At 72.0% G+C, this 51,416-nt stretch carries 50 protein-coding genes and 1 pseudogene; 34 read left to right on the forward strand and 17 right to left on the reverse strand.

Annotated elements, in window-relative coordinates:
* Nucleotides 1-113: 113 nt before the first annotated feature.
* Together ABT026_RS04615 and ABT026_RS04620 are read right to left on the reverse strand one after the other, a co-directional pair.
* Complete coding sequence (locus ABT026_RS04615) at nt 114-1,346, reverse strand: NsdA family TPR-like regulatory protein (RefSeq protein ID WP_351112089.1); 1,233 nt, start codon at nt 1,344-1,346, stop codon at nt 114-116.
* 155 nt (nt 1,347-1,501) lie between these two features.
* Nucleotides 1,502-1,867 carry a GntR family transcriptional regulator gene (locus ABT026_RS04620; RefSeq protein WP_351112091.1) on the reverse strand — a complete coding sequence of 122 codons (366 nt, stop codon included), beginning with the start codon at nt 1,865-1,867 and terminating at the stop codon, nt 1,502-1,504.
* A gap of 167 nt (nt 1,868-2,034) precedes the next feature.
* Here ABT026_RS04620 and ABT026_RS04625 point away from each other — a divergent pair, with 167 nt between their 5' ends.
* The 4 genes from ABT026_RS04625 to ABT026_RS04640 are packed head-to-tail and all read left to right on the forward strand — an operon-like array spanning nt 2,035 to nt 5,424.
* Nucleotides 2,035-2,565: a hypothetical protein gene (locus ABT026_RS04625; protein WP_351112093.1), complete on the forward strand. Its 531-nt coding sequence runs from the start codon at nt 2,035-2,037 to the stop codon at nt 2,563-2,565.
* A complete protein-coding gene (gene repSA, locus ABT026_RS04630) occupies nt 2,562-3,995 on the forward strand; it encodes a replication initiator protein RepSA (RefSeq protein WP_351112095.1) in 1,434 nt (477 codons plus the stop codon). Before ABT026_RS04625 ends, repSA (ABT026_RS04630) begins: the two co-directional genes overlap by 4 nt.
* Nucleotides 3,992-4,186: a helix-turn-helix transcriptional regulator gene (locus ABT026_RS04635; protein ID WP_351112097.1), complete on the forward strand. Its 195-nt coding sequence runs from the start codon at nt 3,992-3,994 to the stop codon at nt 4,184-4,186. The genes repSA (ABT026_RS04630) and ABT026_RS04635 overlap by 4 nt, the downstream gene beginning before the upstream one ends.
* The gene (locus ABT026_RS04640; protein WP_351112099.1) at nt 4,186-5,424 is read left to right on the forward strand and encodes a tyrosine-type recombinase/integrase; all 1,239 of its coding nucleotides are present in this window, start codon (nt 4,186-4,188) and stop codon (nt 5,422-5,424) included. The genes ABT026_RS04635 and ABT026_RS04640 overlap by 1 nt, the downstream gene beginning before the upstream one ends.
* A 20-nt stretch (nt 5,425-5,444) precedes the next feature.
* On the opposite strand, the gene ABT026_RS04645 is transcribed toward ABT026_RS04640, so the two are convergent.
* Entirely contained in the window at nt 5,445-6,647 is a 1,203-nt protein-coding gene (locus tag ABT026_RS04645) for a CAP domain-containing protein (protein ID WP_351112101.1), read from the reverse strand.
* A 142-nt stretch (nt 6,648-6,789) separates the two neighbouring features.
* On the opposite strand from ABT026_RS04645, the gene ABT026_RS04650 reads away from it, so the two are divergent.
* The 4 genes from ABT026_RS04650 to ftsY all read left to right on the forward strand — a co-directional run bounded on the left by ABT026_RS04650 (nt 6,790) and on the right by ftsY (nt 12,881).
* Nucleotides 6,790-7,071, forward strand: coding sequence for an acylphosphatase (locus tag ABT026_RS04650; protein WP_351112103.1), 282 nt, complete (start codon nt 6,790-6,792; stop codon nt 7,069-7,071).
* Between the two features lie 390 nt (nt 7,072-7,461).
* Nucleotides 7,462-7,674 carry a hypothetical protein gene (locus tag ABT026_RS04655; RefSeq protein ID WP_108954195.1) on the forward strand — a complete coding sequence of 71 codons (213 nt, stop codon included), beginning with the start codon at nt 7,462-7,464 and terminating at the stop codon, nt 7,672-7,674.
* A gap of 275 nt (nt 7,675-7,949) precedes the next feature.
* Nucleotides 7,950-11,504, forward strand: coding sequence for a chromosome segregation protein SMC (gene smc, locus ABT026_RS04660; protein ID WP_351112105.1), 3,555 nt, complete (start codon nt 7,950-7,952; stop codon nt 11,502-11,504).
* Between the two features lie 171 nt (nt 11,505-11,675).
* Nucleotides 11,676-12,881 (forward strand): signal recognition particle-docking protein FtsY, encoded by a 1,206-nt coding sequence (ftsY, locus tag ABT026_RS04665; RefSeq protein WP_351112107.1) that lies wholly within the window; start codon nt 11,676-11,678, stop codon nt 12,879-12,881.
* A gap of 109 nt (nt 12,882-12,990) precedes the next feature.
* Here the strand turns inward: ftsY and ABT026_RS04670 are convergent, their stop codons facing one another.
* Complete coding sequence (locus tag ABT026_RS04670; RefSeq protein WP_351112109.1) at nt 12,991-13,680, reverse strand: bifunctional DNA primase/polymerase; 690 nt, start codon at nt 13,678-13,680, stop codon at nt 12,991-12,993.
* Between the two features lie 576 nt (nt 13,681-14,256).
* Here ABT026_RS04670 and nsdA point away from each other — a divergent pair.
* The 5 genes from nsdA to ffh all read left to right on the forward strand — a co-directional run bounded on the left by nsdA (nt 14,257) and on the right by ffh (nt 21,934).
* Nucleotides 14,257-15,726 (forward strand): transcriptional repressor NsdA, encoded by a 1,470-nt coding sequence (nsdA, locus tag ABT026_RS04675; RefSeq protein ID WP_351112110.1) that lies wholly within the window; start codon nt 14,257-14,259, stop codon nt 15,724-15,726.
* A 301-nt stretch (nt 15,727-16,027) separates the two neighbouring features.
* The gene (locus ABT026_RS04680) at nt 16,028-17,353 is read left to right on the forward strand and encodes an ammonium transporter (protein ID WP_351112112.1); all 1,326 of its coding nucleotides are present in this window, start codon (nt 16,028-16,030) and stop codon (nt 17,351-17,353) included.
* Nucleotides 17,350-17,688 (forward strand): P-II family nitrogen regulator, encoded by a 339-nt coding sequence (locus ABT026_RS04685; protein WP_108954190.1) that lies wholly within the window; start codon nt 17,350-17,352, stop codon nt 17,686-17,688. Before ABT026_RS04680 ends, ABT026_RS04685 begins: the two co-directional genes overlap by 4 nt.
* A gap of 56 nt (nt 17,689-17,744) precedes the next feature.
* Nucleotides 17,745-20,234, forward strand: a complete 2,490-nt coding sequence (locus tag ABT026_RS04690) for a [protein-PII] uridylyltransferase (RefSeq protein ID WP_351112115.1) — start codon at nt 17,745-17,747, stop codon at nt 20,232-20,234.
* Nucleotides 20,235-20,380: 146 nt separating this feature from the next.
* Nucleotides 20,381-21,934, forward strand: a complete 1,554-nt coding sequence (ffh, locus tag ABT026_RS04695) for a signal recognition particle protein (protein ID WP_351112117.1) — start codon at nt 20,381-20,383, stop codon at nt 21,932-21,934.
* Between the two features lie 142 nt (nt 21,935-22,076).
* On the opposite strand, the gene ABT026_RS04700 is transcribed toward ffh, so the two are convergent.
* Entirely contained in the window at nt 22,077-22,937 is an 861-nt protein-coding gene (locus ABT026_RS04700; protein WP_351112119.1) for an SAM-dependent methyltransferase, read from the reverse strand.
* A 553-nt stretch (nt 22,938-23,490) separates the two neighbouring features.
* On the opposite strand from ABT026_RS04700, the gene ABT026_RS04705 reads away from it, so the two are divergent.
* The 16 genes and pseudogenes from ABT026_RS04705 to ABT026_RS04785 all read left to right on the forward strand — a co-directional run bounded on the left by ABT026_RS04705 (nt 23,491) and on the right by ABT026_RS04785 (nt 37,031).
* Entirely contained in the window at nt 23,491-24,090 is a 600-nt protein-coding gene (locus tag ABT026_RS04705) for a hypothetical protein (RefSeq protein WP_108954186.1), read from the forward strand.
* Nucleotides 24,091-24,324: 234 nt separating this feature from the next.
* Nucleotides 24,325-24,753: a 30S ribosomal protein S16 gene (gene rpsP / locus ABT026_RS04710; protein WP_351112121.1), complete on the forward strand. Its 429-nt coding sequence runs from the start codon at nt 24,325-24,327 to the stop codon at nt 24,751-24,753.
* A 2-nt stretch (nt 24,754-24,755) separates the two neighbouring features.
* Nucleotides 24,756-24,995 carry an RNA-binding protein gene (locus ABT026_RS04715; protein WP_108954184.1) on the forward strand — a complete coding sequence of 80 codons (240 nt, stop codon included), beginning with the start codon at nt 24,756-24,758 and terminating at the stop codon, nt 24,993-24,995.
* Between the two features lie 126 nt (nt 24,996-25,121).
* The gene (gene rimM / locus ABT026_RS04720) at nt 25,122-25,793 is read left to right on the forward strand and encodes a ribosome maturation factor RimM (RefSeq protein ID WP_351112123.1); all 672 of its coding nucleotides are present in this window, start codon (nt 25,122-25,124) and stop codon (nt 25,791-25,793) included.
* Complete coding sequence (gene trmD, locus ABT026_RS04725; RefSeq protein ID WP_351112125.1) at nt 25,793-26,626, forward strand: tRNA (guanosine(37)-N1)-methyltransferase TrmD; 834 nt, start codon at nt 25,793-25,795, stop codon at nt 26,624-26,626. The genes rimM and trmD overlap by 1 nt, the downstream gene beginning before the upstream one ends.
* 136 nt (nt 26,627-26,762) lie before the next feature.
* Nucleotides 26,763-27,113: a 50S ribosomal protein L19 gene (gene rplS, locus ABT026_RS04730; RefSeq protein ID WP_020128707.1), complete on the forward strand. Its 351-nt coding sequence runs from the start codon at nt 26,763-26,765 to the stop codon at nt 27,111-27,113.
* Between the two features lie 45 nt (nt 27,114-27,158).
* The gene (gene lepB / locus ABT026_RS04735) at nt 27,159-27,935 is read left to right on the forward strand and encodes a signal peptidase I (protein ID WP_351112127.1); all 777 of its coding nucleotides are present in this window, start codon (nt 27,159-27,161) and stop codon (nt 27,933-27,935) included.
* Nucleotides 27,928-29,063: pseudogene (gene lepB / locus ABT026_RS04740) on the forward strand (signal peptidase I). Before lepB (ABT026_RS04735) ends, lepB (ABT026_RS04740) begins: the two are co-directional and overlap by 8 nt.
* A complete protein-coding gene (gene lepB / locus ABT026_RS04745) occupies nt 28,978-29,820 on the forward strand; it encodes a signal peptidase I (RefSeq protein ID WP_351112129.1) in 843 nt (280 codons plus the stop codon). The pseudogene lepB (ABT026_RS04740) and the gene lepB (ABT026_RS04745) overlap by 86 nt, the downstream one beginning before the upstream one ends.
* Before the next feature lie 316 nt (nt 29,821-30,136).
* Nucleotides 30,137-30,919: a signal peptidase I gene (gene lepB, locus ABT026_RS04750; RefSeq protein ID WP_351112131.1), complete on the forward strand. Its 783-nt coding sequence runs from the start codon at nt 30,137-30,139 to the stop codon at nt 30,917-30,919.
* A 374-nt stretch (nt 30,920-31,293) separates the two neighbouring features.
* Nucleotides 31,294-31,602 carry a DUF2469 domain-containing protein gene (locus tag ABT026_RS04760; RefSeq protein WP_108954178.1) on the forward strand — a complete coding sequence of 103 codons (309 nt, stop codon included), beginning with the start codon at nt 31,294-31,296 and terminating at the stop codon, nt 31,600-31,602.
* 137 nt (nt 31,603-31,739) lie between these two features.
* Nucleotides 31,740-32,246, forward strand: coding sequence for a YraN family protein (locus ABT026_RS32135; RefSeq protein WP_502967898.1), 507 nt, complete (start codon nt 31,740-31,742; stop codon nt 32,244-32,246).
* A 1-nt stretch (nt 32,247) separates the two neighbouring features.
* Nucleotides 32,248-33,867 (forward strand): YifB family Mg chelatase-like AAA ATPase, encoded by a 1,620-nt coding sequence (locus ABT026_RS04770; protein WP_351112133.1) that lies wholly within the window; start codon nt 32,248-32,250, stop codon nt 33,865-33,867.
* Nucleotides 33,868-34,148: 281 nt separating this feature from the next.
* Nucleotides 34,149-35,303 carry a DNA-processing protein DprA gene (gene dprA / locus ABT026_RS04775; protein ID WP_351112135.1) on the forward strand — a complete coding sequence of 385 codons (1,155 nt, stop codon included), beginning with the start codon at nt 34,149-34,151 and terminating at the stop codon, nt 35,301-35,303.
* A gap of 260 nt (nt 35,304-35,563) precedes the next feature.
* On the forward strand, nt 35,564-36,403 hold the full coding sequence (gene whiG, locus ABT026_RS04780) for an RNA polymerase sigma factor WhiG (protein ID WP_351112137.1): 840 nt from the start codon (nt 35,564-35,566) through the stop codon (nt 36,401-36,403).
* 58 nt (nt 36,404-36,461) lie between these two features.
* Complete coding sequence (locus ABT026_RS04785) at nt 36,462-37,031, forward strand: TetR/AcrR family transcriptional regulator (RefSeq protein ID WP_351112206.1); 570 nt, start codon at nt 36,462-36,464, stop codon at nt 37,029-37,031.
* Between the two features lie 334 nt (nt 37,032-37,365).
* Here ABT026_RS04785 and ABT026_RS04790 read toward each other — a convergent pair whose 3' ends face one another.
* Nucleotides 37,366-38,061, reverse strand: a complete 696-nt coding sequence (locus ABT026_RS04790; RefSeq protein WP_502967899.1) for a peptidoglycan DD-metalloendopeptidase family protein — start codon at nt 38,059-38,061, stop codon at nt 37,366-37,368.
* Nucleotides 38,062-38,342: 281 nt separating this feature from the next.
* Between ABT026_RS04790 and rpsB the strand changes: the two genes are divergently transcribed.
* The 5 genes from rpsB (at nt 38,343) to ABT026_RS04815 (ending at nt 43,281) form a co-directional block, all read left to right on the forward strand.
* Complete coding sequence (rpsB, locus tag ABT026_RS04795; protein ID WP_351112141.1) at nt 38,343-39,266, forward strand: 30S ribosomal protein S2; 924 nt, start codon at nt 38,343-38,345, stop codon at nt 39,264-39,266.
* A gap of 224 nt (nt 39,267-39,490) precedes the next feature.
* Nucleotides 39,491-40,327, forward strand: a complete 837-nt coding sequence (gene tsf, locus ABT026_RS04800; RefSeq protein ID WP_351112143.1) for a translation elongation factor Ts — start codon at nt 39,491-39,493, stop codon at nt 40,325-40,327.
* 191 nt (nt 40,328-40,518) lie between these two features.
* On the forward strand, nt 40,519-41,277 hold the full coding sequence (gene pyrH, locus ABT026_RS04805; RefSeq protein WP_351112145.1) for a UMP kinase: 759 nt from the start codon (nt 40,519-40,521) through the stop codon (nt 41,275-41,277).
* Nucleotides 41,278-41,455: 178 nt separating this feature from the next.
* Nucleotides 41,456-42,013 (forward strand): ribosome recycling factor, encoded by a 558-nt coding sequence (frr, locus tag ABT026_RS04810; protein ID WP_166020979.1) that lies wholly within the window; start codon nt 41,456-41,458, stop codon nt 42,011-42,013.
* Nucleotides 42,013-43,281 carry a phosphatidate cytidylyltransferase gene (locus tag ABT026_RS04815; RefSeq protein ID WP_351112147.1) on the forward strand — a complete coding sequence of 423 codons (1,269 nt, stop codon included), beginning with the start codon at nt 42,013-42,015 and terminating at the stop codon, nt 43,279-43,281. Before frr ends, ABT026_RS04815 begins: the two co-directional genes overlap by 1 nt.
* Before the next feature lie 1,177 nt (nt 43,282-44,458).
* On the opposite strand, the gene ABT026_RS04820 is transcribed toward ABT026_RS04815, so the two are convergent.
* The 11 genes from ABT026_RS04820 to ABT026_RS04870 all read right to left on the reverse strand — a co-directional run bounded on the left by ABT026_RS04820 (nt 44,459) and on the right by ABT026_RS04870 (nt 51,301).
* A complete protein-coding gene (locus ABT026_RS04820) occupies nt 44,459-45,682 on the reverse strand; it encodes a tyrosine-type recombinase/integrase (protein ID WP_351112149.1) in 1,224 nt (407 codons plus the stop codon).
* Nucleotides 45,682-45,879 carry a helix-turn-helix transcriptional regulator gene (locus ABT026_RS04825; RefSeq protein ID WP_351112208.1) on the reverse strand — a complete coding sequence of 66 codons (198 nt, stop codon included), beginning with the start codon at nt 45,877-45,879 and terminating at the stop codon, nt 45,682-45,684. The genes ABT026_RS04820 and ABT026_RS04825 overlap by 1 nt, the downstream gene beginning before the upstream one ends.
* A 2-nt stretch (nt 45,880-45,881) precedes the next feature.
* A complete protein-coding gene (gene repSA, locus ABT026_RS04830) occupies nt 45,882-47,258 on the reverse strand; it encodes a replication initiator protein RepSA (RefSeq protein WP_351112151.1) in 1,377 nt (458 codons plus the stop codon).
* A complete protein-coding gene (locus ABT026_RS04835; RefSeq protein ID WP_351112153.1) occupies nt 47,251-47,436 on the reverse strand; it encodes a hypothetical protein in 186 nt (61 codons plus the stop codon). The genes repSA (ABT026_RS04830) and ABT026_RS04835 overlap by 8 nt, the downstream gene beginning before the upstream one ends.
* An 86-nt stretch (nt 47,437-47,522) precedes the next feature.
* Complete coding sequence (locus ABT026_RS04840) at nt 47,523-48,077, reverse strand: GGDEF domain-containing protein (RefSeq protein ID WP_351112155.1); 555 nt, start codon at nt 48,075-48,077, stop codon at nt 47,523-47,525.
* 90 nt (nt 48,078-48,167) lie between these two features.
* Entirely contained in the window at nt 48,168-48,494 is a 327-nt protein-coding gene (locus ABT026_RS04845; RefSeq protein WP_351112157.1) for a SpdD-like protein, read from the reverse strand.
* Nucleotides 48,495-48,506: 12 nt separating this feature from the next.
* Nucleotides 48,507-48,662 carry a hypothetical protein gene (locus ABT026_RS04850; protein ID WP_351112159.1) on the reverse strand — a complete coding sequence of 52 codons (156 nt, stop codon included), beginning with the start codon at nt 48,660-48,662 and terminating at the stop codon, nt 48,507-48,509.
* Between the two features lie 13 nt (nt 48,663-48,675).
* Nucleotides 48,676-48,867, reverse strand: a complete 192-nt coding sequence (locus tag ABT026_RS04855; protein WP_151775491.1) for a mobile element transfer protein — start codon at nt 48,865-48,867, stop codon at nt 48,676-48,678.
* Between the two features lie 19 nt (nt 48,868-48,886).
* Nucleotides 48,887-49,570, reverse strand: coding sequence for a DUF2637 domain-containing protein (locus tag ABT026_RS04860; RefSeq protein ID WP_351112161.1), 684 nt, complete (start codon nt 49,568-49,570; stop codon nt 48,887-48,889).
* Nucleotides 49,571-49,588: 18 nt separating this feature from the next.
* Nucleotides 49,589-50,944, reverse strand: a complete 1,356-nt coding sequence (locus tag ABT026_RS04865) for an FtsK/SpoIIIE domain-containing protein (RefSeq protein WP_351112163.1) — start codon at nt 50,942-50,944, stop codon at nt 49,589-49,591.
* A gap of 3 nt (nt 50,945-50,947) precedes the next feature.
* Nucleotides 50,948-51,301: an SCO3933 family regulatory protein gene (locus tag ABT026_RS04870; RefSeq protein ID WP_351112165.1), complete on the reverse strand. Its 354-nt coding sequence runs from the start codon at nt 51,299-51,301 to the stop codon at nt 50,948-50,950.
* Nucleotides 51,302-51,416: the final 115 nt, after the last annotated feature.

Here is a 51,416-nt window from a genome sequence, read left to right on the forward strand (position 1 = left end):
GCGGTGGCCCCGCCGACAAGGCGGCGCGCGCCCGCGCCGTGCGCGGGTGCTTGATGAGGTAGAGAAACCTGTAACGGCTCTAGCTGGATGAGGTAGAGAAACCTGTAACGGCTCTAGCTGGCGCGGCTGAGTGCGGTCAAGTGATCGAGGTACTCACGGCCAGTTGGTTCGGCTGCAAAGTCCCGATTGACGATGGCCGCAAGCTCGCGGCTGACCATGAGCAGGGACGGCAGAGACTGCCGATCGCCCTTCAGTGCCCACTCGCCGTAATTCACTGCCTGGTCCAAGTCACCCTGCCGCGCGGCGACCACGCCGAGAGTGATCCTCGCCTCTGCCATGCGCATGGGTGATCGCTCTGACCCGTCGAAGTCGGTGCCCGATCGGATCACCTCGTGGGCCAGGTTCTCGGCGAACCGGTCTTCTCCGAGCAGCCGGTAGCAGTCCATGGCATAGAAATCGAACTTCGCTGGGTCCACCACGAAGTGGTGATCCAGGTTCTCGGGGTACGGCATCCCTTCCAGTAGCTTTCGCCCTCGGTCCAGCGCCACTTCCGTCTGTCGCCGGTCTCCCAGCCTGGCCCATCCCTTCGCCTCCTGGGCTGCAAGTTGTACGGCCACGCCGTGCGAGGGAGCTGCCTCCGTACCGGCCTGCGAAGCGGCAAGGATGCCCCGGTAATCGCCTGTGGTCAGCGCGAACCAAGCACGCATCTCGTGGGCCCAGCCGGAGATCTCTGCGTTCCCGGCCTCACGGGCTAAAGACAGGGCCGCCTTCCGGGTGCTCTCTGCTGCGGCCCGATCGCCCATGTCGTACTCGACGCATCCGATCAGAAGCGCCAGCCATCCGGACAGGGTGAGGATCTCGCGGTGTTGGGAGAGCGTGAGCCGCTGGGACTGGAGTCCGGCCACGCGCTTGAGCCACTGCCTGCCCTCGGCGGCGAGCTGAGCGCCTGGAAGGTACGGGTACTCGGAGCACAGCCGATCAGTCGTGATCCGCAGCGCCTCGAGCGTGGCGCTGTCGACGTCAGAGGCCTGCAACCTGCTGATGATGTCCAACGTTTCCATACCGCTGACGGCAGTGATCTCGGCGTTCCCGTCACGCTGCCCGGCCACGGGGAAGATCGCATGCGTGACCGTGCCGAAGGTGGCAGCGATGATGGGTTGGTAGAAGTCGCTCGGCATGACCTCGCCCGACTCCCAGCGCTTCCACTGCCGCACCATGCTGGGGCCCTCAGGCAAGGGCTTCGGTGCATGCGCCCGAAGCGCGGCCACCACTTCGGCCTGTGACCATTGCCGCGCTTCGCGCTCAGAGGAAAGCCGTCGTGCCCATGCCGGCCGGTCGTCACTCATGTGCTGCCCTCCCGTCGGGTGCCTGCCTTTGAGTCTGGCATTCAGAGAGCTGGTGACACGGGGGGTGACAGGGGGTTGGCACCCAGGCTGTCACCTGCTGACACCACGCATGTCCCTAGTGCCCACATGGCCCGCGGCACATGGTGGATCACCAGTCAGGAACTGCTTGGGGACTGGGCGTTCTTCTCCAACTCAGCCACCCGAGCGGCAAGTTGCCGAATCTCGGATTGGATGGCGTTGATCTCATCGCGGTTAACCGGCCCGCCGGCATCCTGCCGGACCTCGCCACCAGTCGGCGGGGACTGCACGAAGTACCCCCGATTCGGAACCGGAACGATCGCGCCTTCATCTGCGAGGACCTTAAGCGCGTTCCCCGCCGTCACCGTGGTGACCTTGAACCGGTCGGCCAGCTCGCGCAAGGAAGCGAGTCTGTGCCCCGCGGGCAGCCCTGCGATCTCTTCGCGCAGCGCGTCGGCGATCTGCACCTTCTTGGGCCTGGGGTCGTGGGCTTCAACGGTCATGTGCCGAGAGTACCGACGGCAACGACATAGCACAGCCTATGGCGCACTACCTCTTGTGATCTAGTCTGCTATATAGCACTCTATGTCAATGGCCGTTCTCCGGAGGGCGGCGCCCTACCGCCAAGCAGTCCGCCGCCCTCCTTCGTCCCACGAAGGGAAGTTCCATCATGCCCGCAATGCTGAGCGCTCCGCAGGTCGCCCCGGTCGCCGGGTTAGTCGAGGGCCTGTCTAACGGAGAACGTGCGGTCGCCCTCTACGCCTCGGACATGCCCACCTCGTACTCCTACAAGCGGGATGATGACGTCCAGCTCGGCGCCTGGATTGCTGAGGGTGCTCTGCGCGTGGGCCTGCCCGAACTTCACCGTTCCGCGGCCTTCCTCTACAGCTTCCAGGCGCTGGAACTGGCGGGGACGGCCACCAGGGACCAGCAGCGCGCGCATAAGGCTCGGTTCCCGAGTGCTGCCCGGCTGCGCAGGGCGTCGTCTCTGGCGTCGCTCACGGTGGGCATGTTCCGGGTGAGTGACGCGGCCATCGAGCGCAGCAACCGCCCTCAGGTTGAGGGGGCCTGCCGGTGCGCCGGTACGGGCTGGTTCGAGGTCTGCTTCGACCCTGACGAGCCGACGTCGGTCGCCCTGGAGAGCTGCGCTGCGCACAACCCCAACGGGCACATGCCGACCCCGGTGCGGGTGTTCGCATGACGGCCCGCTTCCCCGTCCCTCCGGAGGCCGTGGCCGGTGTCGCGGCCTCCATGGGCACCGACCCCCTCACCCTGGCCGACCTGCTGCGGGTGGCGAACACTGCGGGCTTCGACCGCTGGCAGGAACAGATCCGCCGCACCGGCGGCTGCGCCAACCCCATCCACCTGACGGGCTCGACGGTCACCCGCGACGCCCGCACCGGAGACGTCCTCTACTCCTACAGCACGCAGGACGAACCTGGTGGCCGCCTTCGGGTCGCCTGCGGCAACAGGCGGGCCTCCCGCTGCCCTGCCTGCGCCTGGACCTACGCCGGGGACACCTACCACCTGATCCGGGCCGGGATCACCGGAGACGAACGCAAGAACGTGTCTGCGGAGGTGCGGGAGCATCCGCGGGTCTTCGCCACCCTCACCGCGCCCTCGTTCGGTCCGGTGCACAACCGGCCCGACTCCGGCCGCTGCCGTTGTGGTGCTGCTCATGCCGAGGGCGATCCGCTCCTCGGCACGGCCCTCGACCCGGGCCGGTACGACTACGCGTCGGCGGTGCTGTGGAACAACCACGCCGGGGACCTGTGGCGGCGCTTCACCATCTACCTGCGCCGCGAGGTCGCCCGCCTCGCCGGCATCACCCAGGCGGAGCTGCGGGAGCTGTGCCGGGTCTCCTTCGGCAAGGTCGCTGAGTTTCAAAAGCGCGGAGCGGTGCACTTCCATGCGGTCGTTCGCCTCGACGGTCCGGGTGGTCCCGACTCACCTCCGCCGGCATGGGCGACGGTCGCCCTCCTCGATGCCGCGATCCGCGCCGCCGCGGCCCGCGTCGTGGTCCTGGTCCCCGCCGCCGACGACCAGCCCGCCCGCACCCTCCGGTGGGGCTCGCAGGTGGACGTGCAGCCCATCGGCGCACTCGGCCGGGAGGAACTGACCGAGGAAGCCGTCGCCTCCTACGTCGCCAAGTACGCCACCAAAGCCGCTGAGACCACCGGCACGGTCGACCGCCGCATCGGAGAGCTGGCCGAGCTGGACAAGCTCCCCGGCCTGCCGCTCCACACGCGGCGGCTGATCGAAGCGTGCTGGGCGCTAGATGGTGTCTACCCGGAACGGCTGCTTGCCCGCTGGGCTCACATGCTCGGCTTCCGCGGCCACTTCTCCACCAAGTCCCGCCGCTACTCCACCACCCTCGGCGCCCTGCGTCAGACCCGCGCCGACTACCGCGCCCGCCAGGAACGCCGCGAACGCGGCCTGCCCGAACCCGGCGACGACTCGGAGGGCTCCACGCTCGTCCTCGCCCACTGGACCTACGCCGGGCAGGGCCACACCCCCGGTGAGTCCTGGCTCGCCGCCTCCATCGCCCGCGAGATCCGCACCAACCGCGAAACCGCACGCCAAGCACTCGCAGACCTGACCGCACAAGACGACTGGGAGGTGTGCGCATGAAGCGTCCGCTTCCCCCGCGCTACCTGACACCGACAGACCTCGCCGAGCTGGTGGGCGTTCCCCTGGAGACGGTCTACCAGTGGCGCCGCAAGGGCACCGGTCCCCGCGGCTTCCGCGTCGGCCGGCATCTCCGCTTCGATCCCGAAGACGTGCGCCTCTGGGTGGCGTCCCTCATGGAGGAGGCCGCCTGATGGCCGGGCACATCCAGGACCGCTGGTACAAGACCGAGACCGGAGCGGACGGCAAGTCCAGCAGGATCAAGACCGATCGCTTCGGCGTCGGCCTGCGCTATCGCGCTCGGTACATCGGTCCCGACGGCACCGAGAAGTCCAAGAGCTTCCCGGACAAGCAGAAGCGACGGGCTGAGTCGTGGTTGGCCAACGTCGAAGCGGACATGTCGCGCGGCGACTACATCGCGCCCGAAGCAGGCAAGGTCACGTTCGAGCAGTACGCCACCAAGTGGATGCAGACGCAGACGACCGACCCGGCTACGCGGGAATCAGTGGAGATGCGGCTTCGCCGCCATGCGATTCCGCACATCGGCAAGCGGCCCATGAGCTCCTTCACCCCGTCCCACGTTCGTCTTTGGATGCGGACCCTGGAAGGAACGGGGTTGTCCGCCGCCTACCGCCGGGGGATCTTCGCCCACGTCTCGACGGTTTTCACAGCTGCGGTGGAGGACCGTGTCATCAGGACCAATCCGTGCGGCGCCCGGTCTGTCAAAGCTCCTCGGATCGATCCCCGGCGGGTCAAGCCCTGGCCTATCGAGCGGGTGAAAGCCGTCCGATCGGCGCTTCCTGAACGCTATCGGGCACTGGTGGACCCGGCCGCGGGCTGCGGGTTGCGCCAGGGGGAAGTCTTCGGCCTGGCCGTCGAGGACGTCGACTTCCTCGGTGGCGTCGTGCACGTGGTTCGGCAGGTCAAGCTACTGCGGAACCAGCCGGTCTTCGCGCCTCCGAAGGGCGGCAAGGAGAGGGATGTGCCGCTGCCCGAGTCGATCGCCGTCGCGTTGGCCGGCCACCTGACCCGCTTCCCGGCCGCCGAGGTGACGTTGCCCTGGAGGACGCTCGACGGCCCGCCGGTCACGGCAACGCTCGTCTTCCGAAGTCCAGAAGGACTACCCCTGAACCGCAATCGATTCAACGACCGGCAGTGGCGTCCGGCTCTGCGCGCGGCCGGCGTGCCCACGGGACGGGACAACGGGATGCACGCGCTGCGGCACTTCTACGCGTCCGTGCTCCTGGACGCGGGGGAGAGCATCAAGGCACTCAGCGAGTACCTCGGTCATCACGACCCCGGCTTCACCCTGCGCACCTACACGCACCTGATGCCGTCCAGCGAAGCGCGTACCCGGGCCGCTGTGGACGCGGCCTTTGAGGACCGAAGCGCTACGGATGACGGCCCGGAGACGGCCCAGGAGAACCTATAGGTTTCTGACCTGCAGTTTTCTCAGTAGCCGAAGTCCTGGGTCCACCAGGGGCCGCCGGAGGCGAAGTGGACGCCGACGCCGAGGGTCTTGAAGTCGCAGTTCAGTATGTTCGCCCGGTGGCCCTCGCTGTTCATCCAGGCGTCCATCACCGCCGCCGCGTCCGCCTGGCCGCGGGCTATGTTCTCGCCGCCCAGGTTGTCGACGCCGGCCGCCGCCGCGCGGTCCCACGGCGTGGCGCCGCTGGGGTCGGTGTGGTCGAAGAAGTCCTGCTCGGCCATGGCCCGGCTGAAGTCGTCGGCCAGGTCGGTGAGCCCGCTGTCGGCCTTGACCGGGCTGCACCCGGCGGAGGCCCGCTCCTGGTTGACCAGTTGCAGGACCCGCGCCCGGGCGGAGTCCTCCTGCGAGAGGTCCGCGCTGCCGCCGGACGCCGGCTTGCGGGGCTCGGCCGTCTTGGTGGTGGGCGCCGGCTTCTCGGGTTCGGTGGTCTTCTCGGCGGTGGGCTCAGGAGAGGGCTCGGCCTTCTCCTTCTTCTCCTTCGAGGCGGAGGGGGACGCGGTCGGCGTGGGCTTCGCCGAACCGGTGCCGGCCCCGCCGGAGGAGGCGCCCGGGTCGACCCGGCCGCCCGCACCGCCCTGCTGGGTCTCGGCGTTGTCCGGGCCGTCGAACGCGCGGATCGCGCCGTCGCCGCCCAGCCGGTAGGTGTCCAGGCCCGGCACCATGCCCGTGGCGGCCGCGACCACACCGATCGCCAGCGCCGCGGAGACGCCCAGCAGCCCGGTGCGCACGGGGTGACGGGTTCGCCGCCCCTTCGACCGGTGGCCCGAGGGGCTCGCGGGGCCCGAGGGAGCGGGGCGCTGCGCGGGCACCGCGGCGGTCGGGGCGTCCTGGCGGGCGCCGGTCGGGACCGCGGACTCCTCCGTGCCGAACAGGTAGGCGTGGCTGCGGGCGTAGGGGTCCCCGCCCGCCGAGCCGCCGCGGCCACGGTGCCGGCCGTAACCGTCGTGGCCGCCGTCGTACCCCTGAGGCCCGTCGTACCCCTGGGGCCCGTCGTAGCCGTAGGGGCTGTTGGAACCCTGGGGGTAGGAGCCGTAGGAGTCGTGCGTCGTCCGGTACTGCTGCTCGTGGCCCTGCTGGGGCCCGGCGGCGTCCGGGGCGGCGCCGGTGGCGCGGGGGGTGCCGTCGCTGCCCTTGCGGCCGGCGGCGGAGCGTCGGTGGCGTCCCATTCCTCTGCTGGCCTTTCTCGGGCTGCGGTCCACGCGACTCACTCGTACGGGTGAGTTTCGCTGCGGTCGAGGGGGGACGCTACCGCATCGCTCCGGGGGGTGTGGGCGTCCGGTGAGACTTTTGCTCGGTTAGCGTGCACATATGAACGACGATGCGCGACTGGTCGCCTGGGTCCGCGGCAAGGTACAGCGGGTGGGCTTCCGCTGGTTCACACGCGCGAAGGCGCTGGAGCTCGGCGGACTGAGTGGTTTTGCTCTCAATCTCCAGGACGGACGGGTGCAGGTCGTCGCCGAAGGCCGCCGCGCGGAATGCGAGCGGTTGCTGGAGTGGCTCATGGGGGAGGACACGCCGGGTCGCGTGGACGGCGTGACCGAGATCTGGGACACACCTCGCGGCGGCTACACCGGCTTCGAGATCCGCTGAACGGGGCCCTCCGCGCCGCCGCGGCCGCTGTCCGGGAGGCACGCGGGCGTGGCCCGGAAGCGGAAAAGTCCAGGTGACCGCCGCGAAAGGGTTGTCACGGCGGCCCGCACACGCCAGGATGATCGGCACGCCCCCGGGCCCCGAAGGAGACGCCGCGCGAAGTCGTCAGCGCAGAGCGCCCCGGGGACACCGTCGATACGGGGCGTGATCGTGTTGACCGTCAAACTTTTTGGTGAGACTCTGAAAGCCCCGCGCACCCTAGCTGTTTGGCATGAGGAAACAGCGGCATGAAGTCACCGGTCTGATACCGCAGTGTCGGGCATCAGGGTGCGATTCCCTCACGACCCACCACCGCTTCGGTCGGTCACTCAGTGTGGAGGACCATCCATCATGGCAAAGGCGCTTCTCGGTTACGTCGGCGGCTCCGACCCGCGACTCCTCGCCGAGATGCGACGGCTGCAGCAGCGCGTCCAGGACCTGGAATCCGAGCTGGTACGGATCCAGGCGGAGAAGGACGCTCTCGCGGCTGCCGCTTCTCGCGACCGGATGTTGGAAAGCATGGAGAGCATCGACGCACACCAGGCGGAGCCCGCGCTCACCTGATCCGGCTCGTCGGCGGGCCGCCGCAGCGCCCGCACCTCGCCGGTGCCTCAAGGGACGCCTTCGGCGTCCCTTTCGCCTTCACCGCTTCCTGCGGCCCTCCCCGCCGCTGCCGCCGTGTGTCCGGGGCCTGCCCCGGACCGTGCCGGCCCCACCCCGCCGCGATCCTGTAGCTCTGATCTGCCCGCCGCCCCACCGTGCGAAACCGGGCCGCGCGAAACCGGATCGTGCCGCCGGCTCGTGGAGTGCGGGAGGAGCGGCCGGTAGAGTCCCCCGGCGTGCACCTCAAGGCCCTGACCCTCCGCGGCTTCAAGTCGTTCGCATCCGCGACCACGCTCCGGTTCGAGCCGGGCATCACCTGCGTCGTCGGCCCGAACGGCTCCGGCAAGTCCAACGTCGTGGACGCGCTGACCTGGGTCATGGGCGAGCACAGCGCAAAGTCGCTGCGCGGCGGCAAGATGGAGGACGTCATCTTCGCCGGGACCACCGGTCGCCCTCCCCTCGGGCGCGCCGAAGTCTCGCTGACCATCGACAACTCCGACGGCGCCCTGCCCATCGAGTACGCCGAGGTCACCATCACGCGGATCATGTTCCGTAACGGCGGCAGCGAGTACCAGATCAACGGCGACACCTGCCGCCTGCTTGACATCCAGGAACTCCTCTCCGACTCCGGCATCGGCCGCGAGATGCACGTCATCGTCGGCCAGGGTCAGCTCGACTCCGTCCTGCACGCCGACCCGATGGGCCGCCGCGCCTTCATCGAGGAGGCGGCCGGCGTCCTCAAGCACCGCAAGCGCAAGGAGAAGGCGCTGCGCAAACTGGACGCCATGCAGGCCAACCTGGCCCGCGTCCAGGACCTCACCGACGAACTGCGCCGTCAGCTCAAGCCACTGGGCCGGCAGGCCGCCGTGGCGCGCAGGGCCGCCGTCATCCAGGCCGACCTGCGCGACGCCCGGCTGCGTCTGCTCGCCGACGACCTGGTGGGGCTGCGCGAGGCCCTGAGCGCCGAGGTCGCCGACGAGGCCGCGCTCAAGGAGCGCAAGGAGGCCACCGAGGAGGAGCTGCGCAAGGCGCTCCGCCGCGAGGCTCTTCTGGAGGACGAGGTCCGCCGCCTCACACCGCGCCTGCAGCGCGCCCAGCAGACCTGGTACGAGCTCTCCCAGCTCGCCGAACGCGTCCGCGGCACCGTCTCGCTGGCCGACGCCCGGGTGAAGAGCGCCACCGCCGCACCCGTCGAGGAGCGCCGCGGCCGCGACCCCGAGGACATGGAGCGCGAGGCCGCCCGCATCCGCGAGCAGGAGGCCGAACTCGAGGCGGCCCTGGAGGCCGCCGAGCGGGCCCTGGAGGACACCGTCGCCCACCGCGAGGAGCTGGAACGCTCCCTCGCCGCCGAGGAACGCCGCCTCAAGGACGTCGCCCGCGCCATCGCCGACCGCCGCGAGGGCCTGGCCCGGCTCAGCGGCCAGGTGGGCGCCGCCCGCTCCCGGGCCGCCGCCGCCCAGGCCGAGATCGACCGCCTCACCTCCTCACGGGACGAGGCCCGGGCCCGCGCCGTCGCCGCCCAGGAGGAGTACGAGGAGCTGAAGGCCGAGGTCGACGGCCTCGACGCGGAGGACACCGAACTCGCCGAACGGCACGACGAGGCGAAGGGCGCCCTCGCCGAGGCCGACGCCGCCCTGACCGCCGCCCGCGAGGCCCTCACCCGCGCCGAACGCGAGAGCGCCGCCACCCGGGCCCGGCACGACGCCCTCGCCCTCGGCCTGCGCCGCAAGGACGGCACCGGCGCCCTCCTCGACGCCCGGGACACCCTCACCGGGGTCCTCGGCCCCGCCGCCGGCCTCCTCACCGTCGCCCCCGGACACGAGGCGGCCCTCGCCGCGGCCTTCGGCGCCGCCGCCGACGCCGTGGCGGCCGACTCGCCCGCCGCGGCCGCCGAGGCCCTGCGGCTGTTGCGCAAGCAGGACGCCGGCCGCGCCGCCCTGCTGCTCACCGGAGCCGCCGACGAGCCGGACCCGGCCCCGTGCCACGAGCGGTGGCCGCACGCCGCAGACCTGGTCAGCGGCCCCGACCAGCTGATGCCCGCCGTCCGCCGGCTGCTGCGCGGGGTCGTGGTGGTGGACACCCTCGACGACGCCGAGGACCTCGTCCGCTCCCGCCCCGACCTCACCGCCGTCACCACCGAGGGCGACCTGCTCGGCGCCCACTACGCGCACGGCGGCTCGGCCGCCGCGCCCAGCCTGCTGGAGGTCCAGGCCTCCGTCGACGAGGCCGCCGCCCTGCTCGAGGAACTGGAGGCGCGCTGCCGGGAGCTCGCCGTGACCCAGCGGCTGGCCGCCGAACGCCGGACCGGGTGCGCCGCTTTGGTGGAGGAACTGGGCGAACGCCGCCGGGCCGCCGACCGCGAGAAGTCCGGCGTCTCCCAGCAGCTCGGCCGCCTGGCCGGCCAGGCCCGGGGCGCCGCCGGAGAGGCCGAGCGCGCCGCCGCCGCCACCGCCCGCGCCCAGGAGGCGCTGGAGAAGGCGCTCACCGACGTGGAGGAACTGGCCGAGCGGCTCGCTGTCGCCGAGGAGATGCCGGTCGACGAGGACCCCGACACCTCCGCCCGCGACCGGCTCGCCGCCGACGGCGCCAACGCCCGGCAGACCGAGATGGAGGCCCGGCTCCAGCTGCGCACCCACGAGGAGCGGGTCAAGGCCCTGGCCGGCCGCGCCGACTCGCTGGACCGCGCCGCCCGCGCCGAACGCGAGGCCCGGGTCCGCGCCGAACGCCGCAAGGCCCGGCTGCGCCACGAGGCCGCCGTCGCCTCGGCGGTCGCCTCCGGCGCACGGCAGCTGCTCGCCCACGTCGAGGTGTCGCTGGAGCGCGCAGACCGGGAACGCACCGCGGCCGACGCCGCCCGCACGCGTCAGGAACGCGAGCTCGCCGCCGCCCGCACGGCGGGCCGCGACCTCAAGGGGGAGCTGGACAAGCTCACCGACTCCGTCCACCGCGGCGAGGTGCTCGGCGCCGAGAAGCGGCTGCGGATCGAGCAGCTGGAGACCAAGGCGCTGGAGGAGCTGGGCGTCGAGCCCGAGGCGCTGGTCGCCGAGTACGGTCCCGCCCAGCCCGTCCCGCCGTCCCCGCCCGCCGAGGGCGAGGAGCTGCCCGAGGACCCCGAGCACCCCCGCAACCGTCCCCGGCCGTTCGTCCGCGCCGAGCAGGAGAAGCGGCTGCGGGCCGCCGAGCGCGCCTACCAGCAGCTCGGCAAGGTCAACCCGCTCGCGCTGGAGGAGTTCGCCGCGCTGGAGGAGCGCCACCAGTTCCTCAGCGAGCAGCTGGAGGACCTGAAGAAGACCCGCGCCGACCTGCTCCAGGTGATCAAGGAGGTCGACGAGCGGGTCGAGCAGGTCTTCACCGAGGCCTACCGGGACACCGCCCGCGAGTTCGAGGGCGTCTTCGGCCGGCTCTTCCCCGGCGGCGAGGGCCGGCTGATCCTCACCGACCCGGACAACATGCTGACCACCGGCGTGGAGGTCGAGGCCCGGCCGCCGGGCAAGAAGGTCAAGCGGCTCAGCCTGCTCTCCGGCGGCGAGCGCTCGCTGACCGCCGTGGCGCTGCTGGTCTCCATCTTCAAGGCGCGGCCGAGCCCGTTCTACGTGATGGACGAGGTCGAGGCCGCCCTCGACGACACCAACCTCCAGCGGCTGATCCGGATCATGCAGGAGCTCCAGGAGTCCTCCCAGCTGATCGTGATCACCCACCAGAAGCGCACCATGGAGGTCGCCGACGCGCTGTACGGCGTGTCCATGCAGGGCGACGGCGTGTCCAAGGTGATCAGCCAGCGACTGCGCTGACGGCGACGACCGGTCGGCGACGACCCGGCCGGTTCGCCCGATGAGGGAGGATCCGGGCGGGTCCGTCCCTTCGTGGGCCGGGGCGCGCGAGGCCCTGGGCCCGCCTTCTCGGGAAGAAGCCCGGCGCGCGCCCCGGGCGGCGTGCGCCCCATGGCCGATACTGGGACCGTTATGGACACCGTCATCCTTGCCGTAGTCATCGCGGTGGTGGCCCTCGTCGCCCTCGCCGGCCTCGTCGTCGGCACCCGGCGCAAGAAGCCGCCGCCCCCGCCCCCGTCCGCTCCCGACATCACCGCCCCGCCGGCCGAGCCCACGGTCGGGGAGGAGGCGGAGACCCCACGGGACGAAGGGCGCCGCACGATCGAGGAGGTCGACCTCCCCGGATCGCCCAGCGGCGCCACCCTGGTCGAAGAGGTCCCCCTGGAGCCCGCCGCCCCGGCGGTCGAGGTTCCCGAGCCCACCGCCGGCCGTCTGGTCCGGCTGCGCGCCCGCCTGTCGCGCTCGCAGAACGCGCTGGGCAAGGGCCTGCTGACCCTGCTCTCCCGCGAGCACCTCGACGAGGACACCTGGGAGGAGATCGAGGACACCCTCCTCACCGCCGACGTCGGCGTGCAGCCCACCCAGGAGCTCGTGGAGCGCCTGCGCGAGCGGGTCCGGGTGCTGGGCACCCGCACGCCGCAGGAGCTGCGCACCCTGCTCCGCGAGGAGCTGCTCCAGCTGCTGAACCCCGAGTTCGACCGTTCCGTGAAGACGGACGCGAAGGAGGGCACCCCGGGCGTGGTCATGGTCGTCGGCGTCAACGGCACCGGCAAGACCACCACCACCGGCAAGCTGGCCCGCGTGCTGATCGCCGACGGCAGGAGCGTGGTGCTGGGCGCCGCGGACACCTTCCGCGCGGCGGCCGCCGACCAGCTGCAGACCTGGGGCGAGCGGGTCGGCGCCCACACGGTGCGCGGCCCCGAGGGCGGCGACCCGGCCTCGGTCGCCTTCGACTCCGTCAAGGAGGGCATCGTCACCGGCGCCGACGTGGTGCTGATCGACACCGCCGGCCGTCTGCACACCAAGACCGGCCTGATGGACGAGCTGGGCAAGGTCAAGCGGGTCGTCGAGAAGCAGGCCCCGCTGGACGAGGTGCTGCTGGTGCTGGACGCCACCACCGGGCAGAACGGCCTGGTCCAGGCCCGGGTGTTCGCGGAGGTCGTGAACATCACCGGCATCGTGCTGACCAAGCTGGACGGCACGGCCAAGGGCGGCATCGTGGTCGCCGTCCAGCGGGAGCTGGGCGTGCCGGTCAAGCTGATCGGCCTCGGTGAGGGGGCCGACGACCTCGCGCCCTTCGAGCCGGGCGCCTTCGTCGACGCCCTGATCGGCGACTGACCCACCCGACGCAGCGCGGATCGCCAGACGCCCGCCCCGGCCATCGGCCCGGCGGGCGTCTGCCGTTCCCGAAGCGGTCAGGCGGCCGCACCGTCGCCGCGGGGGAGCGTCAGGCGCAGGGGGAGCGGTGGGCGGCGTAGGCGAGGGTGCCGAGCAGGAGGCGCGCCGCGGGCAGTCCGGCGGGGGAGTCGAGCCCCGGCTCGCGCAGCCACCGCACGGGGCCCCGGCCGCCGCGGTCCGAGGGCGGGGCCGTCACGTGGGCGCCGGCCCCGAGGGCCCGCACCACGGCGGGCCCGACGTCGTCCAGGCCCATCCGGTACAGCAGCGAGGGCAGCTCCTCGGCGGCTCCGACGGCGACGAAGAACTGGGCCCGCCCCTCGGGGGTGACCGTCACCGGCCCCACCGGCAGGCCCATCCGCTCCAGCCGCACCACGGCCAGCCGCCCGGCGGCCTCCGGCACCTCGAGCACGTCGAAGGTCCGCCCCACCGGCAGCATCACCGCGGCGCCGGGATGCTCGGACCAGGCCTCGGCCACGTCGTCCAGGGTGGACCCGGCGGGAACCTCCGGAGCGAACCCCAGCGGGTGCGCCCCCGGCGCGGGACAGCCCGCGCGCCCGCACGAACAGTCACCACCGGGCGCTGCCGCGCGCGCCCCGGGCGCCACGTCCCAGCCCCAGAGGCCGGTGAACTCGGCGACCGCGGTGCACTCGGAGGCCCGGCCCCGCCGGCGCACGCCGACGCGCGCTCCGGACCGCGTGCCGGAACGGAGATCCCGCATACCGCCGATCGTGAAGCCCATGCCCCCTCCAACGGGTCCGCCGCGTGGCTGGTTACGTGCCGGAGGTCTGTCGTGACGCTGCGTTGCGACTACCCGCCGTATCGTCCCGGCTCGCCCGGTTCGCACCGGGCGTGGAAGTGCGCAGGGTGGCGAGACCGGCTTTTCGCGCCCCCTCCGCGCATCGGGCTCCGATCCGGTTTCCCGGACAGGTTTCCGACGGCGCGGGTCAAGTGAATCGCGGGTCGCGGCCTTGAGGTTCACCCGTAGGGGTGGCGAAAGGTGGCGTTTCCCGAACCAGCGTGGTTGAAGCGGTGACGGTGAGGCTACGTTGAGTGTGCAAGGCTTGTGGCACATGCCCGATCGAACTTGCCAGAAGCATCTTTCCGACGGCTCGCCGGAACTCCTGTGACCGCGCTACGGTGACGGAGAGTGACGGCGGAGCTCCCCCGGTGGAAGGTGCGGCGGCGGAAGCCCCCGAGGCTCGGGGAATCCGCCGAATCGAAGGACGGTCCGGCGGCATTCTGATAGGGCTGTTGGCAGGCACGACCGGGCCCGGGCAGGGTCCGACAGGTCTCAGGGATGGATGGGGGCGTTCCAGTGAGCGGCAACGGCGAAGGCGGGACGAACGCTGAGAAGCGCCCCAACGAGCTGCTCAACTCGTGGTTCGTGCGCAGCGGCTGGTCCAAGGGCGAGCTCGCCCGCCAGGTGAACCGCAGGGCCCGCCAGCTCGGAGCCAACCACGTGTCCACCGACACCTCCCGGGTCCGCCGCTGGCTGGACGGCGAGAACCCGCGCGAGCCCATTCCGAGGATCCTCTCCGAGCTGTTCTCCGAACGATTCGGCTGCGTCGTCGCCGTCGAGGACCTCGGCCTGCGCGCCGCGCACCAGGCGCCCTCGGTGGCCGGCGTCGACCTCCCCTGGACGGGGCCGCAGACGGTCGCGCTGCTCGGCGAGTTCTCCCGCAGCGACCTGATGCTGGCCCGCCGGGGCTTCCTCGGCACCTCCCTGGGGCTGGCCGCGGGGCCGTCCCTGATCGAGCCGATGCAGCGCTGGCTGGTGCCCTCGCCCGCCTCGCCCGTGGAGCCGGCCGCCCACTCCTCCCACCGGCGCGGCGGCCTGTCCGGGCCGGAGCTCGACCAGCTGGCGAGCACCGTCGAGATGTTCCGTCAGTGGGACGCCCAGTGCGGTGGGGGCCTGCGCCGCAAGGCGGTCGTCGGCCAGCTCCACGAGGTCACCGACCTGCTCCAGGAGAGCCACCCCGAGGCGACCTCGCGCCGGCTCTTCGGCTTCGCCGCGGAGCTCGCCGAGCTGGCCGGCTGGATGAGCTACGACGTGGGCCTGCAGCCGACCGCGCAGAAGTACTTCGTGCTGGCCCTGCACGCGGCCAAGGAGGCCGGGGACAAGCCGCTCGGCTCGTACATCCTGTCCTCGATGAGCCGCCAGATGATCCACCTCGGCCGGCCGGACGACGCGCTGGAACTCATCCACCTCGCCCAGTACGGCAGCCGCGACTGCGCCAGCCCCCGCACCCAGGCGATGCTGTATGCGATGGAGGGCCGCGCCTACGCGAACATGGGACAGCCCGGCAAGTGCAAGCGGGCGGTCCGGATGGCGGAGGACACCTACGCCGACGCGGAGGAGTGGGACGAGCCGGAGCCCGACTGGATCGGCTTTTTCACCGAGGCCGAGCTGAACGGCGAGAACTCGCACTCCTTCCGCGACCTCGCCTACGTGGCGGGCCGCAGCCCGATCTACGCCTCGATGGCGGAACCGCTGATGAAGAAGGCCGTCGAGCTGTTCGCGCAGGACCCCGACCACCAGCGTTCCTACGCGCTGAACCTGGTCGGCATGGCCAGCGTGCACCTCCTGCAGAGCGAGCCGGAGCAGAGCACGGTGATGCTCGGCCAGGCCATGAGAGTGGCCAAGAAGGTCCGCTCCGAGCGGGTCAACACCCGCATCCGCAAGACCGCCGACACGGCCGCCCGCGACTACAAGGAACTTCCCGCCGTCCGGGACATCACCCGCCAGCTGTCCGAGGAGCTTCCCGAGGCCGCCGCAGCGGTCTGACCTGCTCCTGGAGCAGCCTCCCCCTACCCCGGCCGCGGCCGGCCTTCCCGAACCGCCCGACTCGGCTCCCCCCGCCAGGTCGTCGGAAGGCCGCCGCGGCCGGCTTCTGCGTGCCGTCCCCCAGTTCATGGACGCGTAACACGCACGGCGTCTTCGTCACCGGTGCGAAACAACGAGGGGTCATGGCCGAAACGGCACTGCGTCAATCTCGTGGCCAACGGCAGGGCGAACGTCAGGCCCACCACCTCCCCATCCGCCCAGGTAGCCCGCACGGGCCGCGACCCACGACGAGGAGACGCCGATGGCACAAGCCATCACCTTTGCGGCTGACAAGATTTCGTCAGCCGACACAGGCTTCATGCTCATCTGTTCCGCCCTGGTGATGCTCATGACCCCGGGTCTGGCCTTCTTCTACGGAGGCATGGTCCGGGTCAAGAGCGCCCTCAACATGCTGATGATGTCCTTCATCAGCCTCGGGATCGTCACCGTCCTGTGGGTGCTGTACGGCTTCTCCCTCGCCTTCGGCACCGACAGCGGCGGCCTCATCGGCTGGGACTCCGGCTACCTCGGGTTCAGCGGCATCGACAAGGGCGAGGTGTGGAGCGGCTACACCATCCCCACCCTGGTCTTCGCGGTCTTCCAGCTCATGTTCGCCGTCATCACCCCCGCCCTGATCAGCGGCGCCCTCGCGGACCGGGTCAAGTTCGCCGCGTGGTCCCTGTTCGTGGTGCTCTGGGTCAGCGTCGTCTACTTCCCGGTCGCGCACTGGGTCTGGGGCACCGGCGGCTGGGCGTTCGAACTCGGGGTGATCGACTTCGCCGGCGGTACAGCCGTCCACATCAACGCGGGCGCCGCGGCGCTCGGCGTCATCCTGGTCATCGGCAGGCGGGTCGGCTTCAAGAAGGACCCGATGCGGCCGCACAGCATGCCGCTGGTCATGCTCGGCGCGGGCCTCCTGTGGTTCGGCTGGTTCGGCTTCAACGCCGGCTCCTGGCTCGGCAACAGCGACGGCGTCGGCGCGCTGATGTTCGTCAACACCCAGGTGGCCACCGGTGCGGCCGTCCTGGCCTGGCTGATCTACGAGAAGATCCGGCACGGCGCGTTCACCACCCTGGGCGCCGCCTCCGGCGCCGTGGCCGGTCTGGTCGCCATCACCCCGGCGGGCGGCGCGGTCTCGCCGCTCGGCGCCATGGCGGTCGGCGTGATCGCCGGTCTGCTCTGCGCCATGGCCGTGGGCCTGAAGTACCGGTTCAACTACGACGACTCGCTCGACGTGGTCGGCGTCCACCTGGTCGGCGGTATCGTCGGCTCGCTGCTGATCGGCTTCTTCGCCACCGGCGAGGGCCAGTCCGACGTCGCGGGCCTCCTCTACGGCGGCGGCCTCGACCAGCTGTGGAAGCAGGCGGCCGGCGTCTTCGGCGTCCTCGCCTACTCGCTGGTGGCCTCCGCGGTCCTCGCCCTGCTGATCCACAAGACCGTCGGGATGCGGGTCGAGGAGGACCAGGAGATCTCCGGCATCGACCAGGCCGAGCACGCCGAGACCGCCTACGACTTCAGCGGAGTCGGCGGCGGCTCCGCCAAGAACACCGCCCCCGCCCGCGCCGAGAGCAACAAGGTTGACGCATGAAGCTGATCACCGCGGTCGTCAAGCCGCACAAGCTCGACGAGATCAAGGAAGCCCTCCAGGCCTTCGGGGTGCACGGCCTGACCGTCACCGAGGCCAGCGGCTACGGCCGGCAGCGCGGCCACACCGAGGTCTACCGGGGCGCCGAGTACACCGTCGACCTGGTCCCCAAGATCCGCATAGAGGTCCTGGTGGACGACGCGGACGCCGATCAGCTCATCGAGGTCGTGGTCAGCGCAGCCCGCACCGGCAAGATCGGTGACGGCAAGGTCTGGGCGGTGCCCGTCGAGACCGCCGTCCGCGTCCGCACCGGTGAGCGCGGACCGGACGCCCTGTAAGGCAGCCAGCCAGAGAAAGCCCCCCGCGGGGCAGCCGGAGGAACAGGAGTCGCCGGGTGACGAGCACGGACACGCGTGAAGAGACCGACAACTCGGGACCCGGCGGCTACGCGGCGGCCCGGCTGGGCCTCCTCCAGGAGGAGGCCCGGTCCGGGCCGTCGCGCCGTAAGGCACTGGCCGAACTCACCGACCGCTGGCTGGCCGGACTGTTCGCCGCCGCCGCGCCCGGCGCCCGGGGGCTCGCCCTGGTCGCCGTCGGCGGCTACGGCCGTGGGGAGCTCTCCCCGCGCAGCGACCTCGACCTGCTGCTCCTGCACGACGGCTCCGACCCCGCCGCGGTCGCCGCCGTCGCCGACCGGCTCTGGTACCCCGTCTGGGACCTGGGCCTCGCCCTGGACCACTCGGTCCGCACCACCGCCGAGGCACGGAAGACCGCCGCCGACGACCTCAAGGTCCAGCTCGGCCTGCTCGACGCCCGCCACCTGGCCGGCGACCTGACCCTCACCACCGGCCTGCGCACCGCCGTCCTCGCCGACTGGCGCAACCAGGCCGCCCGGCGCCTGCCCGAACTGCGCGACCTGTGCGCCGAGCGCGCCGAGCGCGCCGGCGAGCTCCGCTTCCTCCTCGAACCCGACCTCAAGGAAGCCCACGGCGGCCTCCGCGACGCCACCGCGCTGCGCGCCGTCGCCGCCTCCTGGCTGGCCGACGCCCCCCGCGAAGGCCTCGACGCCGCCCGCCGCACCCTCCTCGACGTCCGCGACGCGCTCCACCTCACCACCGGGCGGGCCACCGACCGTCTCTCCCTCCAGGAGCAGGACCAGGTCGCCGAACGCCTCGGCCTGCTCGACGCCGACGTGCTGCTGCGCCAGGTCTACGAGGCCGCCCGCGTCATCTCCTACGCCGGCGACGTCACCTGGCGCGAGGTCGGCCGGGTGCTGCGAGCCCGCTCGTCCAGGCCCCGGCTGCGCACGCTGCTCGGCGGCGGCCGCCCGGCCCCGGAGCGCACCCCGCTCGCCGAGGGCGTCGTGGAACAGGACGGCGAGGTCGTGCTGGCCCGCGCCGCACGGCCCGACCGCGACCCCGTCCTCGCGCTGCGCGCCGCCGCCGCGGCCGCCGAGGCGGGGCTGCCGCTCTCGCTGCACGCCGTGCGGCGGCTGGCCGCCGACACCGTGCCGATGCCCGTGCCCTGGCCTGCCGAGGCCCGGGAACAGCTCGTCACCCTGCTCGGCTCCGGCCGCCCCGCCGTGGACGTCTGGGACGCCCTGGACGCCGAAGGGCTGATCACCCGGCTGCTGCCCGACTGGGAGAGGGTCCGCTGCCGCCCCCAGCGCAACGCCGTCCACGTCTGGACGGTCGACCGCCACCTGATCGAGACCGCCGTCCGCGCCTCCCGGACCATCCGCCGGGTCGGCCGCCCCGACCTGCTGCTGGTCGCCGCGCTGCTCCACGACATCGGCAAGGGATGGCCGGGCGACCACTCGGTGGCCGGCGAGACCATCGTCAAGGACGTCGCCACGCGCATCGGCTTCGACCGGCAGGACGTCGCCGTGCTGGGCGCGCTGGTCCGCCACCACCTGCTGCTCGTCGAGACCGCCACCCGCCGCGACCTCGACGACCCGGCCACCATCCAGCTGGTCGCCGACGCCGTCGGGTCGCAGAGCACGCTCGAGCTGCTGCACGCGCTCACCGAGGCGGACGCGCTGGCCACCGGACCCGCCGCCTGGTCGTCCTGGCGGGCCTCGCTGGTGGCCGACCTGGCGGGCCGCGTCTCGGCGGTCCTGGCGGGCGGGACGCCCGCGGGCCCGCAGCACGCGGCGCCCACCGCCGAACAGGAACGGCTCGCCCTGGAGGCGGTCGTCACCCAGGGCCCGGTGCTGTCGCTGCGCGCCCAGACCGGCGCGGGCGCCCACGAGGAAGAGACAGGACCGCCGGACCGGCAGGACCAGGGGGACCTGGCGGCGGACCAGCCGGAGCCGCTGGGGGCGGAACTGCGGATCGCGGTGCCCGAGCGCGGCGGGGTGCTGCCCGCCGTCGCCGGGGTGCTGGCCCTGCACCGGCTGACCGTGCGCACCGCCGAGCTTCGGCCGCTGGACCTGCCGGACGGCGTCGACGGGGCGGTGCTGCTGCTCGACTGGCGGGTCGCCGCCGAGTACGGCTCCCTCCCGCAGGCCTCCAGGCTCCGCGCCGACCTGGTCCGCGCGCTGGACGGCTCCCTCGACATCGCGGCCCGCCTCGCCGAGCGCGACGCCGCCTACCCGCGCCGCCGCGGAGGGCCGGCGGCGCCTCCGCAGGTCACCGTCGCCCCGGCGGCGTCCCGGCACGCCACGGTCATCGAGGTCCGGGCGCACGACGCGCCGGGGCTGCTGCACCGGATCGGGCGGGCCCTGGAGACGGCGGGGGTCAGGGTCCGCAGCGCCCACGTCAGCACGCTGGGGTCCAACGTGGTCGACAGCTTCTACGTCACCGACGTCAAGGGCGAACCCCTCCCCGACGGCGAGGCCGCCAAGGTCGCCCACGACCTCGAACGCACCCTCCGCACCACCTGACGCCCACGCCCCCGCGCGGTCGGCCCGACCGCCCCGCGCGGCGCACGCGCGGGCGGGAAGCCACCGGCAGGGACCGGGAGGGGCCCGGGGCGGATACCCTGGACACCACATTCATCCGCCCCCGACACCGAGGACCGACGAGCGCCGTGTTCGATACCCTCTCCGACCGCCTCAGCGCGACTTTCAAAAACCTCCGCGGGAAAGGCCGGCTCTCCGAGGCTGACATCGACGCCACGGCGCGCGAGATCCGTATCGCGCTCCTCGAGGCGGACGTCGCCCTGCCGGTCGTGCGCTCCTTCATCAAGAGCGTCAAGGAGCGTGCCCTCGGCTCCGAGGTCTCGAAGGCGCTGAACCCGGCCCAGCAGGTCATCAAGATCGTCAACGACGAGCTGGTCACCATCCTCGGCGGCGAGACCCGCCGGCTGCGCTTCGCCAAGACCGCGCCGACGGTGATCATGCTGGCCGGTCTGCAGGGTGCCGGTAAGACCACCCTCGCGGGCAAGCTCGGCAAGTGGCTCAAGGACCAGGGCCACTCCCCGCTGCTCGTCGCGGCCGACCTCCAGCGCCCCAACGCCGTCAACCAGCTGAGCGTCGTCGCCGAGCGCGCCGGTGTCGCGGTGTACGCGCCGGAGCCGGGCAACGGCGTCGGCGACCCGGTGAAGGTCGCCAAGGACTCCATCGAGTTCGCGCGGTCCAAGGTCCACGACATCGTGATCGTGGACACCGCCGGCCGCCTCGGTATCGACGCCGAGATGATGCAGCAGGCCGCCGACATCCGGGACGCGGTCGGCCCGGACGAGATCCTCTTCGTCGTCGACGCGATGATCGGTCAGGACGCGGTCAACACCGCCGAGGCCTTCCGCGACGGCGTCGGCTTCGACGGCGTGGTGCTCTCCAAGCTCGACGGCGACGCCCGCGGTGGTGCGGCCCTGTCGATCGCGTCGATCACCGGCAAGCCGATCATGTTCGCCTCGAACGGCGAGAAGCTCGACGACTTCGACGCCTTCCACCCGGACCGGATGGCCTCCCGCATCCTCGACATGGGTGACCTGCTCACCCTGATCGAGCAGGCGGAGAAGACCTTCGACCAGGCCGAGGCCGAGAAGATGGCCTCCAAGCTGGCCTCCAAGAAGGGCCAGGAGTTCACCCTCGACGACTTCCTGTCCCAGATGGAGCAGGTCCGGAAGATGGGGTCGATCTCCAAGCTGCTCGGCATGCTCCCCGGCATGGGCCAGATCAAGGACCAGATCAACAACCTCGACGAGCGCGAGGTCGACCGCACCGCGGCGATCATCAAGTCGATGACCCCCGGCGAGCGCAACGACCCGCTGATCATCAACGGTTCCCGCCGCGCCCGTATCGCCAAGGGCTCGGGCGTCGAGGTCAGCGCGGTGAAGAACCTGATCGAGCGGTTCCTCGAGGCCCGCAAGATGATGTCCCGGATGGCCCAGGGCGGCGGGATGCCCGGCATGCCGGGGATGCCGGGCATGGGCGGCGGCCCGAACCGCCAGAAGAAGCAGCAGAAGAAGGCCAAGGGCAAGCAGCGCTCCGGCAACCCGATGAAGCGCAAGCAGCAGGAGCTGGAGGAGGCGCAGCGCCGCGAGGCCGCCGCCGCGCAGGGCGGCAACGCCTTCGGCCTGCCCCAGCAGGACGCCCAGAACTTCGAACTCCCCGACGAGTTCAAGAAGTTCATGGGCTGACGCGCCGGTCCCACGCACCGTCCCGCGGTATCCCGCGCGACGCCGAGCCGGGTGCGCCCCCTCACGGGGGGCGGGCCCGGCTCCCGCGTTCAGGGACCCGACGGCGCCGTGGCGGCGGGCCCGGTGAGGGCCCGGCGGCACGTCAACGGGTGCGGGCGACGAGATAGCGGAAGACGTTCGGCATCCACACCGTGCCGTCCGGGCGCACGTACGGGTGCAGGGCCTCGCGCAGCTCCTTGTCGACCTGGTCGTGGTCCGTGGCGGCGGCCGCCGCGTCGAACAGCCCGGTCGACCACAGTCCCCGCACCGCGCTGTCGGTCCCCGCGTAGCCGAAGGGGCAGGAGACACGGCCCGAGCCGTCGGGGACCAGACCGGCCCGCCGGGCCACGTCCTCCAGGTCGTCCCGGCCGGCCGGCCGCCAGCTCCCCGGCGCCCGGGGCTCCGCCAGCCGCGCCGCGACCCGCAGCACCGCCGTCGTCGCGCACCGCTCCGGCGGCCCCCACCCGGTCAGCACCACGGCCGCGCCGCGCTCGGCGAGCGGCGCCGCGTCCCGCAGCCGGGCGACCAGGGCGTCGGTGTCCCCGGTCAGGCAGCCCACCGGCTCCAGCGACGTCACCACCGAGTACGCCCGCGCCCGGGCCGGCGGCTGCTCGGCCAGCCGCGCGCCGCCCACCGGGCCCGGGGCACCGGCGCCCTCCTCGTGGGCCGCGAGACGGGCCGCGAGCCTTTCCCGCGCCAGGCTGAGCCGTTCGGGTGAGTCGCTCTCCACGCCGGTGACGTCGGCGCCGCGCGCCGCCGCCATCAGCAGGGCCAGCCCCGAGCCGCAGCCGAGCCCCAGCAGACGGGTGCCCGGCCCCACGCCCAGGCGCGTGTGCACCGCCTCGTACAGCGGGACCAGCATGCGTTCCTGGATCTCGGACCAGTCGCGGGCCAGCGCCCGCGGGCCCGCCCCCGTGGTCCGGGTCGTACGGGGAGGGTGAGGTCGCAGGAGAGTGGATGTCATGTAGCGCCCCAATCGCCGAAGAGTTGCCGCTTTCCGGCCGTCCGTCGGTCCGTGCCGTCCGTGCCGTCGTCGTGCGCCGCGCCGCCCCCGTCCGTGCCCCGGCTTCCCCCCGTATGCCAGATAACTGCTAGGACGCTGTCCCGTCCAGGGCGCTTGGACACCCCATTGCCGGATGCGGGCGTATAAGGCGAGATTTCACATACCGGTAACCCGGAGGGCAACCGGAGACGGGGGTGGCGCGTCAGGAAGGGTGAGGATTCGTGAACCGGGACCCGCCGTCAGGCTTCGGCCTAACGGGGTGTAACCTCGCGATCACGTCGTAATCGCGCCAAGCTGTGGCGCGCGCCGGGGCGCACGTCGAGCCTCGTGCGCCGGGTACCGCCCTGTACGTACGTGTGACTACGTACCGGCTTGTGGTGAGACGTCAGCCTTCTGCGCAGATCAGCGCACCCGTCCTCGTCCGGACACATCAGAGAGAACTGACGGGTACGTGCAAATTATTTGAGATGCCCCGGAATAGGAACACCGAGGGCTGCGGCGTCGTTGTCATTACGTGAGCACGACACCACCAGTTCTCGCCGCCGAGCTGGCACAGGCATGGGCCGACATCCAACGGCACCATCCCGAGCTGCCTGACCTGGCCGCGCCCGAATCACTGATCGGGGAGTCCTCGTCCGCCTGTGGACACGAACTCTCCTTCGAGCGACTCCTCCATGAGGCAGTCCACGGCATCGCCGCCGCCCGTGGCATTCGCGACACGTCGCGGGCCGGCCGCTACCACAACCGCAGGTTCCTGGCGATCGCCGAGGAGCTCGGGCTCGACCACTCCGAGGAGCCGCATCCCAGCAGCGGCTTCTCGCTGGTCACGCTCAAGCCCGAGGCCAAGCGCCGGTACCGGCCCACGATCGAACGGCTGCAGCGCGCGCTCAAGGCGCACAACGCGGCTGTGGCGTCGGACACGGCCGGCACCTTCCGGGGCCCTGCGGCCCGTCACGGTTCCTCGGGGGGAGGTGTGCGGGTCAAGGCCGTATGCGACTGCGGTCGCAACGTACGCGTCGTTCCGTCCGTCCTGGCGCAGGCGCCCATCGTCTGCGGGGGCTGCGGGAAGCCCTTCAGGATCCCCGAGCCCGAGCCGCTTGCCGCGGCGAGCTGAGGCGGCGCGGGTCCCGCGTAGAGCCGGCGCATCGTGGACGCCGGCCCTGCGCGGGCCCCGTACGCCCCCGTTCGGATCCGGGGCCGGTCATATGGCAGAATGGCCAGCTGTACTCGACAGTCGCACAGGACCCCTCTCTCCTCCGGCTGACGCGTCCATCGGGCACTCGGTGCCGCAACCCCACGCGGCTTCCCGTCGCGCCCAACCACGTCAATTCCAGGAGATTCCACTCCCGTGGCAGTCAAGATCAAGCTGAAGCGTCTGGGCAAGATCCGTTCGCCTCACTACCGCATCGTCGTCGCCGACAGCCGTACCCGCCGTGACGGCCGGGCGATCGAGGAGATCGGCAAGTACCACCCGACGTACAACCCGTCGGTGATGGAGGTCGACGCCGAGCGTGTCGCCTACTGGCTCTCCGTCGGCGCCCAGCCGACCGAGCCGGTTCTCGCCATCCTCAAGAAGACCGGCGACTGGCAGAAGTTCAAGGGCGAGCCCGCCCCCGCGCCGCTGCTGCAGCGCGCCGAGAAGCCGGCGCGTCCGTCCTTCGAGGCGCTCGGCGGCGAGGACACCGGCAAGGGCGAGGCCATCACCCAGAAGAAGAAGGCCGAGAAGAAGGACGAGGCCGCTGCCGAGTCCGCTCCGGCTGAGTCGACCGAGGCCTGAGCATGCTCGAGGAGGCTCTCGAGCACCTCGTGAAGGGCATCGTCGACAACCCTGACGATGTGCAGGTCGCCTCCCGCGACCTGCGTCGCGGGCGCGTGCTCGAGGTCCGGGTCCACCCGGACGACCTCGGCAAGGTGATCGGCCGTAACGGCCGCACCGCTCGCGCCCTGCGAACCGTCGTGGGCGCCATCGGCGGCCGCGGCGTCCGTGTCGACCTGGTCGACGTGGACGACGTCCGCTGACACACGCAACACCGGCTCGGGCCGGGGACGGCCTTGGAGCCGTCCCCGGCCCGACGTCGTTCCCGGCGTCGTTCCCGACCTCGGGTCCGCCCCCCCCCCGCAGTCCTGACCAGGAGAGCAAGCACAGTGCAGCTGGTAGTCGCACGGATCGGCCGCGCCCACGGCATCAAGGGCGACGTCACCGTCGAGGTACGTACCGACGAGCCGGAGCTGCGGCTCGCGCCCGGCGCCGTCCTGGCCACCGACCCGGCCTCGGTCGGTCCGCTGACCATCGAGACGGGACGGGTGCACAGCGGGCGGCTGCTGCTGCGCTTCGAGGGCGTGCGGGACCGCACCGGCGCCGAGGCGCTGCGCAACACCCTCCTCATCGCGGACGTCGACCCCGAGGAACTGCCCGAGGAGGAGGACGAGTACTACGACCATCAGCTGATGGACCTGGACGTGGTGACCGTCGAGGGCGAGGAGGTGGGCCGGATCACCGAGATCTCCCACCTGCCCTCGCAGGACCTCTTCGTGGTCGAGCGTCCGGACGGCAGCGAGGTCTACGTGCCGTTCGTCCAGGAGATCGTCGTGGAGATCGACCTGGAGGAGCAGCGGGCCGTGATCGACCCGCCGCCCGGGCTGATCGACGAGCGCGCCGAGATCGCCTCCGCCCGGGACGCGGCCGCGGAGGAGCAGACGTCCGGCGAGGAGCCGGCGTCCGGCGAGGAGCCGGCGTCCGGCGAGGAGGAGGCGTCCGGCGAGGGGCAGGCCTCCGGCGGGCGGGCCGACGACGAGACGAAGCGGGACCAGGACTGATGCGTCTCGACGTCGTCACCATCTTCCCGGAGTACCTGGAGCCGCTGAACGTCTCCCTGGTCGGCAAGGCCCGCGCCCGCGGGCTGCTCGACGTCGGCGTCCACGACCTGCGGGAATGGACCTACGACCGGCACAACACCGTCGACGACACCCCTTACGGCGGCGGCCCCGGCATGGTCATGAAGACCGAGCCCTGGGGCGACGCCCTCGACGAGGTCCTCGCCGACGGGTACGAGGCCGGCGCCGGCGCCCCGGTGCTGGTCGTGCCGACGCCCAGCGGCCGCCCGTTCACCCAGGAACTGGCCGTGGAGCTCTCCTCCAGGCCCTGGCTGGTCTTCACCCCGGCCCGCTACGAGGGCATCGACCGCCGGGTGATCGACGAGTACGCCACCCGCATGCCGGTGTACGAGGTCTCCATCGGCGACTACGTGCTGGCCGGCGGCGAGGCCGCCGTCCTGGTGGTCACCGAGGCGGTGGCCCGTCTGCTGCCGGGCGTGCTCGGCAACGCCGAGTCGCACCGCGACGACTCCTTCGCCCCGGGCGCCATGGCCAACCTGCTGGAAGGGCCGGTCCACACCAAGCCCCCCGTCTGGCGGGGCCGCGGGATCCCCGAGGTGCTGCTGAGCGGCCACCACGGGAAGATCGCCCGCTGGCGCCGCGACGAGGCGCTGCGCCGGACCACCGCCCACCGGCCCGACCTGATCGAGCGCACCGCCCCCGAGGCCTTCGACAAGAAGGACCGCGAGATGCTCTCCATCCTCGGCTGGGCGCCCGACCCCGGGGCCGGAGCGCACGGCCGGTTTTGGCGCCGCGTCGAAGACGTGGAAGAATAGGCCGCTGTTGTGTGTGGCCCGGTCCGCGCCCCTGCCACAGGGGGACACGACGCGGCGTCCCGGCCACGGCGACGTTTTCCCGATGAAACCTAGCTCCCGTTGATGACCTGTGGCATCAGCGAAGAAAGCAGACGAAATGTCTCACCTGCTCGACTCCGTCGACGCCGCGTCGCTGCGCAGCGACGTCCCCGCCTTCCGCCCGGGTGACACCGTCAACGTCCACGTCCGCGTCATCGAGGGCAACCGCTCTCGTGTGCAGCAGTTCAAGGGCGTCGTCATCCGCCGCCAGGGCGCCGGTGTCCGCGAGACCTTCACGGTCCGCAAGGTCTCGTTCTCCGTCGGCGTGGAGCGCACCTTCCCGGTGCACACCCCGATCGTCGAGAAGATCGAGCTGGTCACCCGCGGTGACGTGCGTCGCGCCAAGCTGTACTACCTGCGCGAGCTGCGCGGCAAGGCGGCGAAGATCAAGGAGAAGCGCGACAACTGAGCTCGCGCCGGTGTGCCGGCGGGGGCCGGATAGCATCTGCCCCCTATGGACACCGAAGCTCAGCACCAGGAGCGCGACCGCTCCTTCCCGCCCGCGTCCGAGGACTCTCCTCGGCCGCAGGACGGGGAGGCGCGGTCGCGCTTCGCTGTTTCCCGGGGACCGGGGCGGGACGCGCCGGACGCCGGGGACGGTGACGAGGGCGGCGACGCGGAGGGGCGCGGCGGGTTCCGCGACTGGCTGCCCGGCGGGAGTCTCACGCTGACCCTGGGGGCCTGCCTGGTCTTCCTCCTGGCGGTCACGTTGTTCGTCGCCCAGCCCTTCCGGATCCCCAGCTCCTCCATGCGGCCCGCCCTGGAGGCCGGTGACCGGGTCCTGGTGAACAAGCTGGCCTACCGCTTCGGCGACGGACCGGCCCGCGGGGACGTGGTGGTCTTCGAGGGCGGCGAGCGGTTCGGCGACGGGTACTTCGTCAAGCGGGTTGCCGGGGTGGGCGGCGACCGCGTGGTCTGCTGCGACCGGGACGGCCGGCTGCGGATCAACGGGCGCGCGGTGGACGAGTCGCCGTTCCTGGCCGGCGACGCCCCGTCGGCGGTGCCGTTCGACGTGGTGGTGCCCGCCGGGAGACTCTTCCTGCTCGGCGACCACCGTGCCGCCTCCCGCGACTCCCGGGACCACCTGGGCTCGCCGGGCGGGGGCATGGTGCCCGTGGAGGACGTCACCGGGCGGGCCGACTGGATCCTCTGGCCGGCCGGCCGGTGGACGCGGATCGAACCGTCCGGCGCCTATGCCGGCGTGCCCGAGGCGGAGGGGGCCCATGGGTAGGCGGGGACGCACACGGGGAGCGGGGGAGGGGCCGGAGGCCGCCGGGCCCCCGCCGGGGCGCGCCGAACGGCGCAGACTGCGCCGCCGGGTGCAGCGCCGTCGCCGGCGGGCGCTGCTGAAGGAGATACCCCTGCTGGGCGGGGTCGCGCTGCTGATCGCGCTGCTGCTGAAGACCTTCCTGTTCCAGGCGTTCGTGATCCCCTCCGGCTCGATGGAGCAGACGATCCGGATCGGGGACCGGGTGATCGTGGACAAGCTGTCCCCGTGGTTCGGGTCGAAGCCCGAGCGGGGTGACGTGGTGGTCTTCCGCGACCCGGGCGGCTGGCTGGGGCACGAGGAGGTCGCCGCGCTCGCCGACGAGTCGGCGGTCACCCGGCGGATCAAGGAAGGGCTCGCCTTCGTGGGCGTGCTGCCGTCGGCCGACGAACAGGACCTGATCAAGCGTGTGGTGGGGGTCGGCGGCGACCACGTGATGTGCTGCGACGCCGAGGGCAGGATGACCGTGAACGGCACTCCGCTCGACGAGGACTACCTCCATCCGGGTGACGATCCGTCCGCGATGCCGTTCGAGGTGACGGTCCCCGAGGGGACCTTGTGGGTGATGGGCGACCACCGGTCGCGTTCGGCGGACTCCCGCGAGCACCGCGACGGACCGTACGGCGGGGCCGTCGCGGAGGACCTCGTGGTGGGCCGGGCGGTCGCGGTGGCCTGGCCGCTGGGCCACTGGGGGCGCCTGACCAAGCCGGAGACCTTCACCTCCGTCCCGGGGCCGGGAGGGCCACCGGGCTCGGCGGGGTCACCGGTCCCGGCGGGGTCGTCGGGTTCGGCGGCGTCATCGGGTTCCGCGGGGTCCGGCGACGACGGGGGGTAGCCGCCGGGCGGCCCGGCTCGCATAGGGTGGCAGCACCCGGGCAGGCGGGTCGGCCGAGGTGGTGGACGGATTTCCGGGACCACCGAGCCCTGGGGAACTCCCGCTCGTTAAGGGAGTGGTGGGCCCGCGCCGGGCAGCGGGCGGGCGGCGGTACGGAGTGAGGAGTTCGGTGTGGGGGATGCGGCGGTTGGCGCACGCTCCGGTGGCGGCGACGGATGGCGGGGGCGGTCTCCCGAAGCCGGCCCGCAGGAAGGTGAGGACGTGACGCACGGCAGTGACCCCGAGGGTTCCGGCGGGGCTCCGGAGGAGGACGGCGGCCACGGGTCGCGGCGCGGCTCCTCGAACCAGCAGGTGCGGTCGTTCTGGAAGGAACTGCCACTGCTGGTCGTGATCGCGCTGGTTCTCGCCCTGGTGATCAAGACGTTCCTGCTGCAGGCGTTCTCCATCCCCTCGGACTCCATGCAGAACACGCTCCAGCGCGGTGACCGGGTCCTGGTGGACAAGCTCACCCCGTGGTTCGGCGCGGAGCCCGAGCGCGGCGAGGTCATCGTCTTCCACGACCCGGACAACTGGCTCGCGGGCCAGCCGGTGGAGGAGCCCAACGCCTTCCAGAAGGTGCTCACCTGGGTCGGTCTGATGCCCTCCTCCGAGGAGCGGGACCTGATCAAGCGCGTGATCGGTGTCGGCGGGGACACCGTCGAGTGCCGCGGCACCGGCAAGGTCGTCGTCAACGGCGTCGCGCTCGACGAGCCGTACGTCTTCCCGGGCAACACCCCGTGCAGCGACGACGACGCCGGACAGTTCAAGGTCAAGGTGCCCAAGGGCTACCTGTGGGTGATGGGCGACCACCGCCAGAACAGCAAGGACTCCCGCTACAACCAGGAGGACGCCCACAACGGCATGGTCCCGGTCGACGACGTCGTCGGGCGCGCCGTGGTGAAGGCGTGGCCCATCGACCGCTGGGGCACCCTGCCGGTGCCGGAGACCTTCGACCAGCCCGCGCTGAACAAGTAGGCAGGGCCTTTCGCCCCGCCGTCCCGCGCCTCGACGCCGTCACGGCCCGCTCCTCCGCCCGCGGAGGGACGGGCCGTGACCCGTTCCGGGACCGGCGGGCGGGCGGTTCGCCGGGCGGTGACCCTTCCCGGGACCGGCGGGCGGGCGGTTCGCCGTGGCGGTGCCCCTTCCCGGGCCGCCGGTGCACTGCCGGTCGGCCCGGCTCGGTGACGTGTTCCCGGGCCGGTGCGCGGGTCGTCGGGTGTGAGGAGACCGTGTGCGAAGCCGGTCGACAGGGGCTGACCAGGCGCCGTACCGCCGGGTAGGGTGCGGGGCCATGGGCAGTGAGAGCAGGACCGACACGGCCGCGGCGATCAGCGGCGAGGGCGCCGTCGCCCCGAGCGGCACCCCGGCCGGCAGCCGGCTGGGCCAGCGGCTTTCCGGCCTGGTGGTCGCGCTGGGCACGCTGCTGTTCCTCGGCGGCTTCGGCTGGGCCGCGCTGATGTACGTGCCGTTCACCGTCCCCACCCTGTCCATGCACCCCACCATCGGCGCCGGCGACCGGGTGCTCGCCCAGCGGGTGGACGGCTCCGAGGTGCGGCGCGGCGACGTCGTGGTCTTCGAGCAGAAGTCGTGGGCGGACGCTCCCCTGGTGAAGAGGGTCGTCGCGGTCGGCGGTGACACCGTGGCCTGCTGTTCCGACGGCGGGCTCAAGGTGAACGGCGAGCGGATCGACGAGCCCTACACCCGCGACGACCCGTTCGCGGCGACGGCCTCCTTCTCCGAGGTCACCGTGCCCAAGGGCAGGCTGTTCCTGCTGGGCGACGACCGCAGCGGCTCCCTCGACTCCACCGCCCACCTCATGGAGAAGGGCGGGGGCACGGTCGCCCGCAGCGCGGTCAGGGGACGGGTGGACGCCGTGGTGTGGCCGATGAAGGGGATGCTGGAGCCCGCCACCGGCTTCCGGGTGCTCGGCGACGAACCCACCCCGGCGGGGCCGCTGACGACCCAGGTGACCCTGGTGACGGTGGGAGCGCTGATGATCTTCGCGGGGGCCGCCTACGGGCCGGTGGCGGGCCTGCTGACCCGAAGGCGGGGGACGCCCCCGGCCCGTGGCTGAGGGTGGCTGACCCTCCGCCCGCGCCCCGAGCCGTGGTGCGGGTGGTGGTCCCTCCTGGCCGCGACGACCGCGTCCCGCGCTTGCGCGCGGACGGGGCGCCCGCCGGGCGATGCCCGGCGGTCCTGCCTGGTCAGGGTCGATACGACCGGGATCGTCCTGGAGCGTGCGACTTTCGCGCGAGCGCGGTGGTGGACGTGTGGGGAACTCGGGCGGTCGCATGAGACGGTGTATCCCACGGGACTCGCCGGGCTGCCGCGCAGGCCGCTCGACGACGGTCCCCCTGCCGGGCCGGAGACCCCTGAGCCGGAAATCGCCCAGGGGCTCGTGGGACTGACGCACAATGGTGGGATCGCACGGCTGAAGGGGAACATGCCATGAGCGCCGAGGACCTCGAGAAGTACGAGACCGAGATGGAGCTGAAGCTCTACCGGGAGTACCGAGACGTCGTCGGACTGTTCACCTACGTGATCGAGACCGAGCGCCGGTTCTACCTCACCAACGACTACGACATGCAGGTTCACTCCGTCCAGGGCGAGGTGTTCTTCGAGGTCACCATGGCCGACGCCTGGGTGTGGGACATGTACCGGCCGGCCCGCTTCGTCAAGAAGGTACGGGTCTTGACGTTCAAGGACGTGAACATCGAGGAGCTCAACAAGACGGATCTGGAGCTCCCGGGCGGCTGACCTGTGGAAAACCGCCGCAAGCGGCCAAGAAGCCTCACTCGAAAGGGTGAGGCTTCTGTCGTCGAAGGGCCGTTCATCCACCAAGATCCACACGGTGCGGGACGAAGGACCACCGTGGGTGCCGGAGGTGGTGCCGGATGGGCGCTCGAAGTGGACACGGTGCACGAGGTGGACGGGACGAAGACCGACGGACGGCCGCCGGGACGGCCCCCGGGGCGGTCCCGGCAGGCGGGCCGACGGGGAGCGGCCCGGGAGGCGACCGCGGCACAGGGGCGCGTGGTGCGCTCGGGGCCTGGGGCGAGGAGCTCGCCGCACGCCGGCTGACCGAGGCCGGCATGACGGTGCTGGACCGCAACTGGCGGGGCGGCCGGACCGGAGAGATCGACATCGTCGCGCGGGACGGCGACGCGGTGGTGGTCTGCGAGGTGAAGACGCGCCGCGCCCCGGCGGAGGGGCGGGCGGCCTTCGAGCATCCGATGGCCGCCGTGACGCCCGCCAAGGCCGCCCGGCTGCGCGGCCTCGCCGAGCGGTGGGTGCAGGAGCACGGCGGCGCTCCGCCGGGCGGGGTGCGTATCGACGTGGTCGGCGTGCTGCTGCCCCGGCGCGGAGCGCCCCAGGTCGAGCACGTGCGGGGGGTGGCCTGAGATGGGCTTCGCGCGTACCTGCTCGGTGGCGCTGGTGGGCGCCGAGGGCGTGGTGGTCGAGGTGCAGGCCGACCTGGAACCGGGGGTGGCCGCCTTCACGCTGGTGGGCCTGCCCGACAAGAGCCTCAGTGAGAGCCGTGACCGGGTGCGGGCAGCGGTGATCAACTCGGGCGCCGCGTGGCCGCAGAAGAAGCTCACCGTCGGCCTCAGCCCCGCCTCGGTGCCCAAGGGAGGCAGCGGGTTCGACCTGGCCGTCGCCTGCGCCGTGCTGGGCGCGGCGGAGCTGATCGACCCGAAGACGCTGGCCGATCTGGTGATGATCGGCGAGCTGGGGCTGGACGGCCGGGTGCGGCCGGTGCGCGGCGTCCTCCCGGTGGTGCTGGCCGCCGCTGAGGCGGGCTACCAGCAGGTGGTGGTGCCCGAGTGCGCGGCGGCGGAGGCGTCCCTGGTGCCCGGGGTGTCGGTGCTCGGGGTCCGCAGCCTGCGCCAGCTGATCGCCGTCCTGACGGACGCGCCGGTGCCCGAGGAGGAACCGGTGGCGCAGGGCCGCCCCGACGCGATGCTGGCCGGCCTGCGGCTGCCGGGAGCCGCCGCGGCCGTCGGAGTGCCCGGCGGCGCCTTCTCCGAGCAGGGGCACGACCTCGCGGACGTCGCGGGAGGCCTGCGGGCGCGGGCCGCCCTGGAGGTCGCCGCGGCGGGCGGCCACCACCTGTTCCTCTCCGGGCCGCCGGGCACCGGCAAGACCATGCTGGCCGAACGTCTGCCCACGCTCCTGCCGCCGCTGGGGCGGCAGGAGTCCCTGGAGGTCACCGCCGTCCACTCGGTGGCCGGGCTGCTGCCGCCGGGCCGCCCGCTGATCGACCGGCCGCCCTACTGCGCCCCGCACCACTCGGCCACCATGCAGGCGCTGGTGGGCGGCGGGAAGGGCACGGCCAGACCCGGCGCCGTCTCGCTGGCCCACCGGGGCGTCCTCTTCCTCGACGAGACGCCGGAATTCAGCCGGGCGGCCCTGGACGCGCTGCGGCAGCCGTTGGAGTCGGGCCATGTGGTGATCGCCCGGAGCGAGGGCGTGGTGCGGTTTCCGGCCAAATGCCTGATGGTGCTGGCGGCCAACCCGTGCCCCTGCGGGCGGTTCTCCCGGACCGACGACAGCTGCGAGTGCTCCCCGCACGCGGTGCGGCGCTACCAGGCGCGGATCTCCGGGCCCCTGCTGGACCGGGTCGACCTGCGGGTGCGGGTGGAGCCGGTGACGCGGGCGGAGCTGGCCGGGCGGGGGCGCAGCGGGGAGTCCTCGGCGACCGTCGCGGCCCGGGTGCTGGCCGCCCGTGAGCGCACGGCGACGCGGCTCGACGGCACGCCGTGGCGCACCAACGGCGAGGTGCCCGGCCGGGAACTGCGCGGCCGCTGGAGAGCGGCCCCCGGCGCCATGGAGCGCGCGGAGCGTCTCCTGGAGCGCGGCACGCTCACCGCGCGGGGCCTGGACCGGGTGCTCCGGGTGGCCTGGACGGTGGCCGACCTGGTGGGCCACGACCGCCCGGACGCCCACGACGTCGCCTTCGCCCTGGAGCTGCGCACCGGATGCCCGCTGGGCGCCGCGACCACGATCGGGGAGCTGGTGTGAACGGGGAGGCGGCGCGCGCACCGGACGACGGCCGGGCGGTGCCGGGCGGTGGAGGGCAGCTCGCCCTGGAAGGGGTGGAGGTGCCGCCTCGGCTGCCGGGGGCCACTGTCGCGGGGCCGACGGCGGCGACCGAGGGCGTCGCCGTGCGGGTCGCGTCGGCAACCCCAGGCGTTGCCGTGGGGCCTGTGGGGGAGGAGCCGGCGTGCGGGGAGACGCCGCCCGCCCCGGAGGGTCCGCGGGGCGGGGAGTCGCCTGGCCTGTCGGGCTCGCGCGTCGAGGGGGTGACTGGGCCGGGGCCGGAGGCGAAGTGGGCGCGGGCCCTGCTGACGCGGGTGCTGGAGCCCGGGGACGAGGTGGGCGGCCGGTGGCTGCGGGAGCTCGGCCCCGTGGCGCTGGTGCGGCGGCTGCGGGAGGGCGGGCGGCCGCTCGCCGGGGTGCGCGCCACCCGGTGGTCGGGGCTGTGCGCCCGGGCGGCCGCCGCCGACCCCGCGCGCGACCTCGCCGCGGCCGCGGACAGCGGCGCCAGGTTCGTGGTGCCCGGCGAGGCGGAGTGGCCCACCCAGCTCGACGACCTGGGCGACGCCCGTCCGGTCGGCCTCTGGATCCGCGGACGGCCCAGCCTGCGGATGTGGGCGCTGCGGTCGGTGGCGGTCGTGGGTGCGCGGGCCTGTACCGAGTACGGCGCCCATGTGTCGGCCGGGCTGGCCGCCGAGCTCGCGGAACGGGGCTGGGTGGTCGTCTCCGGCGGGGCCTACGGGATCGACGGGGCGGCGCACCGGGGCGCGCTCGGCGCGGGCGGCGCCACGGTGGCCGTGCTGGCCTGCGGCGTGGACCGGGCCTACCCGCGCGGGCACGCCCGACTGATCAGCCGGATCGCCGAACAGGGCCTGGTGATCGGCGAGCTGCCGCCGGGCGACCACCCCACGCCGTCCCGGTTCGTGCTGCGCAACCGGGTCATCGCCGCGCTCACCCGGGGCACGGTGGTCGTCGAGGCCGCGCGGCGCAGCGGGTCCCTGTCCACGGCCCGGGCGGCCCGCCGGCTCGGCCGGTTCACCATGGGCGTGCCCGGTCCCGTCACCAGCGGGCTCTCCACCGGAGTGCACCAGTTGCTGCGGGAGGAGGCCGCGCTGGTGACCGACGCGGCCGAGATCGTCGAACTCGTCGGCTCGATCGGGGAGCTGGAAGAGGTTCCCGAGGGGCCGCTGCTGCCGCGTGACCTGCTGGGGGCCGACGTCCGCCGTGTGCTGGACGCCCTGCCCGCCCGGGGGCCGGTCCCGGTGGAGGTGATCGCCCGGGAGGCGGTGACCACCCCCGACGACGCGGTGGCCAGGCTCTACGAGCTCCGCTCGCTGGGTCATGTCGAACGACACGGCGACGGATGGCAGTTGACACGCCATGCGGTGATCTCGGCGCGGGGCGGCGCGGGGCCGCCATGAGGTGACCGCTCGGCCGTCCGGGTGGTCCCGACGCCCTTGCGACGTCCCGGAGTTGGGCCTTCCGGGTGGTCACACGCGGTGAGCCCCGGGGCTTCGCAGGGCCGGCGGACGGGGCGTAGAGGAACGTATCTGCGGATCGGTCCCGGTTCGTCCTTCACGGACTGCGATGCTCCAGTCGCGCTACGCTCACGAAGTTCCCCGGCGCTCCGGTGCGCCGGAGCGCGCGACCGGTACCACGGCAGAACGGCACAAGGCGACGAATGCCCCAGCACACCTCCGGGCCCGACCGGGCGGCGGCGGTCACCCCCGCGGCCCGGGGCAGAGTGCGGCCTCCCGCTCCCTCGACCGTCGACGAGCTGTGGCGGACCTACAAGGCGACCGGGGACGAGCGGCTGCGGGAGCAGCTCATCCTGCACTACTCGCCCCTCGTCAAGTACGTCGCCGGCCGGGTGAGCGTGGGGCTGCCGTCCAACGTCGAGCAGGCCGACTTCGTCTCCTCGGGCGTCTTCGGGCTGATCGACGCGATCGAGAAGTTCGACGTCGAACGCGAGATCAAGTTCGAGACGTACGCGATCACCCGGATCCGCGGCGCGATGATCGACGAACTCCGGGCGCTGGACTGGATCCCGCGCTCGGTGCGGCAGAAGGCGCGGAACGTGGAGCGCGCCTACGCCACCCTTGAGGCGCGGCTGCGGCGGACGCCCACCGAGGCCGAGGTGGCCGACGAGATGGACGTCACCGTCGAGGAGCTGCACGCGGTGTTCAGCCAGCTCTCGCTGGCCAACGTGGTCGCCCTGGAGGAGGTGTTGCACGGGGGCGGTGAGGGGGGCGGCCGGATGAGCCTGATGGAGACCCTCGAGGACACCGCCGCCGACGACCCCGTCGAGGTGGCCGAGGACCGGGAGCTGCGGCGGCTGCTCGCCCGCGCCATCAACATGCTGCCGGACCGTGAGAAGACGGTGGTCACGCTCTACTACTACGAGGGACTGACCCTCGCGGAGATCGGCAACGTGCTCGGGGTGACGGAGAGCCGGGTCAGCCAGATCCACACCAAGTCGGTGCTGCAGCTGCGGGCGAAGCTGGCGAGTTTCGGGCGCTGACACGTTCCGCGGCGTGGCTCCGTAGAGTGGTGACGTGCCAAGGATTCGAGCGGCCTCCGTGGCCGAGCACCGGTCGATGCAGCGAGCCGCACTGCTGGACGCTGCACGGTCCCTGTTGTCCGAGGGCGGTACGGAGGCGCTGACCTTCCCCGCGCTCGCCGAGCGGACGGGGCTGGCGCGGTCGTCCGTCTACGAGTACTTCCGTTCGCGGGGCGCCGTGGTCGAGGAGCTGTGCGCGGTCGACTTCCCGGTCTGGGCCGCTGAGGTCGAGGCGGCGATGGCCGCGGCGGACGGGCCGGCCGCGAAGGTCGAGGCCTACGTGCGGCAGCAGCTGTCGCTGGTGGGGGACCGGCGGCACCGGGCCGTGGTCGCCATCTCCGCCGGGGAGCTGGACCAGGGGGCCCGGGAGAAGATCCGTGCCGCGCACGGCGGCCTTGTCGCGATGCTGGGCGGCGCGTTGCGGGACCTGGGGCACGAGCAGCCGCGGATGGCGGCGATGCTGTTGCAGGGGGTCGTCGACGCGGCGGTGCGGCGGATCGAGCTCGGTGCGGCCGAGGACCCCGCGGACATCACCGAGGCCGCCGTCCACATGGCCCTCCACGGCGCCCTCACCACCCCCACGACCTGACCCGACCCCGCGCCGCCCTGCGGGCGACCCCGCCGTCCTGCGGGCAGGGCGGCGCGCCTCCGCGGCGAGCGGTTCGCCCCCCCGGCGTAGGCCGGCGGCACGGTACGGACGGGCCCCCGGCGCAGCACGGCGCAGGAGCGAGCCCGGCCGGCAGCACCGGCTTGTCCCTCCTACTCGCCCTACCCGCCGCCCCCTTCCCGGAGGGCTTACGCGTCGTGAAGCGCACCGTCCTGTGGGGACGTGGGCGCCGGCGCCCACCCGTGCCGCCCCAGCGGCAGGATTGCCCGCTGGGGATGGCAGAGCGACGTCGTGACGCACTCAGTGGCGCCCCCTGCTATGGCCACCGCTGCGGAAGCGGCAGACCTGGCGGTACCGGGAGGAGCCGGGGTGGGAGGGGCGTGAGGAGGTGGAGCGGGAGGAGGGTGAGGGGGTCGAGGTAGGCGGGGCCACGGCGCAGGCCCCAGTGGAGGCAGACCGCGCCCCCGCAGTGGTCGCCCGCGGCCAGGCCCCCCAGCACGGAACCGGCCCCCACCCCGTCGCCCCGGCGGACCCCCGGGCTCACCGGCTGGAACGTGGTCCGCAACGGCGGATCCCCCGTACCGGTGAGTTCCACGGACACCACCCCCCGCCCCGCCACCCGTCCCGCGAACGACACCCGTCCCGCCGCCACCGACCTGACCTCCGCCCCGACCCCGGCCGCCAGGTCCACGCCCCGGTGCCCGCGCCCGTACGCCGAGGCCGGCGGCTCCCACCCCCGTAGCACCGAGGGGCGCACTCCGATCGGCCAGTTCCGGGCGATCCGCGGCACCTCCGCCGAAGGCCCAGCAGGCCCAGCAGGCCCAGAAGGCGCCGAGGGCACAGCAGGCGCCGAGGGCCCAGAAGGCCCAGGCCCGGGCACGGGTGGCTCGGGCGCGGCAGCCGCCCCCAGTACCGCCCCGGCCAGCACCGCGAGGGTCCAGCCGCTCCTCCGCCGCCGGTTCCTGGCCTGGTGGTTCCGGGGATCCCGCGCTTCACGTCGCATCTCTCGCATGCCGGAACCGTCCCGGAAAACGGCCGGTGTCCGCCCCGGCCTGTGGACTACCTGCCGGTTGTGGACGGCGGCGTCACTCGGGGCCCCGGCAGTCCCGTACACTTTCTACGGCGATCCGGGTCACCGGGTCGACTTCGCACGCCTCGATGAGGGCCCCGGCGCAAGCCGGTGGCCTGGGTCGGCGCCCCTCGGTCCTTTGTGGCAGGGCGTCGTACGCGGGCGTCAGGCGCGGATGCCGTCCGGTGTCCGCGGCACAACCGAGAATCTCAAGGAGAACGGCCATGGCCGTCGTCACGATGCGGGAGCTGCTGGAAAGCGGCGTCCACTTCGGTCACCAGACCCGTCGCTGGAACCCGAAGATGAAGCGCTTCATCTTCACCGAGCGCAACGGCATCTACATCATCGACCTGCTCCAGTCGCTGTCGTACATCGACCGCGCCTACGAGTTCGTCAAGGAGACCGTCGCCCACGGCGGCACGGTCATGTTCGTCGGCACGAAGAAGCAGGCGCAGGAGGCCATCGCCGAGCAGGCGACCCGTGTCGGCATGCCTTACGTCAACCAGCGCTGGCTGGGCGGCATGCTCACCAACTTCTCGACCGTCTACAAGCGTCTGCAGCGCCTCAAGGAGCTCGAGCAGATCGACTTCGAGGACGTCGCCGCGTCGGGTCTGACCAAGAAGGAGCTCCTGGTCCTCTCCCGCGAGAAGGCCAAGCTGGAGAAGACCCTCGGCGGTATCCGCGAGATGCAGAAGGTGCCCAGCGCCGTCTGGATCGTGGACACCAAGAAGGAGCACATCGCGGTCGGCGAGGCCCGGAAGCTCAACATCCCGGTCGTCGCCATCCTCGACACCAACTGCGACCCCGACGAGGTCGACTACAAGATCCCGGGCAACGACGACGCGATCCGCTCCGTCACCCTGCTCACCCGCGTGATCGCCGACGCCGTGGCGGAGGGCCTGATGTCCCGTTCCGGCGCCGCCGAGAACAAGGGCGAGAAGGCCGCCGGCGAGCCGCTGGCCGAGTGGGAGCGCGACCTGCTCGAGGGCGACAAGAAGACCGACGCCGACGCCGACGCCGAGGCCGAGAAGCCGGCTGACGCCGAGAAGCCGGCCGAGGCCCCCGAGGCCCCCGCCGCCGAGGCCCCCGCGGCCGAGGAGGCGCCCGCCGCCGAGGCCGAGAAGCCCGCCGAGGGCGAGCAGGCCTGACACCCGGTCCCCGGACCGTGAGGTCCGGGGCGGCGATGCCCGTACGGCTGATCGTGTGACCACACGGCGGGCGGCGCCCTCCGCGCCGCCCGCCGTGTCGGTCGATCCGCACCGCGTCGGAACCCCGGCTCCGCCGGATCCACGACCGTGCCGGATCCGCGACCGTGCCGTCCGGGCCGTAGATCTTCCATTCGCACTCGTACTCCGAGAAGAGAAGCACAGACATGGCGAACTACACCGCCGCCGACGTCAAGAAGCTGCGTGAGCTCACCGGCGCCGGCATGATGGACTGCAAGAAGGCCCTCGACGAGGCCAGCGGCGACGTGGACGCGGCCGTCGAGGCGCTCCGCATCAAGGGCCAGAAGGGCGTCGCCAAGCGCGAGGGCCGTTCCGCCGAGAACGGCGCCGTCGTCGAGATCATCGCCGACGACAACTCCGCCGGCGTCATCGTCGAGCTGAAGTGCGAGACGGACTTCGTCGCCAAGGGCGAGAAGTTCCAGGCCGTGGCCAATGCCATCGCCGAGCACATCGTGAAGACCTCCCCGGCGGACATCGACGCCCTGCTCGCCTCCGAGATCGAGGCCGGCAAGACCGTCCAGGCGTTCGTGGACGAGGCCAACGCGAACCTGGGCGAGAAGATCGTCCTGGACCGCTTCGCCCAGTTCAAGGACGGCTACGTCCTGGCGTACATGCACCGCACCATGCCGGACCTGCCCCCGCAGATCGGTGTCCTCGTCGAGCTCGACAAGGAGAACGCCGAGGTCGCGAAGGGCATCGCCCAGCACATCGCCGCGTTCGCGCCGCAGTGGCTCTCCAAGGAGGACGTCCCGGCCGACGTCGTCGACAAGGAGCGCCGCATCGCCGAGGAGACCACCCGCGCCGAGGGCAAGCCCGAGGCCGCGATCGCCAAGATCGTCGAGGGTCGTGTCAACGGCTTCTTCAAGGACGCCACCCTGCTGGGCCAGCCGTACGCGCTGGACAACAAGAAGTCCGTCCAGAAGGTCCTGGACGAGGCCGGTGTCACCCTGAAGCGCTTCGCGCGCATCAAGGTCGGCATCTGAGTCAGTACCGTGATCGGCGCATCCGACCGCTAAGGTCGGAAGCAGTCGTCCGGGTACGCCGCCGCGCACTCGCGCGTGGCGGGCGACAACAGATCTGACGAGGGAGGCCATTGCCGCATGGGATGCGAATCACACCCCACCGGCAATGGCCTTCTTCGTGTGTGTGCACTGCAAACGAAGTGAGAGTCCCCATGACCACGAAGGCCGAGAAGAGCGACGACGGCAATGTACGCGGCCGGTATCTGCTGAAGCTGTCCGGCGAGGCGTTCGCCGGCGGTGGCGGACTCGGCGTCGACCCGGACGTGGTGCACGCCATCGCGCGCGAGATCGCCGCCGTGGTCCGGGACGGTGCGGAGATCGCCGTCGTCATCGGTGGCGGCAACTTCTTCCGCGGCGCGGAGCTGCAGCAGCGCGGCATGGACCGCGCCCGATCCGACTACATGGGCATGCTCGGCACGGTGATGAACTGCCTCGCCCTCCAGGACTTCCTGGAGAAGGAGGGCATCGACTCGCGTGTCCAGACGGCGATCACCATGGGCCAGGTCGCCGAGCCCTACATCCCCCTGCGCGCCGTGCGGCACTTGGAGAAGGGCCGTGTGGTCATCTTCGGCGCCGGTATGGGCATGCCCTACTTCTCCACCGACACCACCGCGGCCCAGCGCGCACTGGAGATCGACGCCGAGGCCCTGCTGATGGGCAAGAACGGCGTCGACGGGGTCTACGACTCCGACCCCCGCACCAACCCGTCCGCGGTCAAGTACGACGCGCTGAGCTACGGCGAGGTCATCACCCGCGACCTCAAGGTCGCCGACATGACCGCCATCACGCTGTGCCGCGACAACGACCTGCCGATCCTCGTCTTCGAACTGCTGTCGGCGGGCAATATCGCCAGGGCCGTCAATGGTGAGAAGATCGGCACGCTCGTGGGCGACGCGGGCGGCCGGGACTGACCGGCGAACCTCGCCCGGCCGTGCCGGGTGAGGTCCCTGGTCCGGGCGACGTCCCGGCCGGGGGATGGACAATGTCCTGCCGGTCCGGAACCGTGCAGGAAGAAGACGCGACGCAACCGTCCGCCGGCGCGCACAGGAGTGGCGGACGGGCCTACTTCAAGACACGCAGGAGCAAGTGGTGATCGAAGAGACCCTCCTCGAGGCCGAGGAGAAGATGGAGAAGGCCGTCGTGGTCGCCAAGGAGGACTTCGCCGCGATCCGCACCGGCCGTGCGCACCCGGCGATGTTCAACAAGATCGTGGCCGACTACTACGGCGCGCTGACGCCGATCAACCAGCTGGCCTCGTTCTCCGTGCCGGAGCCGCGCATGGCCGTGGTGACCCCGTTCGACAAGAGCGCGCTGCGCAACATCGAGCAGGCGATCCGGGACTCCGACCTCGGCGTGAACCCGAGCAACGACGGCAACATCATCCGCGTGACGTTCCCCGAGCTGACCGAGGAGCGCCGTCGCGACTACATCAAGGTCGCGAAGACCAAGGGTGAGGACGCCAAGGTCTCGATCCGTTCCGTGCGCCGCAAGGCCAAGGACGCCATCGACAAGCTGGTGAAGGACGGCGAGGTCGGCGAGGACGAGGGCCGTCGCGCCGAGAAGGAGCTGGACGACACCACCGCCAAGTACGTCGCCCAGGTCGACGAGCTGCTCAAGCACAAGGAAGCGGAGCTGCTCGAAGTCTGATGAACGACTCTTCCTGGGGGGCGCCGCCGCAGGCAGGACACGGGTGGCCGTCCGAGCACGAGCAGAGGTATGGACCGCCCGGCGGCCCCGTCCAGGGAGCTGTTCCGACGGGTCCGGCGTACGATGCGCATGCGGCGCACGCGCCGCACGAGTCGTATGCGGCGCCGGTGGCGCAGGACGTCCCCGTGGCGTCCGGGCCGTACGGCGCCTACGGGCAGCCGTTCGGCGCGCCCGCGCAGGAGGGTGTCGTCCCCGCACAGCACGGGGCCGCGCGTCGGAGCACCGCGGGGCATGTGATCGCGGAGCACGGGGCATTCGTGCCGCAGGGTGACGCCGTCCAGCACACCCGCCCCATGCCCGTCGTCAGCGAGAAGCCGCAGGAGCCCATGTCCGACGCCTCCCAGCCGCCCCCGGCCGCCCCGCACGGGCCCGAGGAACCGCGGCAGCGGAAGAAGAAGAGCGCGGGACGCGACCTCGGTGCGGCGATAGGGGTCGGCGTCGGACTCGGCGCCGTCGTCCTGGTCGCGCTCTTCGTCGTGAAGGCCGTCTTCGTCGGGGTCGTGGTGGCCGCGGTGGCCGTCGGTCTGTGGGAGCTCACCTCACGGCTCGCCGAGCGCAAGGGGATCAAGGCGCCGCAGGTGCCGCTGATCGCCGGCGGCGCGGCGATGGTGATCGCCGGGTACGCGGCGGGCCCCGAGGGCGCCTGGGTGGCCACGGCGTTCACCGCGCTGGCGGTGATGGTGTGGCGGATGACCTCCCCGCCGCAGGACTACCTGCGGGACGTCACGGCCGGCCTGTTCGCCACGTTCTACGTGCCGTTCCTGGCGACCTTCGTCTCCCTCATGCTGACCGCCGACGACGGTCCGCAGCGGGTGCTCACCTTCGTCCTGCTGACCATCGTCAGCGACACGGGCGCCTACGCGGTGGGCTGGCGGTTCGGCACCCACAAGCTGGCGCCGAGGATCAGCCCCGGCAAGACCCGCGAGGGCCTGCTCGGCGCGATCGGCTTCTCCATGGTCGCGGGCGTGCTCTGCATGACGCTGCTGGTGGACGACGGTGCCTGGTGGCAGGGCCTGCTGCTGGGCGCGGCCGTCGCGATCAGCGCCACGCTGGGCGACCTCGGCGAGTCGATGATCAAGCGGGACCTGGGCATCAAGGACATGGGCGCGCTGCTGCCGGGCCACGGCGGCATCATGGACCGCCTGGACTCCCTCCTCCCCACGGCCCCCGTGGTCTGGCTCCTCCTGGAGATCTTCGTCGGCAGCTGACCGCAGCCGACCCCGCCGCGGAACCGTTCCACCGAAGCCCCGCTCCGCCGCCCCGTCCGGGGCGCGAAGCGGGGCTTCGCCGTTCCTCGCGCCCCGCCGGCCCGTCCCGCGTGACCCGGGCAGGGCGAGACCGGCGTCACCGTGACCGGCCCCGGTGGGCCGACGGGTCACCCTTTTCGATCTGCCACACTGGTACAGCCATGCCTAAGCCCGGAGAACTCACCGCGCTTCAGCGCTCCTAGGTCTTCTAGCTGCGCTTTTGCCTCAGGTGCGAGGGAGGCAATGCCCTTCTGGGCCGTCCCTGGGCCGTCGGTGCGGTGCGGGTTCGCTCACCTCTGTATGAGCCGTAGCGCTGTGCGGGCTGAAGCAGGGCTTGGCGGACGCGGCCCGCGCCAAGGGGAAGAGCTGCGGTGTGTGCGGCGAGGCGACGGCCTGGTCGTTGCCGCGGTAGTGGGCACGCAGCGGGGCCACGACCCCCTTGTGGGATCTACAGGAAGTCGTTGGCACCCTCGGCGTGATCTCTGTCAGCTAATTTTTAGGTCCGTGGGAAGCGTTATTTTCAGGGTTGTACCACCCTAAAAAAGTGTCCGCGAGTCTTCGTAAGTATGTGACACGAGATTTGTGCGACGCTAGGGTAGATACATCGACGCACTTCGGGTGCGTCGTTCGGGATCTAGATCTGTTACGGAAGATCCGTCCCGATGTGAAGGGGGTCCCCTCCGCCCGCCAAAGCATCAGGGACCCCACGCGGACTAGCGGCCGTGTGAGCCGGTGAGGGGCAGAAGGGCGATGGCTGTAGCTACAGCCACGGCCACTTCCCAGACCAGACGCTTCACACGGCCGTAGTTCTTACCGGCGCGTGTGAGCGCGAGCCGTCTCCGGACCCACTTGTTAACCGCTGCACCATTTTCCGCCAAACGGCGCCAGAACTTCTTCATCGGGCTTCTTTCCGTGGGGCGGGCCCGTGCCCGACATCCTGGATGGATGTCCGTGCGACACAAAGCTTTGACCCACTGCACGAGAAAAGGTCCGTGATGAGCTCTGGGGATCTAGTAAACCGCCTCGCCGGCGTTATTGCGCCCGAACCGTGAACCCCGATGGGAATGCGTCGCAACAGCGTATTCATCGCGCATTCGCGGTGAGGAAATTGCCAAAGCTGAAGATCTTTCGATCAATTTCACAAAAGGGCTTCATCGATGGCTTTCTGTGTGCGTTCCTGGCTGGACGGCATGAGGTGCGCGTACACCCGCAGCGTCAGCCCGGGGTCGGCGTGCCCCAGGTACTCGCTCACGGCCTTGATGCTCTCGCCGGCGTCCAGGAGCAGCGAGGCGTAGAAGTGCCTCAGCGCGTGCATGCCGTGCTCCCGAGCGGACTGGTGCTTACCGTCCTCCCCGGCTTCCGGGATCAGTCCGGCCGACGCGAGGGCGGGCTTCCACTCCTGGATGTTGAAGTTGCTCCGCCAGACGAGTCCGCCCGCGGTGTTGGTGAACAGGAGACGGGCCGACACCCTGGGGCCGTCCGGCTTGCGCCAGGGCAAAGTGATCTCCACCGGCTTGAAGGCGTCCATGTGAGCACGCAGAGCCTCGGCCACCGACGGCGGCAACGGGACGTCCCGCTCCTTGTTGCACTTCGGCGGAGCGAACACGGCCTTGCCCCGGATCAGCTTCACCTGCCGGACCACGCGGAGGAGGCCGCCGTCGAAGTCGAGGGCATCCTCCGCCAGCCCCACGATCTCGCCCTGACGAAGCCCGCACCCGGCGCCCACGTCCACCATGGGCCGGTAGCGCCGGGGGAGTGCTGCACGGACCGCCCGGACCTGGGCGGGCAGCCAGGGCACGACACGGCGCTGCTCAGTGGCCGGCGGACGGACGGACTTCGCGGAGCACGGGTTCCGGGGCAACAGCCCGTCATCGACAGCCGCACTGAGGACGGCCCTCACGTCGCCGTAGATGTTCCGCGCGTAGCCGCCACTCACGGCCGGGTCGTTCTCCAACGCGCCCACCAGGCCCCGAATGTGCTCCGGACGGAACGAGTCCAGCGGCCGGGAGCCGATCAGCCGGAACGCGTGCAGGCGTAACCGCTGCTCCACCACCACCTGACTTGCCGGGTCGATGCCGTGCGTCTTGAGCCACTTCTCGGCATAGCCCTTGAAAGTGATCCGAGCCGCACGCGGGTCGATGTACCGGCCGCGGGACATGTCCGAGGCGATCTCGGTCAGCCACTGCTCAGCGAGGCGCTTCTGCCGGTCAGGGAAGCTCTTGGACTTCTCCGTGCCGTCGGGGCCGACGTACCGGGCCCGATAGCGCATGCCGGAGCCGTGGCGGTCGGTCTTGACCCTGACGGTCTTACCGTCCGGGCCGGTCTCGGTCCGGTACCAGCGGTCCTGCACATGTCCGGCCATCAGGCGGCCTCCCCGATCTGCGAGTCGACCCAGGCCCGCACGTCGGACGGGTCGAAGCGGAGGTGCCGGCCGACGCGGAAGCCGCGGGGACCGGTGCGCTTGCGCCGCCACTGATAGACCGTCTCGACGCTGGGCAGCTCGAACATCTCGACCAGGTCCTCAGGGGTCAGGAACCGGTTCGGCAGCTCCGAGGCCATGGTCAGCACTGCCTTTCGTTGGCGAGCTGGTCGCGCAGGGCTTCGCGGGCGGTTTCGCGATTGAGCTGGAGGCCGCGGGCGATGGTGGCGGCGAGGACGGATTCACCGGGGGTGTGGCCGTGGTCGGCGTACTGCCAGTCCGCGAGAATCAGGACGGTGTCCGGCTCGACGTCGTCCAGGCCGAGGGCGGCGTGCTCCTGGGCGGCGCGGTAGTCGGCGCGCGCCTGGCGCAGGACGCCGAGGGTGGTCGAGTAGCGGCGGGACTTGGTGGAGAAGTGACCGCGGAAGCCGAGCATGTGCGCCCAGGCCCACAACCGCCGGTCCGGATAGAGCGGGTCGAGTTGCTTGCAGGCTTCGATCAGGCGGCGGGTGTGGTCGGGCACGCCGTGCCGGTCGAGTTCGGAGAGTTCCCCGATGCGGCGGTCGAGGGTGCCGGTGTTCTCGGCGGCCTTGGTGGCGTACTTGGCGACGTAGGAGGCGACGGCCTGTTCGGTGATCTCGGAGCCATCGCCGAACGCCTTGACCGGCCGGACGTCGAGCTGGGTGCCCCAGCGGAAGGTCCGGGCCGGTTGGTCCTCCGCGGCCGGGACCGAGACCGAGGTGTAGGAGTGCGCGGCGGCGGCGCGGATCGCGTCGGCGAGCAGGTCGACGGTCGCCCAGGACGGCGGCGGGGTGTTGGGGCCGTCGGGTCCGTCGAGGCGGATCACGGCATGGAAGTGCAGGGCACCACGCTTCTGGAACTCGGCGACCTTGCCGTAGGACAGCCGGGCGCGCTCTTTCAGCTCTCGTTGGGTGAGGCCGGCGCGGGCGGCGATCTCGCGGCGGAGCCGGTTGGTGAAGCGCTGCCAGAGCTGCCCGGCGTGGTTGTTGAACAGCACCGCGCCCGCGTAGTCGTACGTTGCCGGGTCGAGGGCGGTGCCCAGGACGGGATCGTCCTCCTGGTGGTGGGTGCCGCAGCGGCAGACGCCGCGATCGGGCCGGTTGTGCACCGGGCCGAACGAGGGCGCGGTGAGGGTGGCGAAGACGCGGGGATGGTCGCGGACGGTGGCGGGGATGTCCCGGCGGTCGTCACCGGCGAGCCCGGCGCGGATGAGGTGGTAGGTATCGCCCGCATACGTCCAGGCGCAGGACGGGCAGCGGGAGGCGCGGCGGTTGCCGCAGGCCAGGCGGAGCCGTCCGCCCGGTTCGGTCTTGGTGGAGTAGTGGTGCAGGGTCTCGCCGCTGGTCTTGTCCTTGTGGAGCACCCAGCCGGTCAGGTGGATCGGGTCGGCGCAGCCGCCGGTGCGGCGGATCTGTTCTTCCCAGCGGTGGAAGTCGGAAGCCGAAGCCACCCTCAGCAGGTCGCCGAGGGTGGTCGGGTCGAGCAGCGTCTCAGGCACGAATGCCCTCCTGGACGCGGCGGACGGGAACGGTGCCGGCACCGCGGCAGGCCGGGCAGTCGACGGTGATGATGCGCAGGTGACCGCGTGCGTCACGGCCGCCGATGGTGACGGCGGCGGAGGCGATGCCGTCACAGGCCGGGCAGATCCTCGGCGCAGGCGGAGTGTGCTGGGCCATGATGGGGGTTCCTTTCGATTGCGGTTGGAAGGAACGGCCCCGGGTGGCGGCGTGCTTTGGCGGCTTGTGCGCCACCCGGCGGCCGGTCAGCGAGAGACGTGCAAGCCGCCCCGGCGGCTACGGCCCTTGGCCGCGTACATGGCCGCGTCGGCGGTAGCGAGGGCATCCGTCAGAGCAGGCACCGGCAGCTCGGCGAGGCGGCAGGCGCCGACCGAGGCGGCCAGCGGCAGCGACGTTCCGGCGTAGGACAGCGGCTGGTGCAGTGCGGCGGTGAGCGCGTCCAGGTCGGCGACGGCCAGGTCCTGGACGACGGCGACGAACTCGTCCCCGCCCAGACGGCCTGCGATGCCGTGGCGTCCGCACCAGGCCCGGAGTCGGTCGGCGGTCGCGACGAGGGCGGCGTCCCCGGCGGCGTGGCCGTGGGTGTCGTTGAGGGTCTTGAAGTGGTCGAGGTCGACCAGGAGCACGGCCGCAGCCGGGTGCCGGCGGATGAGGTGTTCGGCGCGGATGGTCCATCCGGCGCGGGTGTGCAGGCCGGTGAGCGGGTCGCGGCGGGCGGAGGAGAGCTGGTGGGTGAGGAGGCTCCCGTGCACGGCCCAGCCGAGTAACGGCACCAGGCTGGCGGCTGTCTGCAGATCCATGACGTTCCCCTTCAGCGATGGCGGTTGGTGAGGTGAGGGTCCTGGTGGCGGCGGCGTGCTTGGCGGCTTGTGCGTCGCCCCCAGGACCGTTCAGCGGCGCTTGGCGTCGGAGGCGAGGAGCGAGCCCAGGACGACCGCGCAGACGGCGACCGAGGCCGCGGTGACGGCGACCGCCAGGAGCATGGAGACCAGGACGGTGCCGACGACCAGGACCACGGCGGTACCGCCGCCGACGAGGGCGAGCGCGGTGCCGGGGGTGAGCTGGACCGTCGGCCGGGTCGAGACCGGGACCGGGGCGGCGGATGCCGGCGGCGGGGTCGGGGTGCCCGGGGTGATGGTGGTCGGCTCGACGACGACCGCGGGCGGGGTGACCTGGCCGGTGGGCTGGGGCATGGCCGGGAGCTTGGGCCGGAACATGAGCGGATCTCCTTACTTGACGGCGGTGTCGATGGCCGGGGCGAGGAGGCTGTCGGCGAGGAGGTAGCCGCCCAGCAGGAGCACTGCGACGAGCCACCAGGGTGGGCGGATGAGCTTGATGCCGAGTGCGCCGACGACGGTCAGGGCGAGCCAGAGCGGGACGTCCATGGCGGTTGGCCTCCTAGCGGACTTTGCAGCGGTGGGTGCGGGCGGCGAGCTGGGCGGCGGACTGGCTGGAGTAGTCGGCGGACCAGCCGCAGTCGTCGGAGCTGCACACGGCGGCGTGCTTGGTCTGGCCGTTGCGGTCGCGGTGGGTGCCGATCTGCACCGGGCCGATCCGCAGCACGGAGTGGAAGAAGTCGCGGGCAGGCATGAAGGGGTTTCCTTTCGGGTCAGGTGAGCTGGGCGGCTATGGCGTCGGCCAGGTGCGGCGGAACGCCGAGGCGGGCGCGCAGGGTGTCGGTGTCGATCCGGGCACCGGTGCGGGCGTGGTGGTCGGCGGCGACCTTGCGGGCGTGGTCGACCAGCGCGGCCGGGACCGGCACCGCCGGGCGGGGTGCCGCGGTGGGCAGGGCCGGGGTCTCCTCGGGCGCCGGGACCGCGACGGGCTCGGGCACCGGGTCCGGCTCAGTGGCGGCGACCGGTTCGCGCTCCACTTCCGGCTCGGGTTCCGGGGTCGGGGCGGCGGGTGCCGGCGCTTCCGGCTCCGTGGCGGTGGGTGAGTGGGCGAGGAGGGTGCCGCCCATGAAGGCCAGGGCGGGCCAGGCGGCGACGAGGATGCGCAGCCAGTCCGGGACGTCGTCGAGGTCGAGGAGTCCGGCGGTGGCGACGTTGGCACCGAGGGAGGCCACGAGAGCGATCAGGAACCAGCACCAGGCCAACCGGGATGGGCCGTCCGAGCGCAGCTGACGCCAGGCGGCGACCAGGAGCAGGTCCACCGAGACCGGGTAGGCCCAGGCTTTCCAGCCGTCTTGTCCGGCAGCGGCGGCCAGGTCGTGCAGGTGGGCGAAGGACAGTGCACCGGCGATGACGGCCTGGACCAGGACGGCATCCACGCGCAGCGGCAAACGGGGCATGGCGAACCTCCGGGAAGGTCAGGCGGCGGCCGGGGCCGACTCGTCTGCTGGGGTCGGAACCGGGGCGAGGGTGCCGAGCGCCGGGCGGAACGGCGCGAGGGCGGGGACGTCCGGGGTCAGGTCGGCGTGTCGGTTGCAGGCGTTCACGGCTTGGCGCAGCGAGGTGTGCGGGGCGCGGATCCGGGCCCATCCGCCGCTCGAATCGCCGGTGATGGCGACGCCGGGGGTGTCGGTGGGGATCTGGATTGCGGCCAGCACGGCGTCCGGGGCGATGTCGCCGAAGGCCATGGTTGCCGAGGACTCGTCGTTGACGCGGTGCGCGGTGCGGCCGGTGAGCTGGGCGCGGAGCATGGTGATGCCCTTGCCGAGTTCCGAGCCGAAGCGCTGCCCGCAGATCTCCAGGTAGATGCCGGCCGCACGACCGAGCTGGGCGAGCCGGGCCAGGGCGGTGATGATCCGGTCCCGTCGCTTCTCCTCCTCCTTGTTGGCGAAGAGGGCGAGTTCGGCGACCTCGTCGACCAGGACCACGATGGGCACCGGCCGCAAGTTTTCGGGGAGGTCCCAGATGTCGGCGGCGATCTCCGCGTCCGGCACGTCGGCGGTGATCCGTTGCTCGGCCCGGATGAGCTGGTAGACGTCCTGCATGTGGGACACGAGCGCGTCGAGGAGTTCGGCGGCGGTGTCGGGGTTGTCGGCGAGCGCGGAGAACCGGCGGGCCAGCGGGAACAGCTCGACGCCCTGTTTGCAGTCGATGCCGACCAGGGCGACCCGTTGCGGGGCGAGCGCCGCCACGAGGTTGCGCTGGTAGACCGACTTGCCGGACTCCGTGGCACCGAGGGTGAGCGCATGCGGCACGGTGCGGTAGTCGCGGTAGTGGACGGCTCCGTCCTCGCGCAGGGCGACCGGGACCCGCATCGGTCGGGCGTCGACGAGGGCAGGCATCTGCACCCGCTTGAGCACGTCGTAGCCGGTCATCCGCAGCTCGACCACACCTGAGCGCAGTTCACGGGAGGTGACCCCGTACATGGCGAACGAGTGCCGCAGCCGATCACACGAGGCCGCCACGTCGAAGGCGTCCTGACCGGGGCGGAGCTTGAGCCGGAGCACCAGGCCGGTCCGGGTCACCCGCACCCGCAGGATGCGCGGAGCACGAGGACCGGGAACGGGCCGGTTGGTCATCCGGGCCAGGGACAGCCGCCAGCGGGGGGCCGGGACCGTCAGGCCGCAGGCGTCCATGACCGAGCCGTAGCGGACCAGGACCCGCAGCGCGGCGAGGGTGACCCCGAAGGTCAGCCAGTACCAGGCGGGACGCCGCCACCGCAGGAGACCTGCAGCGGCGACGACCAGCACCAGGGCGACTAACAGCCACGTCATGACTCAGGCCGCCTTCGAGGCAGAAGCGCCGGCGGCGAGCGAGGTCACCGCGACCGCGCGGAAGGCGATCCCGTGCCGCTTCTGGCCGTTGAACTCGTTCTCCCACGCCGAGGCGACCAGGCCGGTCAGCGCGACCGGGGTGCCCATGGTCAGGTCCTCGGAGACGCCGGGCTGCGGGACGGTGAGCTTGAGGATCTCGACCTCGTCGGGCGTGGAGAACATGACCTCCACGGTCATCAGCGTGACGCCGTCCTTGTCGGTGGCGATCTCACCGGTCCGGCGGTCCTTGACCTTGGGCTGCGGGGCCTTGGCGACCATCACGGTCGCGTTGGTGGTGTCCACGGGGATCTGACGCACGAAGATCACTCCTCTAGAAGTGTTCGACTCCGTCACTCATGTATAGGAGTGACGATATGAAGAGTGCACGACTCCTATACATGAGTCAACCCGCCGAGACGAAGAAGTCCCGGCG

It is taken from the genome of Streptomyces sp. NPDC002734 (genome assembly GCF_040295685.1).
Taxonomy (GTDB): Bacteria; Actinomycetota; Actinomycetes; order Streptomycetales; family Streptomycetaceae; genus Streptomyces.

What these genes read in the sequence shown, in the direction of transcription:
- ABT026_RS04615 (WP_351112089.1), bottom strand. Translation starts at nt 1,346, where the DNA reads ATGAGTGACGACCGGCCGGCATGGGCACGACGGCTTTCCTCTGAGCGC.
- ABT026_RS04845 (WP_351112157.1), bottom strand. Translation starts at nt 48,494, where the DNA reads ATGTTCCGGCCCAAGCTCCCGGCCATGCCCCAGCCCACCGGCCAGGTC.
- ABT026_RS04620 (WP_351112091.1), bottom strand. Translation starts at nt 1,867, where the DNA reads ATGACCGTTGAAGCCCACGACCCCAGGCCCAAGAAGGTGCAGATCGCC.
- whiG (WP_351112137.1), top strand. Translation starts at nt 35,564, where the DNA reads ATGCCCCAGCACACCTCCGGGCCCGACCGGGCGGCGGCGGTCACCCCC.
- lepB (WP_351112131.1), top strand. Translation starts at nt 30,137, where the DNA reads ATGGGCAGTGAGAGCAGGACCGACACGGCCGCGGCGATCAGCGGCGAG.
- ABT026_RS04715 (WP_108954184.1), top strand. Translation starts at nt 24,756, where the DNA reads ATGCTCGAGGAGGCTCTCGAGCACCTCGTGAAGGGCATCGTCGACAAC.
- ABT026_RS04700 (WP_351112119.1), bottom strand. Translation starts at nt 22,937, where the DNA reads ATGACATCCACTCTCCTGCGACCTCACCCTCCCCGTACGACCCGGACC.
- tsf (WP_351112143.1), top strand. Translation starts at nt 39,491, where the DNA reads ATGGCGAACTACACCGCCGCCGACGTCAAGAAGCTGCGTGAGCTCACC.
- pyrH (WP_351112145.1), top strand. Translation starts at nt 40,519, where the DNA reads ATGACCACGAAGGCCGAGAAGAGCGACGACGGCAATGTACGCGGCCGG.
- ABT026_RS04685 (WP_108954190.1), top strand. Translation starts at nt 17,350, where the DNA reads ATGAAGCTGATCACCGCGGTCGTCAAGCCGCACAAGCTCGACGAGATC.
- trmD (WP_351112125.1), top strand. Translation starts at nt 25,793, where the DNA reads ATGCGTCTCGACGTCGTCACCATCTTCCCGGAGTACCTGGAGCCGCTG.
- ABT026_RS04655 (WP_108954195.1), top strand. Translation starts at nt 7,462, where the DNA reads ATGGCAAAGGCGCTTCTCGGTTACGTCGGCGGCTCCGACCCGCGACTC.
- ABT026_RS04855 (WP_151775491.1), bottom strand. Translation starts at nt 48,867, where the DNA reads ATGCCTGCCCGCGACTTCTTCCACTCCGTGCTGCGGATCGGCCCGGTG.
- ABT026_RS04770 (WP_351112133.1), top strand. Translation starts at nt 32,248, where the DNA reads ATGGGCTTCGCGCGTACCTGCTCGGTGGCGCTGGTGGGCGCCGAGGGC.
- ABT026_RS04825 (WP_351112208.1), bottom strand. Translation starts at nt 45,879, where the DNA reads ATGGCCTCGGAGCTGCCGAACCGGTTCCTGACCCCTGAGGACCTGGTC.
- ABT026_RS04850 (WP_351112159.1), bottom strand. Translation starts at nt 48,662, where the DNA reads ATGGACGTCCCGCTCTGGCTCGCCCTGACCGTCGTCGGCGCACTCGGC.
- ftsY (WP_351112107.1), top strand. Translation starts at nt 11,676, where the DNA reads ATGGACACCGTCATCCTTGCCGTAGTCATCGCGGTGGTGGCCCTCGTC.
- ABT026_RS04670 (WP_351112109.1), bottom strand. Translation starts at nt 13,680, where the DNA reads ATGGGCTTCACGATCGGCGGTATGCGGGATCTCCGTTCCGGCACGCGG.
- rplS (WP_020128707.1), top strand. Translation starts at nt 26,763, where the DNA reads ATGTCTCACCTGCTCGACTCCGTCGACGCCGCGTCGCTGCGCAGCGAC.
- ABT026_RS04790 (WP_502967899.1), bottom strand. Translation starts at nt 38,061, where the DNA reads ATGCGAGAGATGCGACGTGAAGCGCGGGATCCCCGGAACCACCAGGCC.
- ABT026_RS04760 (WP_108954178.1), top strand. Translation starts at nt 31,294, where the DNA reads ATGAGCGCCGAGGACCTCGAGAAGTACGAGACCGAGATGGAGCTGAAG.
- rpsB (WP_351112141.1), top strand. Translation starts at nt 38,343, where the DNA reads ATGGCCGTCGTCACGATGCGGGAGCTGCTGGAAAGCGGCGTCCACTTC.
- ABT026_RS04650 (WP_351112103.1), top strand. Translation starts at nt 6,790, where the DNA reads ATGAACGACGATGCGCGACTGGTCGCCTGGGTCCGCGGCAAGGTACAG.
- ABT026_RS04815 (WP_351112147.1), top strand. Translation starts at nt 42,013, where the DNA reads ATGAACGACTCTTCCTGGGGGGCGCCGCCGCAGGCAGGACACGGGTGG.
- ABT026_RS04835 (WP_351112153.1), bottom strand. Translation starts at nt 47,436, where the DNA reads ATGGCCCAGCACACTCCGCCTGCGCCGAGGATCTGCCCGGCCTGTGAC.
- ABT026_RS32135 (WP_502967898.1), top strand. Translation starts at nt 31,740, where the DNA reads ATGGGCGCTCGAAGTGGACACGGTGCACGAGGTGGACGGGACGAAGAC.
- ABT026_RS04840 (WP_351112155.1), bottom strand. Translation starts at nt 48,077, where the DNA reads ATGGATCTGCAGACAGCCGCCAGCCTGGTGCCGTTACTCGGCTGGGCC.
- ABT026_RS04635 (WP_351112097.1), top strand. Translation starts at nt 3,992, where the DNA reads ATGAAGCGTCCGCTTCCCCCGCGCTACCTGACACCGACAGACCTCGCC.
- ABT026_RS04625 (WP_351112093.1), top strand. Translation starts at nt 2,035, where the DNA reads ATGCCCGCAATGCTGAGCGCTCCGCAGGTCGCCCCGGTCGCCGGGTTA.
- ABT026_RS04865 (WP_351112163.1), bottom strand. Translation starts at nt 50,944, where the DNA reads ATGACGTGGCTGTTAGTCGCCCTGGTGCTGGTCGTCGCCGCTGCAGGT.
- ABT026_RS04640 (WP_351112099.1), top strand. Translation starts at nt 4,186, where the DNA reads ATGGCCGGGCACATCCAGGACCGCTGGTACAAGACCGAGACCGGAGCG.
- repSA (WP_351112095.1), top strand. Translation starts at nt 2,562, where the DNA reads ATGACGGCCCGCTTCCCCGTCCCTCCGGAGGCCGTGGCCGGTGTCGCG.
- lepB (WP_351112127.1), top strand. Translation starts at nt 27,159, where the DNA reads ATGGACACCGAAGCTCAGCACCAGGAGCGCGACCGCTCCTTCCCGCCC.
- ABT026_RS04820 (WP_351112149.1), bottom strand. Translation starts at nt 45,682, where the DNA reads ATGGCCGGACATGTGCAGGACCGCTGGTACCGGACCGAGACCGGCCCG.
- ABT026_RS04645 (WP_351112101.1), bottom strand. Translation starts at nt 6,647, where the DNA reads ATGGGACGCCACCGACGCTCCGCCGCCGGCCGCAAGGGCAGCGACGGC.
- ABT026_RS04860 (WP_351112161.1), bottom strand. Translation starts at nt 49,570, where the DNA reads ATGCCCCGTTTGCCGCTGCGCGTGGATGCCGTCCTGGTCCAGGCCGTC.
- ABT026_RS04680 (WP_351112112.1), top strand. Translation starts at nt 16,028, where the DNA reads ATGGCACAAGCCATCACCTTTGCGGCTGACAAGATTTCGTCAGCCGAC.